The organism is Rhodopseudomonas sp. (assembly GCF_013377015.1).
GTDB lineage: Bacteria > Pseudomonadota > Alphaproteobacteria > Rhizobiales > Xanthobacteraceae > JARJEH01.
The window spans coordinates 564,474-613,341 of sequence record NZ_JACABA010000002.1 but is presented as its reverse complement, the minus strand read 5'-3'; the positions used below and the strand labels follow the sequence as shown (position 1 = coordinate 613,341).

The window sequence follows — 48,868 nt, the reverse complement described above, 5'->3', positions numbered from 1 at the left end:
TCGGCAGCCGGCGCGAATCCTCGTCGTCGCTGTCGTCGTCGCGGCCTTCCTGATAGGCGGCGAGGAAGCCGTCGAACTTGATCACCTGGCCGGTGGCGCGCAGTTCCAGCACCCGGGCGCCGGCTTTCGCGGCGATATCGACGGTGGTGCGCTCGAGTTCGGCGGATTCCATCTGGCTGGCGATGGTGCGGATCCAGATCAGTTCGTAGAGCCGGATCTGGTCGTGATCGAGCCGGGCGCGCAGGCTGTCGGGCCGCCGCGACAGGTCGGTCGGGCGGATCGCTTCATGCGCTTCCTGGGCGTTTTTCGCCTTGGCCACATATTGCCGCGGCGCCTCGGGGACATAGGCCTTGCCATAGTCCTCGCCGATCACCTGGCGCGCCTGAGTGATCGCGGAGCCGTCGATCTGGACGCCGTCGGTTCGCATATAGGTAATGAGACCGGTGGTCTCGCCGCCGATGTCGATGCCTTCATACAGTCGCTGCGCGATCCGCATCGTGTGCGCCGGCGCGAAGCCGAGCTTGCGGCTGGCTTCCTGCTGCAGCGTCGAAGTGGTGAACGGCGCGTAGGGGTTGCGCTTCGCCGGCTTGGCCTCGACCGAGGACACGGTGAAATTGGCGGCTTCGATCGCCTGCTTGAAATCCTCGGCCTCGACGCCGGTGCCGATGTCGAGCCGTTGAATCTTCTTGCCGTCGGCGCCGACCAGCCGGGCCTCGAAACTGTCGCCGCGCGGCGTGGTCAGGGTGGCGACCAGCGACCAGTATTCGCGCGGCACGAATTTTTCGATTTCGAGCTCGCGGTCGCAGACCAGCCGCAGCGCCACCGATTGCACCCGGCCGGCGGAGCGGGCGCCGGGCAATTTGCGCCACAGCACCGGGGAGAGGGTGAAGCCGACCAGATAGTCCAGCGCGCGGCGCGCCATGTAGGCGTCGACCAGCGCGCCGTCGATCTGGCGCGGATTCTTCATCGCCTCGGTGACGGCCTGCTTGGTGATGGCGTTGAACACCACGCGTTCGATCTTGTGATCCTTGATCGCGCGCTTCTCTTTCAACACCTCCAGCACGTGCCAGGAGATCGCTTCGCCCTCACGGTCAGGGTCGGTGGCGAGGATCAGCTTGTCGGCCCCCTTTAGCGCCTTGGCGATATCGTTCAGCCGGCCAGCCGCCTTGGGATCGATTTCCCAGATCATCTGGAAATTAGCGTCCGGATCAACCGATCCATTTTTCGCCGGAAGGTCGCGGACATGGCCGAACGAGGCCAGGACCTCGTACGACGCACCCAAATATTTGTTGATCGTCTTGGCCTTTGCAGGCGACTCGACAATGACGATATTCATGTCATTCCAATGGCTTAGCTGGGAGAAAAGGGCCGGTTCCGCGAGACTCGCGCCTGCCGCATTGCCGGGAACATGGGTGGTGAGGTCCTCGCTGTCAAATACCGATCGGGTGACAGCTGTGGTTCCGACCGAACAAAATTGAAGGCGGGACGCAAGGATGTAACCGAGGATTGCACAATTTAAAGATGTAGTTTTATAATATACTCGTATTTGTACGTAACCTCCAGCTGTCGAAAGGACCGGAATTCATGTCGTCCCGACGGGGGAACGGTCAGCAACAAACCGCCCGTTCGGAGAACGGCGGACCCGGAGAGGCCGCCAGCTACCTCGCCGAAGCGATCGCCGATCTGGCGCATCTGGCGCGAATCCATCGCCTCGACATGCTGTGCTATCTGCTGGAAATGGCGCTGCTGGAAGCCCAGGAGATGGTCCGGCTGCGCGGTGCGCGCAGTTCGCCATCGCAACATGGCAAATAGTGGCGATCCGGTCGGCGCCAGTTCGGCGTCGGCTGGGCCGAGCAGGCGGCCGTCCGCGACGCGAGGCTCGAGCCGTCGCACCGGCCGCCGGAAACGCCGCGCGGCCCATGTCGGTCATTCGTCTGTCGTTAACGCACCGTTAACTGTGATGGTTCACGATTCGAACCAGCAAGGGGCGAGCCGGATGTACGTTCGCCTCTAAAGATGGCTCGAAGTGACACCACTTCGGGCCGTTGCTTTTTGTACTGCAGCACGACGCCGATCGGCGCCGTCGTCACAGCAGCGACACCAGCCCGCCGCCGTGCCGCTCCAGCCGGCCGGCGAGCTCGAGTTCGAGCAGCACGGTGCGCACCACCGCGGGCGCGACGTTGGAGATCCGGATCAGATCGTCGAGCCCGATCGGACTCGGCCCGAGCAGACCGACGATGCGGGCGCGGTCGCCGGAGTCGGGCTCCGCGATCGGCGGCAACTCGTCCGGCTCGCGGCTCGGCAACTCGATCGGCCGTTCCAGGATCGGCGTCACCGCATTGATAATGTCGGCGGCCTCGGTGACCAGTGCCGCGCCCTGTTTGATCAGATCGTTGGTGCCGGCGGCGCGCGGATCGAGCGGCGAGCCCGGCACCGCGAACACCTCGCGGCCCTGTTCGGCGGCGATCCGTGCGGTGATCAACGAGCCGGACCGATGCGCGGCCTCGATCACCGCGACGCCGAGCGCCACGCCCGAGATCAGCCGGTTGCGGCGGGGAAAGTCCCGTGCGCGCGGCACATGGCCAAGCGGCATTTCCGAGATCGCGGCGCCGGCTTCGCGCAGGATTTGCGCCAGCAGTTCCTCGTGCTCGGGCGGATAGATTTTGTCGTGGCCGCCGGCCAGCGCCGCCACGGTGCCGCCAGACAGGCTGGCGCGATGCGCGGCCTGATCGATGCCGCGCGCCAGCCCCGAGACGATGACAAAACCGGCCTCGCCGAGATCGCGCGCCAAGGTGGCGGCGAATTTCAACCCGGCGCCGGAGGCGTTGCGCGAGCCGACGATCGCCAGCATCGGCCGTATCAATGTGTCGTGCGATCCGCGGACGCCGAGCAGCGGCGGCGCGTCGTCGATCAGCGCCAAGCGAGGCGGATAGCCGGCCTCGCCGGGAGCGACCAGCGCGACGCCGATCTTGTTACTTGAGATCAATTCGCGATGCGCCTCGTGCTCGCTGACAATGCGACCGGGGCGGGCGGCGCCACCGCGCCGCGCCAACTCGGGCAGTGCGTCGAGCGCGGCGCGGGCGCTGCCGAAATGATTGACCAGCGAGCGGAAGGTGCGCGGCCCGACATTGTCGGAGCGGATCAGCCGCAGCCAGTCGATCCGCTGCGCGTCGGTGAGATGGGTGGTGGGTTGATTGTTGTCGTTCACGCTGCCCCCGAAGCGCTGGCCTCAATCGGCCGTCTCGGTGGAGAGTGTCGCGCAACTTATGGGGGTGGGCAACCGGTCGTAGGACTAAGGCCGGAGCGGTATATCAGTGGCCTACTTCTTCTCGCCGATCCGGCTTTCTGTCCCGGCCTGCAGCCGCTTAATGTTCTCGCGGTGCATGTAGACCAGCAGCAGCGTCAGCACGGCGAACAGCGCGGCCAGCGCGAGGTGGCCGAACCACCACAGGAAGATCGGGGTGATGAAAGCCGCGACCAAGGCTGACAGCGAGGAGTAGCGCGTGGTCAGCGCCGTCGCGAGCCACAGCACGCAGAACACCACCGCGCCGGGCCAGAACAGCCCGAGCAGCACGCCGATATAGACCGCTACGCCTTTGCCGCCTTTGAACTTCAGCCAGACCGGAAACAGGTGGCCGAGAAAGGCGCCGAGCGCCGCCAGCATCGCGGCTTCGGCGCCGCCGAACCAGGCGGCGATCAGCACCGCGGCGGTGCCCTTCAGCGCGTCGCCGAGCAACGTCGCCGCGGCCAGCCCCTTGCGGCCGGTGCGCAGCACATTGGTGGCGCCGATATTGCCGGAGCCGACAGTGCGCAGGTCCTGGGTGCCGGCGAGTTTGGTTAGGATCAGTCCGAACGGGATCGATCCCAGCAGATAGCCCAACACCAGGGCTGCGATGTAAATCCCGATCATCGGTCCTCACACATGTTCATACACCGTGCGCCCGCCGACGATGGTGCGCGCCACCCGGCCGGAAAACCGCGCCTCGTCAAACGGGGTGTTCTTGCATTTCGATTTCAGTTCGTCGGGATCGACCACCCACGGCACATCGGCGTCGATCACGATGACGTCGGCCGGCGCGCCCGCGCGCAGCGATCCGCCGGGCAGGCCGAGCAGTTCCGCTGGCCGCGTCGACATCGCGCGGATCAGCGTGGTGAAATCGATCTCGCCATTGTGGATCAGCCGCAGCCCGGCCGGCAGCATGGTCTCAAGCCCGATCGCGCCGGCGGCGGCCTCGGCGAACGGCAGCCGTTTTGTTTCCACGTCCTGCGGATTGTGGTCCGACATGATGACGTCGATCAGCCCGGATGCAACAGCGGCGACCAGCGCTTTGCGGTCGTCCTCGCTGCGCAGCGGCGGCGACAGCTTTAGGAATGTGCGGTACGGGCCGATGTCGTTTTCGTTCAGCGTCAGATGATTGATCGACACCGAGGCGGACACGGCAAGCCCGAGGTCGCGGGCGCGTTGCAGGATCTCCAGTGACTCGATGCAGCTGACGGAGGCTGCGTGGTAGCGCCCGCCGGTCAGCATGACGAGCCGGATGTCGCGTTCCAGCACCACGGCTTCGGCGGCGCTGGGGATGCCGACCAGGCCGAGCCTGGTGGCGAACTCGCCCTCATTCATCACACCTTCGCCGACCAGATTGGGGTCCTCGGTGTGATGCACGATCAGGGCGTCGAAATCGCGGGCATAGGTCAGCGCGCGGCGCATCACCTGGGCGTTCATCACGCTGCGGTCGCCGTCGGTGAAGGCGACGGCACCGGCGGCTTTCAGCAACCCGATCTCGGTCATCTCGGCGCCGGCCATGCCCTTGGTCAGCGCCGCCATCGGATGGATGTTGACGATCGCGGTATCGCGCGCCCGCCTGAGAACGAAATCCACCGTCGCCGAATTGTCGATCACCGGCGAGGTGTCGGGCTGGCAGATGATGGTGGTGATGCCGCCGGCGGCGGCGGCCTGGCTCGCCGAAGCAAACGTCTCGCGATGGCTGGCGCCGGGTTCGCCAACGAAGGCGCGCATGTCGATCAGTCCGGGCGCCACGATCATGCCGCTGCAATTGACGATGTCGGTGCCCTCGGGCACCCCGGCGGCGCCGATGCCGCGCCGCGCCTCGCGGATCACGCCGTCGGCGATCAGCACGTCGCCGATGCCGTCGAAGTCGCGCGCCGGATCGATCAGGCGGGCATTGGCGAGCAATATCGGGCGTCGGTCGGTCAGCATGCTGTCACGCGTTCGGCAGGTTGCGGGCCAGCGCTTCGAGCACCGCCATCCGCACCGCCACTCCCATTTCCACCTGTTCGCGGATCAGCGACTGCGCGCCGTCCGCCACGATCGAGTCGATTTCGACGCCGCGATTCATCGGCCCCGGGTGCATCACCAGCGCGTCGGGCTTTGCGTAGGCCAGCTTCTTCTGGTCGAGCCCGAAATACTGGAAGTATTCGCCCGACGACGGCACGAACGAGCCGTTCATCCGCTCGCGCTGCAGCCGCAGCATCATGACGATGTCGGCGCCGTTGAGGCCCTCGCGCATGTCGCGATGGACCTCGACGCCCATCCGTTCGATGCCAGGCGGCAGCAGCGTGGAGGGCGCGACCACCCGGACGCGGGCGCCCATCGCGTTGAGCAAGATGATGTTGGAGCGGGCGACGCGGGAATGCGCGACATCGCCGCAGATCGCAATCACCAGGCCCTCGAGCCGGCCCTTGTTGCGGCGAATGGTCAGCGCGTCGAGCAGCGCTTGCGTGGGATGTTCGTGGGCGCCGTCGCCGGCGTTGATCACCGAGCCGTCGACCTTGCGCGCCAGCAATTCGACCGCGCCGGAGGCGTGATGGCGCACCACCAGAATGTCGGGGTGCATCGCGTTCAGCGTCACTGCGGTGTCCATCAAAGTCTCGCCCTTGCGCATCGAGGACGACGACACCGACATATTCATGACATCGGCGCCGAGCCGCTTGCCGGCGATCTCGAACGAGGACTGGGTGCGGGTCGAGGCTTCGAAGAACAAATTGACCTGGGTGCGGCCGCGCAACGAGGTGCGCTTCTTGTCGACCTGGCGGTTGAGCTCGACATATTCTTCGGAAAGGTCGAGCAGGCCGGTAATATCGGCGGCGGAAAGTCCCTCGATTCCCAGCAGATGCCGGTGACCGAGGACAAAGGTCGATTTCGATACAGGGGTCATTAAAACGAGAGCTATAGGCAGAGTTGGAAATCGGGGCAAGCGCGATCTGACGGCTTGCGGAATAATCCCCCGCTGCGTTGAAATCGGGTCCAACGCCGCCCGCCGGCGCGCGATGTTGGTCCGCTGCGGCGGCTCTGGTAAACCAGTCCGGCAGCGTCATCGAAATCATGGTCAGGATTGCTCATGCCCACGCTCGCCAACGCTCTGCTCGACGCCCTCAAGGATCATGGCGCACGGGAGATTTTCGGCATCCCGGGCGATTTCGTTCTGCCGTTCTTCAAGGTGATCGAGGAAAGCGGCACGCTGCCCTATTTCACCCTGAGCCATGAGCCGGGGGTGGGGTTCGCCGCCGACGCCGCGGCGCGCTATCACGGCGGCCTCGGCGTCGCGGTGGTGACCTATGGGGCCGGCGCCTTCAATCTGGTGAATTCGATCGCGGGCGCATATGCGGAACGTTCGCCCGTGGTGGTGATCGCCGGCGCGCCGGGTGCGCGCGAACGCGCCAGCGGCTATCTGCTGCATCATCAGGTCCGCACCGTCGACACCCAGCTCGCGGTGTTCAAGGAATTCACCTGCGATCAGGCCGTGCTGAACGATCCCGCCACTGCGCCGGCCGAGATCGCCCGGGTGCTGCGCAGTGCGCAAGAACTGTCGCTGCCGGTCTATATCGAATTTCCCCGCGACATGGTCGACGCCAGGGTCGAACCGGTCGTCCGGCTGCCGCGCCGCGCCGCCGATCCGGGCGCGTTGGCCGAATGCGCCGAGGAAATCCTGATGCGGATCGCCAAGGCGTCGTCGCCGGTGCTGGTGGTCGACGTCGAAATCCGTCGCTACGGCATCGAGGAGCAGGTCGCCGCGTTAGCGCGCAAGCTCGGTCTGCCGGTGGTCACGACCTTCATGGGACGCGGATTGCTGGGAGCGTCGGACGATGTCGTGGTCGGAACCTATCTGGGCGCCGCCGGCGATCCGGCGGTGACGCGGCTGGTTGAGGACGCCGATCTCGTTCTGATGTTTGGTGTGATCCTGTGCGACACCAATTTCGCGCTGTCGACCAACGCGCCGGATCCGCGCCGCACCATTCTGGCGGCGGGCCGCGAAGTCCAGGTCGGCCATCACGTCTATCGCGATCTGCCGCTGGCCGATCTGCTGGCCGGCATCGAGGCCAGTGCCACGCAGCATCCGCCGCGACCGCGCAAGGCCGGGCAGGGCATGGCCTATCCGCGCGGCCTGCCGGCCGACGATCGGCCGATCGCGCCGTCGGACATCGCCGCGGCGATCAACGATCTGTTCGACCGCCACGGCAAGATGCCGATGACCGCCGACATCGGTGATTGCCTGTTCACCGCGATGGAGATCGACAACACCGCGCTGGCCGCGCCCGGCTACTACGCCGGGATGGGGTTCGGGGTGCCGGCCGGCTTCGGCGTCGCCGCGACCGGCTTGCGGCCGCTGGTGCTGGTCGGCGACGGTGCGTTCCAGATGACCGGCTGGGAGCTCGGCAATTGCCGGCGCTACGGGCTCGATCCGATCGTGGTGCTGTTCAACAATTGCAGCTGGGAAATGCTGCGGGTGTTCCAGCCGGAATCGAAGTTCAACGATCTCGACGACTGGCACTTCGCCGACATCGCGAAATCGATCGGCGGCTTCGGCCAGCGGGTGACAACGCGGCATGAGCTTGCCACGGCGCTCGACGCCGCCGTGGCGCGGCGCGGACAATTCTCGCTGATCGAGGTGATGCTGCCGCGCGGCGTCACCTCCGACACGCTGGCCCGCTTCGTCACCGGCTTCAAGGCCGCGCGCGAGCGGATGTCGGGATGATTAGTTCGCGGCTCGGCGCGCTGGCCTTGGTCGGATGACGATTTCCTGACATTGCCGGACAGCGGCCGGTCAGCGGGTCTGGCGCAGATTGCCGTCATCGATGCGATTGTCCGCATCAGGCAATTGGAGGCCAAGACGATGTCCATGATCCTGAGCAACAGCGTCTCACCCGCGTTCGCGCATGCACGGAACAGCCCGTTCGCGGGCGGCCTCGGCGGTCCCGAGTCGCGTTCGTCGGCGGCAAGCACTGCGGGCTACGCCTTCGAAACCGCGCTGTGCGTGATCGAGAGCCAATCGCCGCTGCTGCGGCCGACGCCCGACCGGTCGATCAGCGACCCACCCGCCGGGATCGCGGAGCGTCACACACAGGCATTGTCGTCACGCATCCTGCAGCTGACCAGGCTGCTCGACCACATCGACGAAACTCTCGATGCCGACGAAACGCGCGTGCTGTTGGACACCGCCGCGCGGGTGACCAGCGAGCTGATCGCTGTGTTCGGGCCAAGTGCCGACGGGCGCGCCATCGATTCCACGGTGAGCCGTGTCGACCGCAGCATGGCGGCAGACACATTGGCCCGGGCCAGACAATTGGCGCAACGGATCCGCAGCGCCACGCAGGTTTTGCCGCCTGTTCGCGTCGCGGCTTGACGGTCGGCGGCAAGGCGATGTCTGCCGAGGGCCATCCGGGCAGCAGGCAGACCGGTCAGCAAGCTGTCAGCTCGGCTGCGCCAAGACCGGCGGATCGCCGGGCCGCATGGGTCATTCGGGCGAAAGCGGCTCACGCCTGTCAGTCGCAACTGTTGACGCATCGTTGATACAACGATCGGCCTATGATCGCGGATACCGTTGTGCGATGGAGACGAGATGACCGAGAGCTTGATGCGCCGATCCCTGATCGTGATTGCCTTGTGCGGCCTGGCCGCCGGGCTCGGCGCGCGCTTCGGGTTCGGGCGCGACGATCTGGCGAGCCTGATCTGGCTCGCCGGCACCGTGCCGGTGGTGTTGGCGCTGGCGATCTCGATCGTGCGCGATTTCCTCGCCGGCCGGTTCGGCGTCGATGCGGTGGCGCTGTTGTCGATGACGGCGGCGCTGGGATTCGGCGAGAATCTGGCCGCTTCGGTGGTCGCGGTGATGTATGCCGGCGGCAACGTGCTGGAGGATTTCGCGGTGTCGCGCGCGCAACGCGACCTACGCGCGCTGGCCGACCGCGCACCGCGCACCGCGCATTTGCGACGCGGCGACGCGGTGGTGGATGTCGAGATCGAAGCGGTGGCGATCGACGATGTGTTGCTGGTGCGCTCAGGCGAAGTGGTTCCGGTCGACGGCGGCGTGCGATCGGCCGCCGCGACGCTGGATGAATCGGCGCTGACCGGCGAGCCGATCCCGGTGCTGCGCGAGCGCGGCGAACTGGTGCGCAGCGGCACCGTCAATGCCGGCGACAGTTTCGAGATGACCGCCTCGGCCACCGCCGGCGAAAGTACTTACGCCGGCATCGTTCGGCTGGTCGAGGCAGCGCAGGCCGGCAAGTCGCCGTTCATCCGCGTCGCCGATCGCTTCGCGCTGCTGCTGCTGCCGGTCACCGTCGCGATGGCCGGCGCCGCCTGGTGGCTGTCAGGCGACAGCATTCGCGCGCTCGCCGTGCTGGTAGCGGCGACGCCGTGCCCGCTGATCCTCGCCGCGCCGGTGGCCTTCGTCGCCGGCATCGCGCAGGCGGCAAGGCGCGGAATCCTGATCAAGGGCGGCGGATCGCTGGAAGCGCTGGCGCGCGCCCGTACCGTAATGTTCGACAAGACCGGGACGCTGACGGTCGGCGGCGCGCGGCTGGTGGCGATCGAGACCGCGCCGGAGCAGGGCGCCGACGAGGTGCTGCGGCTGGCCGCCTCATTGGAGCAGGCGTCGCAGCATGTGGTGGCGGATTCGATCGTCGCGGCGGCGAGGGGTCGTGGCCTGCAGCTCGAACTGCCGCAGCAGGTGCGGGAAACCCATGGCTCGGGCTTGGAGGGACTGATCGGCGGCGTTAGCGTGCGGATCGGGTCGCAGGATCTGGCCTTCGGCCACGCGCGCCCTGCCGATTGGGCGGTGCGGGCGCTGCGCCGGGCGTCGTGGCGGTCGGCGCTGTGCGTGTTCGTCGCGGTCGACGACCGCGTCGTCGGGGCGCTGCTGCTGGCCGACGAATTGCGCCGCGAAACGCCGCGCGCTGTGCAGGCGTTGCGCGCCGCCGGGATCTTTCGCATCGTGATGGTGACCGGGGATCGGGCGGAATCGGCCGAAACCATCGCCGCCGCGCTCGACCTCGACGAGGTGTTGTCGGAGCGCGCGCCGGCCGAAAAGCTCGAGGCGGTGGCGATCGAGCAGCGGCTGCACCCGACCCTGATGGTCGGCGACGGCATCAACGACGCGCCGGCGCTGGCCGCCGCCGAAGTCGGCATCGCGATGGGCGCGCGCGGCGCCACCGCATCATCGGAGGCCGCCGACGTGGTGATCCTGGTCGACCGGCTCGACCGGGTGTCCGACGCCGTGGTGATCGCGCGGCGCGCCTACCGCATCGCGCTGCAAAGCATCGGCGTCGGCATGGCGCTGTCGGCCGTCGCCATGGTCGCGGCGGCGTTCGGCTATCTGACGCCAGTGGCCGGCGCGCTGACCCAGGAGGCGATCGACGTCGCGGTGATCCTGAACGCGCTGCGCGCGCTCGGACCGGGACGCCGCGCCGGCGCCCGCGGGCTGTCGTCGAGCGCCGCCGGTACGCTGCATGAGCAGCATAGGGCACTGGAGCGGCCGCTCGACCGGCTGCGGGAAATCACCGACGAGCTCGACGACGCCGATCCGACCGCGGCCGTGGTGCTGATCGCCGAGGCCAGCAGCGTGGTCGACGCTAGTATCGTCGAGCACGAGCGCGACGACGAAAGCGCGGTCTATCCCCGGATCACCAAGGTGTTGGGCCACGATCACGGCCTCATCGCGATGAGCCGGGCGCATCGCGAGATCATGCACCTGGCCCGGCTGCTGTCGCGGCTGAGCGCGGGGCTCACCACCGAGACCATCGACCGCTACGCGATCCGCGACGCCCAGCGCGTGGTGGAATCGATCGAGGCGCTGGTCCGGATGCACAATGCCCAGGAGGAGGACATCTATGAGCAGGCGGCGCGCGGCTAGCGCCGCCGCGACGATACGGGTGATATTGCCGCCGATTCTGCGTAACATGCGTCCGAATCCGATGGCAGGCCGGGGAAACCATGACCGAGACATTCGCCACCCACGAGGTGTTCAACCAGTCGCCGCCGTTCGAGGACGTCGATCTGTTCGGGCTCGACCGGCCGCTGGTGGACGCGGTGGCGATGAACCAGGGTAACGGCGCCCATGCCGATCTGTCGGCGTTTGGGCATCACTGGGGATCGGCCCAGATGGCGGCGCGCGGCCGGCTCGCCAACGAGAACACGCCGAAGCTGAAGACCTTCGACGCACGCGGCCAGCGCCGCGACGAGGTCGAGTTTCATCCGGCCTATCACGAGCTGATGAGCGAGAGCGTCCACGCTGGCATTCACAATTCGACCTGGGACGCGCAAGGCGCCCCCGCCGGCGCCGCATCCGAAGTGATCCGCGCGGCGAAGTTCTACATGGCGGCGCAGGTCGAGACCGGGCATCTGTGCCCGATCACCATGACCCGCGCCGCGGTGGCGGCGCTGGCGGCGCAGCCGGATCTGCTCGCCCGCGTGATGCCGGTGCTGGGCTCGCGGCGCTACGATCACGGCTTCATGCCGTGGCCGGAAAAGCGCGGCATGACGATCGGCATGGGCATGACCGAGAAGCAGGGCGGCACCGACGTGCGCTCCAACGCCACAAGCGCGATCCGCGACGGCGACGCCTATCGGATCGTCGGCCACAAATGGTTCATGTCGGCGCCGATGTGCGACGCCTTCCTGGTGCTGGCGCAGGCCGACGACGGGTTGAGCTGTTTCTTCATGCCGCGGTTCCGGCCGGATGGCTCGGTCAACGCGCTGCAGTTCCAGCGGCTGAAGGACAAGCTCGGCAACCGCTCCAACGCCTCCTCCGAAGTCGAGTTCACCGGCGCCTATGCGGAACGGGTCGGCGAGGAGGGCCGCGGCATCCGCACCATCATCCAGATGGTGCAGCTGACGCGGCAGGACTGCGCCATCGCCTCCGCCGGACTAATGCGCTCGGGGCTGGCGCATGCGCTGCATCACGCGCGGCATCGCAGCGTGTTCCAGAAGCATCTCGTCGACCAGCCGCTGATGCAGACCGTGCTGGCCGACATGGCGCTGCAGGTCGAAGCCTCGGTGGCGCTGGTGATGCGGCTGTGCCGCGCCTTCGACGAGGCGCCGAGCGATGCCAACGAGGCCGCCTATATGCGGCTGCTGACGCCTGCGGTGAAATACTGGGTGTGCAAGACCGCGCCGGGATTCCTCTACGAGGCGATGGAGTGTCTCGGCGGCAATGGCTATGTCGAGGACGGCATTCTGGCGCGACACTACCGGGAGGCGCCGGTCAACGCGATCTGGGAAGGCTCCGGCAATGTGATGTGCCTCGATGTGCTGCGCGCGCTGTCGCGCGAGAGCGACGCGGCGATGAGTGTGTTGCAGGAGCTGATGATGGACACCGCCGGCCTGACCGGCGCCGCCGAGGCCGCCGGCCTGATCGCCCGCACCTTGCTGCGCCCGGACAGCGAGCGCTCGGCGCGGCTCGCGGTCGAGCTGTTGGCCAAGCTCGCCGCCGCCGCCGCGCTCAACGCGGTGCATCCCGGCCACGCCGAACTGTTCGCGGCGTCGCGGCTGAAGCCGGAACTGGGCAGCATGTACGGCGCCGCCGATCTCAGCGCCGAGCAGGGGCGCGAACTGCTGGCGCGCGCACTGCCGGAATTCTAGGAACCCACAGTCAAAATCTGTCGGCACTTGATTTGCGTTAGCAGGTTCGCCACGTCGTTCATTCGATCGACTAGTTTCGATCGCCTCGCTTCGCGGGTAGCTTCGAGCTTCAATTCGGTTCGGGAGCTGCGCCATGAAGGATGAGCGTCAACCGTCAAACGCGTCGGCGCCGTCGCGCGCCGTCGTCATCGGCAGCGGCTTCGGCGGGTTGGCGGCGGCGGTGCGGTTGCGCGCCCGCGGCTACGACGTCACTGTGCTGGAGCGGCTCGATCGGGCCGGCGGTCGTGGCCGTTCCTTCGTGCAGGACGGCTTCACCTTCGATTCCGGGCCGACGATCGTCACCGCGCCGTTCCTGTTTGAGGAGCTTTGGCAGCTCTGCGGCCGCAGATTTTCGGACGACATCGACCTGCGCGCGCTCGATCCCTATTATCGCATCGTGTTCGACGACGGCGGCCATTTCGACGCCTTTGCCGACGATGCGGCGATGCAGCGGGAGGTCGCGCGAATCGCGCCGGACGATCTCGAGGGCTACGACCGCTTCATGCAGCACAGCGAGCGGCTGTTCCGGATCGGCTTCGAGAAATTCGGGCACGTTCCGATCGACTCGCTCGGACAGATGGTGAGCATGGTGCCTGATCTGGTTCGCGCCCGCGCGGATCGCAGTGTGCACGCGGTGGTCTCCGACTATGTGAAGCACCCGTATCTGCGCTTCGCGCTGAGCTATCATCCGCTGTTCATCGGCGGCAACCCGTTTCGGGCGTCGTCGATCTATTGCATGATCTCGTATTTCGAGCGGCATTGGGGCGTGCACTACGCGATGGGCGGGATGGGCGCGTTGGTGAACGGCCTGGTCGGCCTGATCGAAGGCCAGGGCAGTACCATTCGCACCAATGCCGAGGTGGCGGAGGTCACCGTCGCCAACGGCCGCGCCACCGGCGTCAGGCTGGCCTCCGGTGAAGTGATCGCCGCTGATATCGTGGTGTCCAACGCCGACACCGCCACGACCTACCAGAAGCTGCTCGCCGGGGCGCCGCGCAAACGCTGGACCGATAGCAAGCTCGATCGTGCCAGCTATTCGATGAGCTGTTTCGTCTGGTATTTCGGGACGAAACGACAATATCCGGATGTGCCGCATCATACGATTCTGGTCGGGGAGCGATATCGCGAGCACATCGCCGACATTTTCGATCGCAAGGTCCTGGCCGAGGATTTCAGCCTGTATCTGTATCGCCCGACCGCGACCGATCCGAGCCTCGCGCCGGACGGCTGCGACAGCTTCTATGCGTTGTCGCCGGTGCCACATCTGGACAGCGGGGTGGATTGGTCGACCCGCGCCGAACCCTATCGGGCGGCGATCGAAAGGCAGCTGTCGCAGACGCTGTTGCCGGGATTGGCGGACGAAATCGCCACGTCTCGCCTGTTCACGCCGCGGGATTTCCAGGATGTGCTGCTGTCGCGCAAGGGCGCCGCGTTCGGAATCGAGCCAGTGCTGACGCAGAGCGCCTGGTTCCGGCCGCACAACAAGAGCGAAGATATCGACGGTCTTTATCTGGTCGGCGCCGGCACCCACCCCGGGGCCGGTGTTCCGACGGTGCTGTCGTCGGCCCGCGTCCTCGATGTCGTGGTCCCGGATCCGATGTCCACGGCGGCGCGGGTGGCGGTGTGATCCGCGCCTAGTCCTGCACCGTCTCGCCGTCGGAAAAATACCAGCGGCCGCGGTGCTTGCGGAATTGCGAGCGCTCGTGGTGGCGCTGCTCGGCGACGCCGTCGCGGCGAAACCGGGCGATGAATTCCACCGTGCCCTTGCTGCCGCGTTCGGAATGGCTCAGCACCTCGAGCCCAGTGAAGGTCGAACGGCTCATCCAGTCTCGATTGGTGTCGTGGTCGAACAGGTCGCGGCGCTCCGGATCGGTGGTCTCGTAGATGTAGTCGAAATTGTTCAGCGCAAAGGCGGTGTAGCGCGAGCGCATCAGGGCTAGCGGCGAGGCCGCCGGCCGGATTCCGGCCAGCAGTGGGCCGCAGCATTGGTCATAGTCGAGGCCGGAACAGCACAGGCATTGCATCGCAGTCGCTCCTCCGGTCACCCCGCCAGCGCGATGAACAGCGGCATGGTGAACACCGCTAGCATCGTCTGGAGCGTCAGAATTTGCGCCAGCAGCGGCGCGTCGCCGCCCATTTGGCGCGCCAGGATATAGCCGTTCGAGGCGCTCGGCACCGCGGCGCAGCAGGCGACCACCGCGAGGTCGGGACCTGACAGGCCGAACGCCGCGCCGAACCCGGTCGCGATCAACGGCATCAGCAGCAGCTTGAGCCCCACGGTCAGTCCCGCCGCGGCGCGGGGCCGAAGCAATCCTTCGAGATGCAATCCGGCGCCGACCAGCAGCAGGCCGAGCGCCAGCGAACAGCGGCCGAGCGCATCGGCGAAATCGTGCAGCGGGCGCGGGATCGGCAACTGCACGAGGTTGATCGCGAGCCCGATGGCACAGGCCCAGATCAGCGGGTTGCGGGCGATGGTGAGCAGGATCGTCGGCCACGACAGTCGCCGCGGCGCGGCGTAATGCGCCAGCACCCAGACCGCCAGCACGTTGAGCAGCGGGATCATCGCCACCATCGCCACCGACGCCAGCGTGATGCCGCGATCGCCCCACAGATTGCCGGCGACAGACAGCGCCACATAGGTCTGCCAGCGGGTGGCGCCCTGAAACACCGAGGAGAACGCCGGCCCGTCGACATCGAGGCCGCGCGCCAGCCACGACCGCAGCGCCAGGCACAGCGCCGACATCGTAATCACCGCCAGCAGCAGCGCGCCGCCGACTCCGGCAATCGGCGCCGAGGCCAGATTGGCGCGCGACAGCGTGTCGATCAGCAGTGCGGGAAACAGCACATAGTAGACCAACTGCTCCAGGCCAGTCCACATCATGTCCTGTTTCAGCAGCACGCGGCGCAGCACGAAGCCGAGGATGATCAGCAGGAACACCGGAACCAGAGCGCCGAACACCGTCAGCATGATTCAGGATATCTCCGGCCGGTTCAGCACCGCGAGCCGGTCGAGCGCGCCCTGCAGGATGAAGATCGCGGCGTGCTCGTCGATGATCTTGGCGCGCTTGGCGCGGCTGACGTCGTTGGCGATCAGCTCGCGCTCCACCGCCGAGGTCGACAGCCGCTCGTCCCACAGCCCGATCGGCAGCTCGGTCAGCCGGGCGAAATTGCGGGCGAAGGCGCGGGTCGACTGCGCCCGCGGCCCCTCGCTGCCGTCCATGTTGATCGGCAGGCCGAGCACGAAGCCGCAGACGCCGCGCTGGCCGGCCAGCGCCAGCAGCCGCGCGGCGTCAGCCTTGAACGCGGTGCGGGCGACGGTTTCGACGCCGGTGGCGAGCCTTCGGTCGGGGTCCGACACCGCGACGCCGATGGTCTTGGTGCCGAGATCGAGGCCGATCAGCGCACCGCGCGCGGGCCATAGCGCGGCGGCTTCAATCAATGGCAGGATGGGGGCGGGCATCGCCCCGCTTAACACGCCAATCGCCGTTCTGAAATCATCCATTCCACCCACACGATGAGACCCGCGATGGATCCCCTCAGCCTGTTCGGATTGTTCGCGGTCAGCGCGATGCTGCTGTGTTACGCGCTGGAGCATCGCAGCCATTGGTTCATCCTGGCGTTCGCCGGCGCCTGCGCGTTGGGGTCGATCTACGGATTCTTGCAGGGCGCCTGGCCGTTCGGGCTGGTCGAGGCGATCTGGGCCGGGGTGGCGCTGCGGCGCTGGATGCTGACGTCGCGCGCGCTGCGGCCGGATCGCGGATAGCCGCGCGACGCCCCGGCGTGCTATGGCGATAACGGCCGGCAGCGCCGCCGGTCGCCCCTCCCATCATCGTAAGAGCAGACCATGTGGCCGGACCGCCGACTCCTCGACCTGATCGATATCGAATTTCCGATTCTGCTGGCGCCGATGGCCGGAGTGATGGATGCGGAGCTGGCGATCGCGGCTGCCGAGGGCGGGGCGCTGGCCTCGCTGCCTTGCGCGATGCTGTCGGCCGACAAGGCGCGCGAGCAGGTCGGGATCTTTCGCCAGCGCGTCACCGCGCCGATCAATCTGAATTTCTTCTGCCACCAGCCGGTCGACGCCGATCCGGCGCGCGAGGCCGGCTGGCGCCGGCGGCTCGGCGCCTATTACCAGGAACTCGGGCTCGATCCGGACGCGCCCAACACCGCCGCCAACCGCGCGCCGTTCGATGAAGCGATGTGCGTGCTGGTCGAGGAGCTGAAGCCCGCGGTGGTGAGCTTCCATTTCGGCCTGCCGGCGCCGGCCTTGATGCAACGCGTGAAGGCGGCCGGATGCATCGTGATGGCATCGGCGACGATCGTGCGCGAGGCGATCTGGCTCGAGGAGCACGGCGTCGATGCGATCATCGCTCAAGGCGCCGAGGCCGGCGGCCATCGCGGCATGTTCCTGACCGACAACATCGCGCAGCAGCCCGGGCTGTTCGCGCTGCTGCCGCAGGTGGTGGACGCGGTGCGGGTGCCGGTGATCGCGGCCGGCGGCATCGCCGACGGGCGCGGCATCGCCGCGGCCTTCGCGCTCGGCGCCGCCGGAGTGCAGATCGGCACCACTTTTCTGCGCTGCCCCGAGTCCAAGGTGATCGCGCCGGCCCGCGTCGCGCTGGCGCAGGCATGCGACGATTCCACCGTGATCACCAATGTGATGACCGGCCGCCCGGCGCGCGGCGTCGCCAACCGGGTGATGCGTGAAGTCGGGCCGTTGTCGGCGGACGCGCCGGCGTTTCCGCATGCCGCCACCGCGCTGGGCCCGCTGAAAGTCGCCGCCGAGAAGCTCGGCAAGGTCGATTTCACCAATCTGTGGGCCGGGCAGGCGGTGCGGCTCGGCCGCGACCTGCCGGCGGCGGAACTGACCCGGGCGCTGGCCGGGTCGGCGCTGGCGCGGATGAGCCGGCTGGCGGGGTGAGGCGTGGCGTTGCCGGACTCGCTCAGTCCCAACTAAAACCCGCGTCCTTCATGTAGATATTGCTGACGCTCTTGCACCAATCGATGCTGAAATCCTCGGCGCCGTAATCCACCCAGCGGACGCGGAATGGCACCACGCAGTTGCCCGCGTTGCTTTTCCAATCCATCCGCACCGACGAGCCGGCCGGAATCTGGCTATCCAGCCAGTTCTCGCTCCAGACGCCATCCTGGAGGGTATAGAAACCGCTGATTGTCCAGCCCGTGGAGCGATTGTGCAGCTTGAATGCATAGTCGCTCGCCATGGCCGTTGTCCCCGACAGCGCCAGACCTGCGAGCAGTATCGCAGCAACGATTCGACCCATTGTTCTCGTCCTCCCCGATTGACGTAATGCTCGGATAATCCGACCGACCGCTGCGGTATAATTGAGTTGGGTTCCATCGGCCAGATGTCGCGACGCCGGCGAGGGAGAATTGCCTGGCCGTCGCGGCGGCACGCGCGGTTGCGGCGGCAAAGCCCGGTCTGCTATACGGCGGGTTCAATCACACGAGGCCAAACATCATGTCGGTCGATGCCACCACTGTCCGCCGGATCGCGCATCTCGCCCGGATCGCGGTGACCGATGCCGAGGTGCCGCATCTGCAGGGCGAGCTCAACGCGATGTTGGCCTTCGTCGAGCAGCTCTCGGAAGTGAATGTCGACGGCGTCGAGCCGATGACCTCGGTGACGCCGATGCAGATGAAGAAGCGGGGCGACGTGGTCGATGACGGCGAGATCGCCGACGCTGTGGTCGCCAATGCGCCGGCGACCGAGGATCATTTCTATCTGGTGCCGAAGGTCGTCGAATAGGACGGACAAACTCATGTGCCTGCTGTGCGACGACGAGAAGGCCTATCAGGCCTACATGAATTACCTCGACGCGATGGAGCGGCAGGGCAAGGCCGCCGATCCCGACAAGGCGATGGACGCCGTGCTGGATCAGCTCCAGGCCGCCGACAAGGCGCGCGCCGAAGCGCCCGAAAACGACAAGACGCTGTCGCCGTTCTTCTGCAGCCCTGTCAACAAATAGTCCCCTGACGATCGCGGAAACCTTTGGTGGTCGCGATGCGGATTGACAGTGTCGCGCCCATTGAATAGGCCGCGTTGGCGCTCATCGTTGCCTGTTCACATGCTCGTCATGCCTGTCTGAACACAACCTCACCGACGCCGGGGATGCGACTCTGTCGATGTGCCCCGGCCCAATTCGATCCAGTGGTGTCCCGCATGCGTGCCCAGAAACCGTCGCCACCTCTGCTCGATCGGCGGCTGTTGCCGAATTTCTGGGATTTCGTCGCGCTGGTGCTGATCGTCGGGGCGCTGGTGCTGGTGGTTTATGGAGGCGAACAGATCAATGTTCCGCTGTCGGCGCTCGACAGTCCGCCTGTCTCGCTCGATCCGGCCAATCTGCCCGAATATGCGCTCCGCACCACGCTCCGGATGCTGACGGCGATCGTCTGCTCGCTGGTGTTTACCTTCCTGTACGCGGCCCTCGCGGCCAAGAGCCGGCGCGCCGAGATGGTGCTGATCCCGCTGCTCGACATCCTGCAGTCGGTGCCGATCCTCGGATTCCTGACCTTCACCGTCGTGTTCTTCATGAACCTGTTCCCCGGCCGCGTGCTCGGGGCCGAGCTCGCCTGCGTGTTCGCGATCTTCACCAGCCAGGCCTGGAACATGACCTTCAGCATGTACCAGTCGATGCGCAACGTGCCGAAGGATCTGGAGGAGGCGTCGCAGAGCTTTCATCTCAGCGGCTGGCAGCGGTTCTGGCGGCTCGACGTGCCGTTCGCGATGCCCGGCCTGATCTGGAATACGATGATGTCGATGTCGGGCGGCTGGTTCTTCGTGGTGGCTTCGGAAGCCATCACCGTCGGCAACGCCACCGTCACGCTGCCCGGAATCGGCTCCTATGTCGCGCTCGGCATCCAGCAACAGAATCTGCAGGCGATCGGCTACGCCATTCTGGCGATGCTGTTTGTGATCATCGTCTACGACCAGTTGCTGTTTCGGCCGATTGTCGCGTGGGCGGATAAATTCCGCTTCGAACAGACCGCCTCCGGCACCGAACCGTCCTCTTGGGTGCTCGATCTGTTTCGTCGCACCAGGGCCCTGCGTGCATTGTCGGTGCCGTTCGCCGCCGCCAGCCGGTCGATCTCGAATCTGCAGATCGCGTTGCCCTTTCGGTTGCGTAAGTCGGCCGCGCGCAAGCCGTCGCGCGCCATCGATGCGCTTTGGCTGGTGCTGATTGTCGCCGGCTGCGGCTACGCGAGCTGGAAGGTCTATCAATATCTGTCGGCGACCCTGGGCGTGACCGACGTGCTGGGAGCCGTCGGGCTCGGCCTGATCACGCTGGCGCGGGTCGCCGTGCTGATCGTACTGGCGAGCTTGATCTGGGTGCCGATCGGGGTCTGGATCGGGCTGCGACCGAAGCTCGCCGAACGCGCTCAGCCCGTTGCGCAGTTTCTCGCCGCTTTCCCGGCCAATCTCGCCTTTCCGGTGTTCGTGGTGGTGATCGTCCGCTTCGGCCTCAACGCGGATATCTGGCTCAGCCCGCTGATGATTCTGGGAACGCAATGGTACATCTTGTTCAACGTCATCGCCGGCGCCAGCGCATTCCCGACCGATCTTCGCGAGGCCGCCAGCAGCTTTCACCTGACGGGCTGGCGGTGGTGGACCAAGGCGATCCTGCCGGGCATTTTTCCGTACTATATCACCGGTGCCATCACGGCCTCCGGTGGTTCGTGGAATGCGTCGATCGTTGCGGAAGTCGCGAGTTGGGGCGATACCCAACTCACCGCCACCGGTCTTGGCGCCTACATCGCCACCGCAACGACTGCCGGCGACTTTCCCCGGGTCGTACTCGGCATCGCCGTCATGTGCATTCTGGTCACGCTGTTCAACCGCCTGCTGTGGCGGCCGCTCTATGCCTTCGGCGAGCGCCGTCTCCGGCTCGGCTGATGAGGAATCAAGCCATGCTCGATCAAGTGAATCAAGCCAGCCTGCTCGAGATCCGCAGCCTCTGCCGCTCGTTTCCGAAAGGCAGCGGCGAGGACCTGGTGGTGCTCGAAAACGTCGATCTCACCCTGCGCGCGGGCGAGATTGTCGGGCTGCTCGGGCGGTCCGGGTCGGGCAAGTCGACATTGCTGCGGATCATCGGCGGACTGATCTCGCCGTCCTCCGGCAACGCGCAATGTCGCGGCGAGCCGATCGACGGTCCGCCGGACGGCGTCTCCATGGTGTTTCAGTCGTTCGCGCTGTTTCCCTGGCTGACGGTTCTGCAGAATGTCGAACTCGGCCTGGAAGCGCTCGGGATCGAGAGTTCGGAGCGCCGCACCCGTGCGCTGGCTGCGATCGACCTGATCGGCCTCGACGGCTACGAGTCGGCCTATCCGAAGGAATTGTCCGGCGGCATGCGCCAGCGCGTCGGATTCGCGCGCGCGCTGGTGGTGCATCCCGATCTGCTGTTGATGGACGAGCCGTTCTCGGCGCTTGACGTGCTGACCGCCGAGACATTGCGAACCGACCTGATCGATCTCTGGATCGAAGGTCGACTGCCCATCAAGTCGGTGCTGATGGTGACCCACAACATCGAGGAGGCCGTATTGATGTGCGACCGCATTCTGGTGTTCTCCTCCAATCCCGGCCGCGTCGCCGCCGAGATCAAGGTCGATTTGGCGCATCCGCGCAACCGCGTCGATCCGACCTTCCGTCAGTTGGTCGACAGTATTTATGCCCGGATGACGCAGCGCGCCGAGCCGAAGACCGCCGCGGTGGAGGGATTGCCCAGCACCGGCGTCGGCATGGTGCTGAACCACGTTTCGTCGAACCTGCTGTCCGGCCTGATCGAGACACTGGCGGGCGCACCCTATCATGGGCGGGCCGACTTGCCGGTGCTGGCCGGCAGCCTGCAACTCGAGGCCGACGATCTGTTCCATCTCGCCGAGACGCTGCAATTGCTGCGGTTCGCGCAAGTGAGCGAGGGCGACATCGTGCTGGCCGACGCGGGCAAGCGGTTCGCCGATCTCGACACCGACGCGCGCAAGAAGCTGTTCGCCGAGCACCTCGTCAATTACGTGCCGGTGATCGGGCTGATCCGCCGGGTGCTCGACGAGCGGCCGTCGCACACCGCGCCGGCGGCGCGGTTTCGCAACGAACTCGAAGACTACATGTCGGAGGACTATGCCGACGAAACGCTGAAGACGATCGTGTCATGGGGCCGCTATGCCGAGCTGTTCGCCTATGACGAGCAATCCGAGTTGTTCAGCCTGGAAAATCCCCATTGATGCGCAGGGTGTTGCCGGGCGACGTGCTTGGCAATCTCAGCCGTTTGGCGCCTTCTTCAGCTTGCGGACGCGGCGCAGATCGGCGTTGATCTGCGACTGCCAGCCGGCGCCGAGTGCGCGGTAGGAGTCGAGCACGTCGGCGTCCAGCCGCAGCGTCACCGAGCATTTCGGTTTGTCGCCGAGCGGCGGCCGGCCGCGGCGGATCACCTTGTCGCCGTCGCTTAATTCGCCGTACCGGAAAAAATCGTCGAGCAGTTCCGGCGCGTCATCGGGATCATTCGTCAGGGGTTTGCCGAATAATTTCGGTCCAGCGGGCTTCTTCCTTGGCATGGCAGTACCTCATTGAAATGATGTGGCGTGCGTCGCCGCGCCAGGTCCAGACCGTCACCACCAGTCGTCCATCGACCTGGCCGGCGGTGATGTAGCGTACCTCGCCGTAGTCGAAGCGATCATCGATTGTCGTCACTTTGCGACCGGCGAATAGCCGGGGCGCGTCGACCGAGAAATCGAGGCCCCGATGCTGCAGGGTCCAGATCCGTTTGGCCGGGTCGAACGTAACCTTCGTCATATTTGTAACTACATAAATAGGCCGCGTCAATGATTTTGTAGGGACGTAATAGGGAAGGCCGCAATTGCTTCATTTTCTGCCCTCGCTATGCTAGCCCGCAGGCCATCACGATGCCCGCGCCTTTTTTTGGGCATTCATTCGACAAATCAATATGGCTGTACCGTCCTAATGACCGATCTCACTTCGCTGACGCTCGCCGAGGCCCGGGACGGCCTCGTGCAGAAGACCTTCACTGCTCTGGAACTGACCGACGCCCATCTGGCGGCGATCGAAGCCGCCCGCGTGCTCAACGCCTTCGTGCTGGAAACGCCAGAGCAGGCGCGCGGCATGGCGCGTGCGGCCGATGCGAAACTCGCCAGCGGCGAGGGCGGTCCGCTCGCAGGTCTGCCGCTTGGCATCAAGGACCTGTTCGCCACCAAAGGCGTGCGCACCACGGCATGTTCGAAGATCCTCGACGATTTCACGCCGCCCTATGAGTCGACGGTGTCCGCGCAGCTGTGGCGCGACGGCGCGGTGATGCTCGGCAAATTGAACAACGACGAATTCGCGATGGGCTCGTCGAACGAGACCTCGTGTTTCGGGCCGGTGGTCAATCCGTGGCGGCGCGACGGCTCGGACGCCAAACTGGTCCCCGGCGGCTCGTCGGGCGGCTCGGCATCGGCCGTGGCTGCGGGACTCTGCCTCGGCGCTACCGCGACCGACACCGGCGGTTCGATCCGGCAGCCGGCGGCGTTCACCGGCACGGTCGGGATCAAGCCGACCTATGGCCGCTGCTCGCGCTGGGGCATCGTCGCCTTCGCGTCGTCGCTCGATCAGGCCGGCCCGATCGCCCGCACGGTGCGCGACAGCGCGATCCTGCTGCGCTCGATGGCCGGCCACGATCCGAAGGACACCACCTCGGTGGATCGTCCGGTGCCGGACTATGAGGCGGCGATCGGCCGCTCGGTGAAGGGCATGAAGATCGGCATTCCGAAGGAGTACCGGCTCGACGGCATGCCGCCGGAAATCGAGAAGCTGTGGACCGACGGCGCCGACTGGCTGAAGGCCGCGGGCGCCGAACTGGTCGAGGTGTCGTTGCCGCACACCAAATACGCGCTGCCGGCCTATTACATCGTGGCGCCGGCGGAGGCCTCGTCGAACCTGGCGCGCTACGACGGCGTGCGCTACGGCGCGCGGGTCAATGGCCGCAACATCACCGAGATGTACGAAAACACCCGCGCCCAGGGGTTCGGCGCCGAAGTGCGTCGCCGCATCATGATCGGCACCTATGTCCTGTCGGCAGGTTACTACGATGCCTATTACCTGCGCGCGCAGAAGGTTCGCACGCTGATCAAGCGTGATTTCGAGGAATGCTTCGCCAAGGGCGTCTCGGCGATTCTGACGCCCGCGACGCCGTCGGCGGCGTTCGGAATCGGCGAGAAGGGCGGTGCCGATCCGGTCGAGATGTATCTCAACGACATCTTCACGGTGACGGTGAACATGGCGGGGCTACCCGGAATCGCGGTGCCCGGCGGCAAGGATGCGCAGGGTCTGCCGCTCGGGCTGCAGCTGATCGGCCGGCCATTCGACGAGGAGACGCTGTTCTCGCTCGGCGAGGTGATCGAGCAGACCGCCGGGCGGTTCTCGCCGGCGAAGTGGTGGGCGTAATTCTTGCTTTTCCGCGTACCTGTTTTCGTTGCGTTCGGGCGCGCGTTTCGCCATCATTTCCGCATGAGCAGGGGCCGCCATGAGCGCTGACGACGGAACGCCGTCCTCCCAACAGGTCGATCAGATTCTGGGATCGTCGAAGCTCGCCGTGGCGCTCGAGAACGACCGCTACAAGCATCTGCTGGATCACGTTCCTGTCGCGGTGGCGGTGTCGCGCGGTTCCGGGCTGGAACAACGGGTGGTCTACGCCAACAAGGCGTTCGAAACCCTGATGTCGCTGGCGGCGGCCGATGTCGAAGGCCAGGGCTGGAGCTTCCTCGACGGATTCCTGAACGAGGACGACCAGACCCAGACGCTGGGCACGGCGATCCGCGACGGCGAGGATTTCGTCGGCGTGTTCCGGCCCGCGGGGCCGGTCGACCGGCTGGTGATCGTGCAGGCGTATGCCTCGGTGATCGAAAGCGACGACGGCATCGAGAATTTCCGGATCGCCGCGCTGGTCGATGTCGGCGGCCGCGAGCGCGCCCAGATCGAGCAATTCGAGAGCCAGATCCGCGATCGCGACATGCTGATGCGCGAGCTGCAGCACCGGGTGAAGAACAATCTGCAGCTGATCACCGCGCTGGTGCGGATGGAGGCGCGCTCGGCCGCCGAGGGCGAGACGGTCGCGCTGGCTCGGCTGGCGAGCCGGATCGATGCCCTGACGGTGCTGTACCGGATCCTGTCGGCGGAGAACGCGCTGGCCGATATCGACCTCGGCCAGTATCTGTCCGACGTCGCCACCGCGGTGATGCAGGCCAATGCGACGCCGGATATCGAGATCGAGCTCGACGTCGGCTATTGCCCGATGTCGATCAATGTCGCGATGCCGGCGGGGCTGCTGGTCAACGAGATGCTGACCAACGCGTTGAAATACGCCTTCGTCGGCCGCAGCGGCGGCCGGCTGAAACTGATCTGCAAGCTGGACGGCGGCCGCGTCACCGTGATCGTGTCGGACGACGGCGTCGGCCTCGGCGAGGGGCAGGAATGGCCGTCGCCGCGCAAGCTCGGCGCCCTGATTCTGCAGACGCTGCAGGAAAACGCCCGCAACGTCGCGTTCAAGGCCGAGACCATCCGCGGCCAGGGCACCTGGTTCACGCTGGCGTTCGACGCGGTACAGCCGCCAGCGGCGAACTAGGGTACAGACTCATCAACAAGCAGCGCTTGAAGCCGACGCGCGCCCAGCGAGCGCGCGTCGTGCATCAGGCGCCTTTGATCAGGCTATGACGCCTTCTTGAAGGCATCGAGCGCCTTCTGGATAGCGCTGTCGAACGCAGAACGGCTTTCTTCAAGCGCGGATTTCATCACCGACCACGAATCCGCTCCAGCCTTCTGCTGCGCTTCCAGCCTCAACCGTGCGGCTTCCGCCTCGGTTTTCAACTGCACCATCGCCGCCTCGACGTCCTTTTTCTTGGCTTCGGCGAAGGCAACGGTCTTGCCGAGCAGGGCCTCGCTCGCTTGCTGCCAGGCCTCGCGCTGGGCGTCGGCGCGGGCCTTGAAAGTTGCGGTCTGCTGCTCGGCCTGCTGGACGACGTCGGACATATACCCCTGCACGGTGGCCTCGAAACTGGCCCAAGCCGGAGCCAGATCGGCCTTTGCGGCGGTCCATGCGGCTTCGCCTTCGTGTTGTTGCTTGCGGACGGCTTCCAGGAACGCATCGCGCTGCACGTTGATCTGCGCGATCGCTTGCTCGGCCTGCCGCTTGGCTTCGTCCTGCAGCGTGGCCGCGCGGGTTTCGATCGATGCCAACGTCGCCTCGATCTCGTCGATCCGTTCTTTTGCCCAGCTCGAGAATTGGTGCGAATAACCTTCGTTCGTCATGTCCATCTCCTTGCCTGCCCCGGGGAATATCTTGGTGCGGTCCGGGATTGCCTCGTTGAGGCATATCAAGCGCCCGAAACGAGACCGGGCTGTGACATAGGCCGGTCCCGCGGGGGTTTCGCCGCGCCATGCGGACCGGCCTGCCTTGCATTACCGTCAGGTTACCTGGAACATCGGGGTTTTCTCGGACCCGCCGGCGGAGTAAAAGCCGCACATGAACGCAACCGTCAAACCATCACAGCTGATCAAGGGCGCCACCGGCGACTGGGAAATCGTGATCGGGCTGGAAGTCCACGCCCAGGTCACCTCGAACTCGAAGCTGTTCTCCGGCGCCTCGACGGAATTCGGCGGCGAGCCGAACTCGCATGTCTCGCTGGTCGACGCGGCGATGCCCGGCATGCTGCCGGTGATCAACGAGGCCTGCATCCGCCAGGCGGTGCGCACCGGGCTCGGCCTCAAGGCGCAGATCAATCTGCGCTCGGTGTTCGACCGCAAGAATTATTTCTATCCGGACCTGCCGCAGGGCTACCAGATCAGCCAGTACAAGTCGCCGATCGTGGGCGAGGGCGAGGTGATCGTCGATCTGGACAGCGGCGACAGCATCACGGTCGGGATCGAACGGCTGCATCTGGAGCAGGACGCCGGCAAGTTGCTGCACGACCAGCACGCCACGATGTCGTTCGTCGACCTCAACCGCTCCGGCGTCGCCCTGATGGAGATCGTCTCCAAGCCGGACATGCGCACCTCCGAACAGGCCAAGGCCTATGTCGCCAAGCTGCGCAGCATCCTGCGCTATCTCGGCACCTGCGACGGCGACATGGAGAAGGGCAGCCTGCGCGCCGACGTCAACGTCTCGGTGCGCAAGCCCGGCGGGCCGCTCGGCACCCGCTGCGAGATCAAGAACGTCAATTCGATCCGCTTCATCGGCCAGGCGATCGAATACGAAGCGCGGCGCCAGATCGGCATTCTGGAAGACGGCGGTCCAATCGACCAGGAAACCCGGCTGTTCGACGCCGTGAAGGGCGAGACCCGCTCGATGCGCTCCAAGGAAGAGGCGCACGACTACCGCTATTTCCCCGATCCCGACCTGCTGCCGCTGGAATTCTCGCAAGCCTATGTCGACGCGCTCAAGGCCGAACTGCCGGAACTGCCGGACGCCAAGAAGGCGCGGTTCATCCGCGACTTCGCGCTGTCGCCCGACGACGCCGGCGTGCTGGTCAGCGAGCGCGAGAGCGCGGACTTCTACGAAGCGGTGCTCGGCAAGCTCGCCAACGCCGCCCGCGACGGCAAGCTTGCCGCCAACTGGGTGATCAACGAGTTGTTTGGCCGGCTCAACAAGGACGGCCATGGCATCGCCGCCTCGCCGGTCTCCGCCGCGCAGCTTGCCGCGATCGTCGACCTAATCGGCGACGCCACGATCTCCGGCAAGATCGCCAAGGACCTGTTCGAGATCGTCTGGCAGGAAGGCGGCGATCCCCGCGCACTGGTCGAGACGCGCGGCATGAAGCAGGTCACCGACCTCGGCGCGATCGAGAAGGTGGTCGACGACATCATCGCGGTCAATCCGGACAAGGCGGCCCAGGTGCGCGACAAGCCGGCAATGATCGGCTGGTTCGTCGGCCAGGTAATGAAGTCGTCCGGCGGCAAGGCCAACCCGCAAGCGGTCAACGACATCCTGAAGAGCAAGCTCGGGCTGTGATGGCGGTGCCTCCCGCGCTGCGGGAGGCGGTTCGCTCTTGGGAACCGCGGCGCATTGGCTTCAACCTCGTCTTGCTACTGGCGGCGTTGCCCGCCGCCTAGCTTGGCGGCCATCCCGGTTACATCGCGCGACACTGGCCGGGCCTGATCTCGCTCGCCGCGCTCGGCAACCTCGGCACCTGCGTGGTTTACCCGATCGATGTTCTGACGCAGCAAACCGCCGCGGCGTCGCGCTGGCGACGTCGCGGCCGATCGGCGCTGTGGCTGCTCGGCACGCTGCTCGGCGCCGCGTTGATCGCCTTCGCGGTGGTCGTTCTGTTCGATCCGGCAGGACCCATTCCGGCGCCCGACTGAGTTCGCGGCGAGGGCAGCGTCGCCGTCTGCGCGTGACCGCAAGGTCGCGACGACACCGCGTCGGCGCTCCGACGTCGTCCTGCGGACGCTGAACCGATCGCGAATCAGCGAATTCGATTCGTCGAAAAAACCCGGCTTGGCGAGCCTTGATGAGACGTCGAGACCGCAAGCACGAAAATTTTTTCATTGCCAAAAATCGCGACTCAGAGTCCGCGAACGAGGTTTTCGGCTCCGCGCGATGAGTCGCGGATGGCCGCGATGCGCGCGCTTCTCTTGCATCGTGAATTACGAAAATACCTGCGGTTCAAGCACTTTCTGCAATCTTGACAATCGTCGACGTAGTGTTTTCACGCACAATCTGCATCGCGCCGTCGATGCGTTGGTGTGTTCGGTTCGAACGTGCGGTACGCGCGGTGACATTGCGTCATCAACACTTCCTTAAGCGGGACACTGTTTTTTCTAATGTGTTGGTGTATTCGGAATGTAGTGCATTTCGATTCCCGAGTGCACGCAGCGATTAAGCCATCTCACTTTATTCAGGAGGGCAACATGGCCAAGAAAGCTAAGAAGGCAAAGAAGGCGACGAAGAGCGCGGTGAAGAAGACCGCGAAGAAGACGAAGAAGGTCGCCAAGAAGAAGAAGTAACTTCGACAACGAGATTGCCGGCAGGTCGATGCCGGCGACGTCACAAGAGCCACCAGCACCGTCCGCTTCACGAAGCGGATTTCAGCGGAGGCTCTGGTCGACGAAAGAGGGTGTCGGCGAGACATCAGGTCAAACGGCCGGATCGTAAGTTCGACAGGGTTCGCTCTGGTTGGAAGCGGTCCGGCAGAAGAAACGGTTTTTCTTCGTACGGTGCGGATCTTGGGTCCGCAGTTTCACCGGCGGTCACCGCGGCGTGAGATTTGATCCTGACGTGTTCGCCGACGCCCTCGTTTTTTTGCCCCGCGCCCAGTCGCCGGGCCGCATCCCCTCCCATCGCTGTCCGACCCAAAGCCCGGTGGCATCAGGCACCGGCGCGTTGGTGCGATGGTTATCGTTTCGCGAAAACCGAGGGTAAACCAAGTCTGGCGACCCGATGTAAATCGCTGCGGCACAGTGGTTTTTGCGATCGGGGGCGAGCCGCCGGGTTGCCTTGTTCAGATTCTCTTCATCGCGATACTTAAACTGCTCTTCAAATTTGATCGACATGATCATCCCAACACGCCGGATCACGGCGGTGGGATGTGTTGAACGATTGGACAGGAGCCGCCTCGGGTTCGAGCCGGCCAAAGATGGAGAGCAAGATGCTTCAGGGCAATTTCGATCTTGAAACCGCGACCCCGGTGGAAGCCGGCGCCAATCCGGACCTGCTGTTCGACCTCGGGATGCTGTTCGCATCCGGACGCTCGGCGCCGGTCGATCTGGTGGCGGCGCACAAATGGTTCAATCTCGCGGCGCTGAAGGGCCGGGTCGATGCGATCCAGCTGCGCCGCGAAATCGCCGAGCTGATGTCGGCGGAAGAGATCGCCAAGGCGCAGCGCGAAGCCCGCGCCTGGATGACGTCGCACTGATCGACGCGATCCGACGCCAGGCGCGGCGTGCTGTCGCACGCGCGCGGTATCGGCGTATGTTGAATTAGTCGTAAGTTGCGCAGACCACGACGCCGCACCGAAGTTATTCTTCCGGCACGCTCCAGCAAGGGAGCTTTCAGGAGGAATGCCATGAAACTGAAATCAATCTTCAGCATCGTCGCCACCGTGGGCGCGCTCGCCGCGTCCGGGGCGCTGGCCGCTGAGTTCGGCACCGCCGACGAAGCCAAGGCCATGCTCAACAAGGCCGCCGCCGCCGTCAAGGCCGACAAGGCCGCAGCACTTGCCCAGTTCAACAAGGGCGAGGGCGGCTTCAAGGATCGCGATCTTTACCCGTTCTGCGGCGGCGCTGACGGCAACTTCACCGCGCACCCGACCTTGGTCGGCAAGAGCCTGAAGGAACTCAAGGACAAGACCGGCAAGGCGCTGGGCGAGGAGATCTATTCCACCGCCAAGGAAGGCGAGGTCAAGGAAGTCAGCTACATGTGGCCGCGCCCCGGCCAGACCGATCCGGTGCAGAAGGTCACCTTCGTGACCAAAATCGGCGACCAGACCTGCGCCGTCGGCTACTACAAGTAATTCCTAACCTTCGATTTGTCGGACCAACGGCGGCGGGATTGCTCGCCGCCGTTTCTGTTTCCGGCGCAGTCGCGGCTCACTCGATCCGGATCTTGGCGGCGCGGATCACGTCGGCCCACAACAGCTTCTCGGCGGCCATCCGGTCCCGCAATTGTTGCGGCGTGGAGGGCGCGGGCGCGATCAGCTGGGCCTTCAGCTTGGCGATCACCGCCGCTTCGCCGAGCGATTGCCGGACGTCCGCATTGATCACATCGACCAGCGCCGAAGGCGTTGCGCCCGGCGCGATCAGCGCATTCCAGGCATCCGACTGCACGTCGATGCCGCTTTCCTTCAGCGTCGGTACCTCGGGCAGGAACGGCGATCGCGCGGCGGTCGAGACCGCGAGGATCTTGACCGCGCCTGACGCCAGATGCGGCGTCACCGCGATCGCCGGCAGGCACGCCGCCTGGACGTCGCCGCGGATCAGCGCAGTCACCGCATTGGGCGAGCCCGCATAGGGGATGTGCACCATGCCGGCGCCGGCGTGCTGCGCGATCGCCTCCATGCACAGCTGCGACAGCGAGCCGGCGCCGATCGACGCATAGGCGAGGCCGGTCTTGTCGCTCTTCAGCCGCGCCACGAACTCCGCGACGCTGCCGACGCCGAGGCTCGCCGGCACCGCCAGCACGCTCGGCAATTGGGTGAGCAGCGTCACCGGCGCGATGTCTCGTTCCGGATCGTAGGGCAGCCTGGCGAACAACAGCGTGTTGATCGCCAGCGGCCCGCCGAGCGAGATGCCGAGCGTGGCGCCGTCTCCCGCCGCCTTGGCAACCGCGTCGGTGCCGATATTGCCGGAGGCGCCGGGCTTGTTCTCGACGACGAAGCTGGAACCCGGATGATGCGCCTGCAGACTGTCGGCAACAATCCGGCCGACCAGGTCCGGCGTCGAGCCCGGCCCGAACGGCACCACGATCCGCACCAGTTTCGGCGGCCAGTATGCGGCTTGCGCCAGCGCGTCCGCGGCGCCCGGTAGCCAAAGCAGTGCCGCCAGCGCCATGGTTTGCAGCAAGATGGCGCGCGACACCGTCGGTCCGGCAGATCCCCTCAGCATTGCGTCCGTCCCATAAAGAATGATACCCGGAACCGTTCCGCGCTCCGGCCGCTGAGCCCATGGCGCGCGCGACGGCGCGGACCATAAGTGGAATCCACCGGCGCGGAAACCGCGACGTGCGACCATAAACAGGGAGTAGCGTGATGGGACTTGTGGTGATGATCCTCGGTCTGGTGCTGTTCATGGGCACCCATATCGTGACCACGCAGCGCGACCTACGCGCCCGGCTGATCGGGATCGGCGGCGAGGCGGTCTACAAGATCGGCTATGCGGTGCTGGCGCTCGGCGGGATCGTGCTGATCGCCTACGGCTTCGGCGAGTATCGCGCCGGCGGCATGATCGACCTCTGGCATCCGCCGAAATGGACCAAGCACGTCACCGCGGCCTTGATGCTGCCGGCGGTGATCCTGCTGGTGGCGGCCTATAGCCGTGGCCGCATCTACACCGTCGTGAAACATCCGATGATCACCGCGGTGAAGCTGTGGGCGGCGGCGCATCTGCTGGCCAATGGCGATCTCGGTTCGATCATCCTGTTCGGCGCGTTTCTGGGCTGGGCGGTGTTCGACCGGATCTCGCTGAAGCACCGCAGCGATCTCGGCGGCCCGCCGATCCCGGTGGGCGGTCCGAAGAACGACCTGATCGCGATCGCGATCGGAGTCGTGGTGTATCTCGCGCTGGCCTTCGTTTTCCACCCAATGGTGATCGGCGTCTCGGTCTTCTGAGTCCAAGGAATAATAACATGTCGGTGCAATCCGCCATCAGGCGCAAAACCGCGCCGGATATCCGCGCGCGCAAGGGCGGCGATCCGATCGTGATGCTGACCTCGTATCACGCCCACACCGCGTCGCTGGTCGATCGCTATTGCGACGTCATCCTGGTCGGCGACTCGCTCGGCAATGTGATGCACGGCTTCGAGACCACGGTGCCGGTGACCCTCGATATGATGATCCTGCAGGGCCGCGCGGTGATGCGCGGCTCCGAGCAGGCGCTGGTGGTGGTCGACATGCCGTTCGGCTCCTATGAGGCGTCGAAGGAGCAGGCGTTCCATTCCGCGGTGCGGATCATGAAGGAAAGCCTGTGCGGCGCGGTGAAGCTGGAGGGCGGCGTCAAGATGGCCGAGACCATCCGCTTCCTGTCCGAGCGCGGCGTGCCGGTGATGGGCCATATCGGGCTGACGCCGCAATCGATCAACACGCTGGGCTCGTTCCGCGCCCAGGGCCGCGAGGAGGGCAGCTGGGAGCCGATCGAGGCCGACGCCCGCGCCGTCAGCGAGGCCGGAGCGTTCTCGGTGGTGATCGAGGCGGTGGCCGAACCGCTCGGTCGCAAGATCACCGAACAGATCGCGATCCCGACCATAGGGATCGGCGCCAGCGCCGCCTGCGACGGCCAGGTGCTGGTGCTGGAAGACATGCTCGGCCTGTCGCCGCGCGCGCCAAAATTCGTCAAGCGCTACGGTAATCTCGGCCCCGGCATCGAGGCCGCGATCAAGGACTATGCCGACGAGGTGCGCTCGCGCGCCTTTCCCGGGCCGGAGCATGTCTACGGCATGAAGCCGAAGGGCTGAGACGCTGCCAGCAACAGACGAGGTTGTCGTAGTTAACGCTTTGATCGGGCTTGCTTTGCCTTGCCGTCGCCATATCGCTAGGGTATCGCCGCCGGCATGCGCGGGGCAGGACGGTGCGGACTCGCTGCGAGGCGCCGCTACTTCGGGACGGGAAAATCCTAAGTGTCTGAATTATTTAATGAAGTCGATGAAGACCTGCGTCGCGACCAGCTCAAGAAGCTGTGGGACCGCTATTCGATTTTCATCATCGCTGGTGCGATTCTGATCGTCGCTTCGGTCGGCGGCTGGCGCGGCTATCAATATCTTGAGGCCAAGAAGGCGGCCGAGGCGGGCGCGGCGTTCTCCGCCGCCGCCGATCTGGCCGAGCAGAACAAGCACGCCGAGGCCGAAGCGGCATTCGCCAAGCTGGCGACCACAGCGCCGTCGGGATATCGCACCCTGGCGCGGCTGCGTCAGGCGGCCGAGATTGCGGTTCGCGATCCGAACGCGGCGGTGAAGCTCTATGACGAGGTCGCGGCCGACCGCAGCGTTCCTGTCCCGGATCGCGATCTGGCGGTGATCCGCGCCGCCAGCCTGCTGATGGAAACCACCAGCTACACCGACATGCTGCAGCGGCTCGAGCCCGCCACCGCACCGACCGGTACCTATCGCCACAGCGCGCGCGAATTGCTGGCGCTGTCGGCGTGGCGTTCCAATGACGTCGCGGCGACGCGGAAGTGGCTCGAATTGATCAATACTGACGCAGAGACGCCGTCCAGCCTGCGCAGCCGCGGCGACGTCCTGCAAGCATTGCTGCCGCCTGCCGCCAAGAGCTGACAGCAATCAACTGGCCGACCGACAAGAGTTGAGTGAGAGACCGTCCATGCGCCGCTGCCATCGTTTGATCTCTGTCGTCGTGCTGCTGGCGCTGTCGGGCGCGTTGGCCGGATGCGGCAGCATGAGCGGCTTCGACCCGACCGACCTGTTCGATTTCCTCGACACCAAGAAGAAGCTGCCGGGCGACCGCAAGCCGGTGTTCCCGGAAGGCGTGCCCGGAGTCGAGCAGGGCGTGCCGAAGAGTCTGTACAAGGGCTCGCAGCAGGAGCTGATCGATCGGCAGAACGCCGAGGCCGCCGCTGCCACGGCGGCGGAGGCCGCGCCGCCGTCGCAACAGCCGAAGTCGAAGCGGGCGTCGCGTTCAAAGCCGAGCACCCGACCGGTCGCGGCAGCGCCCGCGCCGGACGCTGAACCGGCGCCAGAGGAAGAGGGCAGCACCGCGGCGGCGCCGCCAGCCCCAAAGCCGCCCAAACAGTCGCGGCGCAGGACCACGGCCCCGCCGCCTGAACAATCCACGGCGCAGCCGGCCCCCTCCGCTACCCAGCAGCCGGCGTCGGGGGCGTTCCCCGCACCCTTGCCAAGCGGCACCTTCTCGCGCTGATCGGGCTTCGGCCGCGCGCCAACATTGACAGGGCGCCGGTTATGGGCGCACGGATCACCGATGTCCTTCACCATTGCCATTATCGGCCGACCTAACGTCGGCAAATCGACGTTGTTCAACCGCCTTGTCGGGCAGAAACTGGCGTTGGTCGACGACACGCCCGGCGTCACCCGCGACCGCCGCGAGGGCGAGGGCAAGCTCGGCGATCTCGAATTCACCCTGATCGATACCGCGGGGCTCGACGAAGGCGCCAAGGGCTCGCTGACCGCGCGGATGCAAGAGCAGACCGAGGTCGCGATCGCTCTCGCCGACGCGCTGTTCTTCGTGATCGACGCCCGCGCCGGCCTCACACCGAACGATCGCGCCTTCGCCGATTTCGCCCGCCGCGCCGACAAGCCGGTGATCCTCGTTGCGAACAAAAGCGAGGGCCGGCACGGCGAGATCGGTGCGATGGAGTCCTATGCGCTGGGACTCGGTGATCCGATCCAGATATCAGCCGAGCACGGCGAGGGCCTCAGCGATCTCTACGACGCGCTGCGTGCGCTGATGCCGGAGCCGGAAGAGGAGCCGGAGGAATTCGACGACGACGACATCATCGAATCCGACGAGGATCTGGCCAAGCGGCCGATCCGCGTGGCGATCGTCGGCCGGCCCAATGCCGGCAAATCGACGCTGATCAACCATCTGCTCGGCGAGGAGCGGCTGCTGACAAGCCCCGAGGCCGGCACCACCCGGGATTCGATCTCCGTCGAGGTCAACTATCAGGGCCGCGAATTCCGTATCTTCGACACCGCCGGGCTGCGGCGGCGTTCGCGGATCGAGGAGAAGCTGGAAAAGCTCTCGGTCGCCGACGCGCTGCGGGCGATCCGCTTCGCCGAGGTCGTGGTGCTGATGATGGATTCGCAGAACAAGTTCGAAGAACAGGATCTGCGGATCGCCGATCTGATCGAGCGCGAGGGCCGCGCGCTGGTGATCGCGGTCAACAAATGGGACCTGATGGGCCGGCAGGCCAATCTGGTGGCGCAATTGCGCACCGACGTCGATCACCTGCTGCCGCAGGTCAAGGGCGTGCCGATCGTCGCGGTGTCAGGGCTGATGGGCGAGGGCATCGATCGGCTGATGAAGGCGATCGAGGAATCCTACGCGGTGTGGAACAAGCGGGTGCCGACCGCCACGCTGAACCGCTGGTTCGAGCAGGCGATCGAAGCCAATCCGCCGCCCGCGGTGTCGGGCCGCCGGCTGAAGCTGAACTACGTCACCCAGGCCAAGGCGCGGCCGCCGAGCTTCATCGTGTTCTGCTCGCGCGCCGACGCGGTGCCGCAATCCTATCTGCGCTATCTGGTCAACAGCATGCGAACCTATTTCGATCTGCCCGGCACGCCGGTGCGGATCATGCTGCGCGAAAAGGCCAACCCCTTCGCCCACAAGCGCAAGCGGCCGACGCGGTAAGGCGCGCCGCTCCGGCTTCGCGCGGCGTGCGGCCTCGCGCCCCGGAACGACAAGGGGCGGCTTTAGGGCACCATCGCTACCATGTTGCCGACGAATGGATGTGTCATTTTGAATTGCCGGGTCCGGCGGGACCCACTAATTTACGCTGAGAGCGTCGGCGGTTGTCGTCAGGGCGCAGCCAATTTCAGCGATTTCATGAGTCTGGAACAGCCAGTTGCGGCGGAGATGGCGACGCCGCCGGTCGAAGGGCCGCGTCGCGCCGCGGTTGGCTTTGTCTTCGTCACCATTCTGCTCGACATGCTGAGCGTCGGCATGATCCTGCCGATCCTGCCGAAGCTGATCGAAAGCTTCGCCGACAACAACACCGCCGACGCGGCAAAAATCTATGGCGTGTTCGGCACCGCCTGGGCGCTGATGCAGTTCTTCGCCTCGCCGGTGCTGGGCGGATTGAGCGACCGGTTCGGACGCCGCCCGGTGATCCTGCTGTCGAATCTCGGCCTCGGCCTCGACTACATCCTGATGGCGCTGGCGCCGTCGCTGCTGTGGCTGTTCGTCGGGCGGGTGATCTCGGGCATCACCTCGGCGTCGATCTCCACCGCCTTCGCCTATATCGCCGACGTCACGCCTGCGGAGAAGCGCGCCGCGGTGTTCGGCAAGGTCGGCGCCGCGTTCGGGCTCGGTTTCATTTTCGGCCCGGCGATTGGGGGCCTGCTCGGCGGCGTCGATCCGCGGCTGCCGTTCTGGGTCGCCGCCGGACTAAGCCTCGCCAACGCGCTGTACGGCTTCCTGATCCTGCCGGAATCGCTGCCGAAGGAACGCCGCTCGCCGTTCCGCTGGAAATCCGCCAATCCGCTCGGCGCGCTGAAATTGCTGCGCTCGAATGCGACATTGGCGGCGCTGGCGGTGGTCGGCTTCTGCGCCGAGGTGGCGCATGTCGCACTGCCGGCGACCTTCGTGCTGTACAGCACCTATCGCTACGGCTGGGATCAGGTCACGGTCGGCCTGGCGCTGGCCTTTGTCGGACTCTGCACCACGGTGGTGCAGGGCTTCATGGTGGCGCCCGCGGTGAAGCTGCTGGGGGAACGCCGCGCGCTGGTGGTCGGCTATGGCTGCGGCGCGCTCGGCTTTGCGATCTATGCGCTGGCGCCGACCGGGGCGCTGTTCTGGATCGGGATTCCGGTGATGACGATCTGGGGCATCGCCGGGCCGGCGACCTCCGGGCTGATGACGCGGCTGGTTTCGCCGGATCAACAGGGCCAGCTGCAGGGCGCCACCACCAGCGTCAACAGCGTCGCCGAACTGATCGGGCCGTTCCTGTTCACGATGATCTTCGCGTATTTCATCGGGCCGAACACACCGCTGCATCTGCCCGGCGCGCCGTTCCTGCTGGCCGGCGCGCTCCTGCTGCTGTCGACGCTGATTGCCGCCAGCGCGGTAGCGGCGATGAAACGAAATCAGGCGCCGCAAGCGGCGCCTGATCGATAATGGTGGAGCGGACGCCGCTTACTTCTTGACCAGCGGGCACTCGCTTTCCGACAGCGGCCTGGCGGCGTCGTCGGGCGCGATGGTCGAGATCAGCTTGTAGTAGTCCCACGGCCCCTTGGATTCCTCTGGCTTCTTCACCTCGAACAGGTAGGCCGGGATCAGCCGGCGACCGTCGGCGCGCAGCGGACCCTTGCCGAACAGCGGATCGTCGGTCGGCAGTTCCTTCATCTTGGCGACCACCTTGGCGCCGTCATGGGGATTGCCGCCGAGGGCTTCCATCGCCTTCAGATAATGCAGCACCGCGGCGTAGTTGCCGGCCTGGGTCATCGACGGCATCGAGCCCTTGTTGGCCAGCGCGGCGAACCGCTTCGACCAGGCGCGGGTGGCGTCGTTCATGTCCCAGTAGAAGGATTCGGTGAACGACAGGCCCTGCGCGGTCTTCAGGCCGAGCGAATGCACGTCGTTGATGAACAAGAGCAGCGCCGCGATCTTCTGGCCGCCGGCGACGATGCCGAACTCTGCCGCCTGCTTGATCGCGTTGGTGGTGTCGCCGCCGGCATTGGCGAGACCGATCACCTTGGCTTTCGAGGCCTGCGCCTGCAGCAGGAAAGAGGAGAAGTCGGCGGTGTTGATCGGGTGCTTGACGCCACCGAGCGATTTGCCGCCGTTGGCGGTGACCACCGCGGTGGTGTCGCGTTCCAGCGCGTGGCCGAAGGCGTAGTCCGCGGTGAGGAAGAACCAGGTATCGCCACCGGATTTGGTCATCGCCTTGCCGGTGCCGTGGGCGAGCATGTAGGTGTCGTAGGTGTAGGAGATCGTGTTCGGGGTGCAGGCCTTGCCGGTGAGATCGGCGGAGGCGGCGCCCGAATTCAGCAGCACGGCGTTCTTCTCACGCACCAACGTGCTGACCGCGAGGGCCACGCCGGAATTCGGCGTATCGGCGATGGCGTCGACCTTGTCCACGTCGATCCACTGCCGCGCGAGGTTGGTGCCGACGTCGGGCTTGTTCTGGTGGTCGCCGCTGACCACGTCGATCTTCCAGCCCTTCGCCAGCAGGCCGGAATCCTCGATCGCCATCTTGACGGCGACCACCGAATTCGGCCCGCCGATGTCGGCATACAGGCTCGACATGTCGTTGAGCACGCCGATCTTGACGGCCTTGTCCTGGGCCAGCGCAGGTGTTGCGAACGCGGCGCCCGCCAGCGCGAGCGCTATGGCGTGGTGACGCGAGAATACTGCTCTCATTCTTGGCTTCCTCTATCGGTGTCGATTGTGAGCGGGTGTTGGCCCCGCTTGGACGTCAGTCAACCGTGCCGCCGACCGGGAGTCAATCAGCCGGGGGCTCGATGTTCTTGAGCGCGCGGGACGGATAGTCATAAATTTGTCCGGCCGCGGACCAGGATGGCAGGCACATCGGCACGATCAGCTCGGCGACCTGATCCGGCGTGGTCAGGGTCTGCGGGTCCTCGCCGGGCATGACCTTGGCGCGCATCTTGGTACGGGTCGGGCCCGGATTGAACAGGTTGACGCGGATCGGTGTGGTGGTCGCGGTTTCCTTGGCCCACACCCGCACCAGGCAATCCAGTGCCGCCTTCGAGGCCGCATAGGGACCGCGATAGGCCGGCGCCTTGCCGGCCGATCCGGAGGTGATGAACACCGCGCGGCCGGCATCGGAGGCCCGCAGCAGCGGTTCCATGCAGCGGATCAATTGAAAATTCGCGGTGAGGTTGATGGCGATCACGTCGGTCCACGGCTTCAGCTCGATGTGGCCGAGGGGCGACGACGGCCCCGCGATCCCGGCGTTGCCAACCAGAATGTCGAGCTTGCCATGACGCTCGTACAGCGCCGCGCCGAGCCGGGCGATGGCGTCGAAATCGGTGAGGTCGAGCGGCACCAGCGTGGCGCTGTCGCGGCCGAGCTTGCGGATCTCGTCGTCGAGTTCCTCCAGCCCGCCTTGGGTGCGGGCGACGGCGATCACATGGGCGCCGGCCTTGGCCAGCGCCAGCGCGGTGGCATAGCCGATGCCGCGCGAGGCGCCGGTGACGAGAGCGATGCGGGAGGCGAGGGGGAGGGGCATGGCGAGCTTCTATCCGTCATGGCCGGGCTTGTCCCGGCCATCCACGGCGTCTTTTAAAGACGTGGATGCCCGGCACAAGGCCGGGCATGACGAACTTTAGTGATGCGCGTTGGGAAGTTGCTCAGCTCGCCTCGGCCAGCAGCGAGAGCTGCCGCGGCTGCGCTTCGGTCTGGTTCAAATCGGTGAGCGGGGTCGGGTACTCGCCGGTGAAGCAGTGGTCGGTGAATTTCGGATGCGCGTTGTCGCGGCCGGGCTCGCCCATCGCGCGGTAGATGCCGTCGATCGACAGGAATGCCAGCGAGTCGGCGCCGATCAGGTCGCGCATTTCTTCCAGGGTGCGGGTCGCCGCCAGCAGGCCGGCGCGATCCGGGGTGTCGATGCCGTAATAATCGGGGTGGGTGATCGGCGGCGAGGCGATGCGGAAATGCACTTCCTTGGCGCCGGCGTCGCGCATCATCTTGACGATCTTGCGCGAGGTGGTGCCGCGCACCAGCGAGTCGTCGATCAGGACGATACGCTTGCCTTCGATCGCGGCGCGGTTGGCGGAGTGCTTCATCCGCACCCCGAGTTCGCGCACGCTTTGGGTCGGCTGGATGAAGGTGCGGCCGACATAGTGATTGCGGATGATGCCGAGCTCGAACGGCACGCCAGATACGCGGCTGTAGCCGATCGCGGCGGGGACGCCGGAATCCGGCACCGGCACCACCACGTCGGCTTCGACATTGCTTTCGCGCGCCAGTTCGGCGCCCATCGCCTTGCGCACATCGTAGACCGAGCGGCCGCCGACGATCGAATCGGGGCGCGAGAAATAAATGTATTCGAAGATGCAGGGCCGCGGCGGCATCGGCGGAAACGGCTTGTGGCTGGCGACGCCGTGGCGGTCGAACACCACCACTTCGCCGGGCTCGACGTCGCGAATGTATTTTGCGCCGATGATGTCCAGCGCACAGGTCTCCGAGGCCAGAATCGGACAGCCGTCGAGATCTCCCAGCACCAGCGGGCGAATCCCGAGCGGATCGCGAGCGCCGATCAGCTTCTTGTTGGTCAGCGAAACCAGCGAATAGGCGCCCTCGATCGCGCGCAGCGCGTCGATGAAACGATCGATGAAGCGGCCGCGCTTCGACTGCGCGACCAGATGCAGGATCACTTCGGTGTCGGTGGTGGATTGCATCATCGCGCCGTTGCGCACCAGCTCGCGGCGCAGCGTCAGCCCGTTGGTGAGGTTGCCGTTGTGGCCGACCGCGAAGCCGCCGGCATTGAGCTCGGCGAACAGCGGCTGCACGTTGCGCAGGATGGTTTCGCCGGTGGTGGAATAGCGGACATGGCCGACCGCTGCGGTTCCCGGCAGCCGTGCGATCACATCGGCGCTGGAGAAGGTGTCGCCGACTAGTCCGAGCCTGCGCTCGGAATGAAAGCGGCCGCCCTCGAACGAGACGATGCCGGCGGCCTCCTGGCCGCGATGCTGAAGGGCGTGGAGGCCGAGGGCGGTGATCGCGGCGGCGTCGGGATGGCCGAAGATGCCGAACACGCCGCATTCCTCCCGCAGCGTGTCGCCGTTCAGATCGGAATCCTGCAGGTCGAGATCGAGCTGGTCAGACCGTGCGGCGTCGTCGGAAGGGCTCTGTATCGCGTCCATCGCGCCTCTCTTTTCGCGGCCGATTAACGGGCGGCCGGCTTTTCGATCAGCTTCTTCAAGTTGTCGCGTTGATTCTTGCTGTAGCCGTCGGCGGCTCCGGGCGTCACGGCATCGTCGGCCTGATCGTCGTCCGGCTTGGTCTTCTTGAACCTCTTCAAGATGGTATTCTCGGGGTCATCCGGCAAGAGCGCCATCAGCCATTGCCCGGTTCCTTCCAGCACGGTGCGCGACTTCGCGGCCGTCACCCATTCCGGGCGCTGCTTGTCGGGCACCAGCCAGATGAAGAACTGATAGGCCACCACCACGATCAGCAGACCGCGCGCCAGCCCGAACAGGAACCCGAGGGTGCGGTCGAGCGCGCCGATCCGCGAATCCAGGATCATGTCGGAAATCCGCACCGTGACGATCGAGACCACGATCAGGGTGCCGATGAACACGCCGGCGATCACCACCACGGAGGCGACGGTGTCGTTGCTGAAATAGGTCTTGGCGGTCGGCAGCAGTTTCTGGAACGCGTAGAGCGTGACCAGCGCGGCGGCGCCCCAGGCGGCAATCGACAGCACCTCGCGCATGAAGCCGCGGACCATCGCCAGCAGGCCCGAAATCAACATCACGGCGAGCACAACGAAATCGAGAATCGTAATCGGCATCGGCTGCTCAGGTCCGCTCGGTCATCAATGGCGCGAATCGGCGTGTTGGGTGCCCGCACAAGTGACGGTGATATGGCACGTCCCGCAAGGCCCGAAAACCGCTAACGGACCCATCCTCACAGCATTGCTCGGGTCGGTTAAGGATTGGTCTTGCAGGCCACATGCCAGCTGCGGGGGTTGTATAGCGGCGGCGTCCGCCAACGTCACCCCGGATCAGCCGTGGTCGCGACGGAATCGCGCCGGTGTGGCATTTTTCTCTGCCGATGTGTCTTTGCCGGTGTCGCGGCTCGGCCGCGCGGTACCGCGCGCGGCGATGTCGGCGACCAAGCTGGACAGGCCGGCGACGGTGCCGAGCACCAATCCGGCATCGCCGCTGGCATCGCCACGGGCCGATTCGGGCAAGACCGCGCGGCCGAAACCGAGTTTGGCGGCTTCTTTGAGCCGCGCCGCGGTCTGCGCCACCGGCCGCACCGCGCCCGACAGTGAGATCTCGCCAAAATACACCGCGTCGGTGGGCAGCGGCGCATTGGCCAGCGACGACACCAAAGCGGCGGCGGCGGCGAGATCGGCCGCCGGCTCGTTGATGCGCAAGCCGCCGGCGACGTTGAAATAGACGTCGTAGCCGGAGAGCTTGACCCCGCAATGCGCCTCCAGCACCGCCAGCACCATCGACAGCCGCGAAGAATCCCAGCCGACCACGGCTCGGCGCGGGGTGCCGAGCGTGGTCGGCACAACCAATGCCTGCAATTCGACCAGCACCGGGCGGGTGCCCTCCAGCCCGGCGAACACCGCGGTGCCTGGCGAGCCCAGATCGCGCTCCGACAGGAACAGCTCCGACGGATTGAGGACCTCGCGCAGGCCGAGGCCGGTCATCTCGAACACGCCGATCTCATCGGTCGGCCCGAACCGGTTCTTCGCTGCGCGGAGGATGCGGAATTGCTGCGAGCCTTCGCCCTCGAAACTCAGCACCGCGTCGACCATGTGCTCGACCACGCGGGGGCCGGCGATCTGGCCGTCCTTGGTGACGTGGCCGACCAGGATGATGGTGGCGCCGGATTTCTTGGCAAAGCGGATCAGCGCCTGCGCCGAGGCGCGGACCTGGGTCACGGTGCCGGGCGCGGACTCCACCGTGTCGGTCCACATCGTCTGGATCGAATCGATCACGATCAGCCGTGGCACCGCGCCTTCCGAAAGGGTTGCGATGATGTCTTCGACCGAAGTCTCAGCGGCGAGCTGGACCGGCGCGTCGGCCAGCCCGAGCCGCTCGGCGCGCAGCCGGACCTGCGCTACCGCTTCTTCGCCCGAGATATAGACCGCGCGATGCCCGGCCCGGGCCATCAGGCTGGTGGCCTGGGTCAGCAGCGTCGATTTGCCGATGCCGGGATCGCCGCCGACCAGCAGCACCGAGCCGCGGACAAAGCCGCCGCCGGTGACGCGGTCGAGCTCGGACATCCCGGAGGCGGTACGCGGGGCGTCGACGCTGGCCCCGGTCAGGCTCTCCAGCTTGAACAGCCGGCCGCGCCGCTTGGAGCGAATCGAGGCCGGAATCGAGGTGCCGCCGGCATCCTCCTCGACCAGCGTGTTCCACTCGCCGCAGGATTCGCACTTGCCCTGCCAGCGATTGAACGCCGCGCCGCAATTCTGGCAGACGAAGGAGAGGGTGGCTTTGGCCATGGTGCGGGAATCGCCGTCGAGAGGATTGCGCGCATTCCATAGCACGCTTGAGCCGGCGGCGAGCAGGTTCTGAATCGCCCGTTCGGAGAGGAAGATGGCATTCTTCATTGGTCAGATTGCAATGCCCGGCGTGGCGTCTAGGATGTGAGCTACTTGTCTGATGCCGACGGATCGTGTTGCCGGGATTGCTGGCCTCAAATGGCAGGCGGGATCGATGTCACTGCTGGACAAATTTCTCCCGCGCTATCAATTTTCGGAGCGCCATCACATCAAGGTGCGCTGCGGGCCGGGCGAGCTGCTCGACGTCATTCAAGAGTTCAGACCACCCAAGGACGGCTTCAGCGAGCTGGCAATGGCCGTGCGTCAGCTGCCGGCCAGATTGCTGCATTGGCTGGCTCCCGCGCGCGTGCCGCGACCGTCACCTTTCACCCTGGATAGCTTCACGCCGCTAGCACGCGACGGCGACAGGGAAATCGTCGCTGGGCTGATCGGCCGGTTTTGGCGTGCTGACTTCGGATTGTGCGTCGTCGACGGCGCTGCCGGGTTTCTGGCCTGCAACCCCGCGAAGACCTCGAAGCTCGCGATCGGATTCTCGACCGAACAAATCGGAGCGGTCACCGTTCTGACGACAGAGACGCGGGTCTATTGTCCCGACCGCTACTCGCTCACCATGTTCTTTCCCTATTGGCTCGCGATCAGGCCGGTGAGCGGCATGCTTCGCCGCCGTGCGCTCGGAACCGTCCGCAGACTGGCGGAATCACGCGCCCACGATCAGGCCATCAGCTAGAAGCAGGCGCTTCGCCCAAAATCTCCGACAGCGCCGCTAGCAGCCGTTTGATCTGCGCGTCGGTGCCGATCGTGATCCGCAGATAGTCGGCGATGCGCGGCGCGGCGAAATGTCGGACGATCACGGCGCGCTGGCGCAGCGCCGCGGCCAGCGCCGCGCCGTCCTGCGCCGGATGCCGCGCGAACACGAAGTTGGCGGCGGACGGCAGCACGGCGAAGCCGAGCCGGGCCAGTCCGCGATTCAGCCGCTCGCGGCCTTCGATCACCTGCGTGCGGCTGTGTTGGAAATAGGCCTCGTCCGCCAGCGCGGCGATGGCGCCGGCCTGCGCCGGCCGGCCCAGCGGATAGGAGTTGAAACTGTCCTTCACCCGCGTCAGCGCCTCGATCAGTCCGGCGTCGCCGATCGCATAGCCGACCCGCAGCCCGGCGAGGGCGCGCGACTTCGACATGGTTTGAACCACCAGCAGGTTCGGGTGCGCGGCGACCAGCGGAATCGCACTGTCGGCTCCGAAATCCACATAGGCCTCGTCGATCACCACCGGCACGTCGGGATGGTCCTGCAGCAGGGTCTCGATTTCGGCCCGCGACAGCGCGATTCCGGTCGGCGCATTCGGATTGGGGATGATGATGGCGCCGGCCGGCCGGCGATAATCGGCGACGCGGATCCGCAAGGCCTGATCGAGCGGCACGCTCTCGCGGGCTATGCCGAACAGCCGGCAATAGACCGGGTAGAAACTGTAGGTGATATCTGGAAACAGCAGAGGCGCGTCGTGTTTCAGCAGCGCGGCGAAGGTGTGGGCCAGCACCTCGTCGGAGCCGTTGCCGACGAACACCTGCTCGGGGCGGACGTGGTGGTAGGTGGCCAGCGCCGTCCGCAGCGCGGTGGCTTGCGGGTCGGGATAGAGCCGCAGCGCGTCGGTGGCTTCAGCACGGATCGCCTCCAGCACGCGGGGCGAGGGGCCGAGCGGACTCTCATTGGTGTTGAGTTTGACCAGATCGGCGATGCGCGGCTGTTCGCCCGGGACATAGGGCTGCAGATCGTGAGTGAGGCGGCTCCAGAAACGGCTCATATTCGCAATCTCTCAGACGCCGCGGCGCGGCGGGCGCGGGGATGGACGCGCGAAACCCGAGCGCGGAGGCGGGAAGCCGGGGGCTGGCTAGGGCTGTCTTTAACAGCAGCGACGGCTGGCAGAAACCCGAAGATCGACACGGGGCCGACAGGCAAGCGTCAGTGAACCGGTGCCGCATAGGCGTTCCACAGCATGCTCAGTCCTGCCGCCAGCATGATGGCGTCCATCACCACCCGGAACAGGTCGGGCTCGAGCTTCAGCACCAAGCGCTTGGCGATGAAGGCGCCGGCCATCAGCGACGAACCGGCGATCAGGCCTTTCAGCGCGACCTCCCAGGTCAGCGCGCCGAATTGCTGGAACGTCACTGACTTGCTGACATAGAGCCCGAGCGAGCTCGCCGCCTCGGTGCCGAGGAAGGCGCCGCGCGACAGCCCGTAGAACAGGAACAGCGGCACGCTGAGCGGGCCGGTCGAGACCACGATGCCGGTGAGATAGCCGATCACCGCGCCGCCCGCCGCCAGATGCCACAGCGACAGCGTGAACTGGTGCCGCGCCAGCCAATGCCGCACCGGCACCATCGCGATCAGGAAGGCGCCGATCGCGAGATCGACGGCGCGCGATGGCAGCACCAGCAGGGTGCGGGCGCCGAGCGCCGCGGCCGGAATGCCGGTGACCGAGTAGGCGGCGCAGGCGCGCCAGTCGACCTCCCGCACCCACGCCAGAATGCGCGAGGCGTTCGCCATCACCGCGGCGACCGCCATGATCGGCACCGCTTGCTTCGGGCCGAACTGATAGACCAGCACCGGCACCAGCATGATCGAGGAGCCGGTGCCGACGATGCCGGACAGGGTGCCGGCGACCAGCCCGACCGCGAGCACGAAGAGATAGTTCAAAGCCGGTGGCCCCTGGCGGCGCGGTTCGCGCCGGCGCTAGCGTCGAGCAGATACCGGCAAAGCTCAAGCGCGATCGACCGGGCGGCAAATGTTAATTCCAGGTGGATCGGCCGCGTCAGTTTGGCGGCGAGGTGCGGCTGCGATGTTAAGGCGCCAGGCTCATTCTCTCGACAAAGAAGAATGAGGGAACGCGATGATGACTCCGCGCACTGACCAAGCCAGCGCCACGCCGGCCATCCGCGACGACGGTTCGAATCCCTGGGCGGCCGCCGCGATGCTGGCGATGGAATCCTATCAGGTGATTTGCCTTCGGCTGACGAAACTCGCGAGCGCGGATCTTGCCGCTTGCGATGAAGCGCAGCTGATGGTGAACGAAAAGATCGACGCCACACTCGAGGCGCTCGCCAGCCTGCAGGCTGGCGCTAGCGCCGCGACCATCGTCGATCGCTATCGCCAGCACGTCGCCGCCAACGCCAGGCGGCTACAGACGGCGTAACGGCGTCGCGCTGAAATTTGTTCGCCGCGAGCCGGTTCGAGGGTAGAAGAGGCCGTCCCAGATGGCGGCCATCCAATGCCACGACGCCAGCGCGCCCAAGACCAGGAACGACGCAGGGCGCGGCGGCTGGCCGGGCATTTCGCGTTTGGCGCGGCGCTGGGCGCGGTGTTCGCGACGGTGCTGCTGCTCAGCAACAGCTTCGGCCTGTCCGACCTGATCGCCACCAGCGAGGCGCCGCGCACGCTGCAAACGCTGTTCGTGATCGGCGTCGCATTCCATTTTGCACTGGGCGCGGCGCTGACGGCGTTCCTGATGTTGGCGTCCGACGATTAGGCCGAGGTTTGGGTCGCCGAGGCCTCGTCGGCCGGCGGCGGCGTTACCGTGATGGCGTCGCCGCCTTTGTAAATCCGCGCATAGCGCGAGCCGAGGCTGGTCAGCACCTCATAGCCGATGGTGCCGAAATGATGCCCCAGCTCGTCGACGGTGATGCCTTCGCCGATCAGCGTGGCCATGTGGCCGCGGCGCGCGGCGTTGGCCGGCAGGTCGGTGATGTCGACCGCCAGGAGGTCCATCGAAATCCGTCCGACCACCGGGCAGCGCTTGTCGGCGATCACCACCTCGGCGCCGCGGGTGCCGTCGCTGCTGCCGCCGGCGCGGAAATAGCCATCGGCATAGCCGGCCGCGACCACTGCGATTTTGGTCGGCCGCCGCGCGCTCCAGGTCGCGCCATAGCCGACGCTGTCGCCCTTTTCGACGTTGCGGATCTGCACGATCCTGGCCTTCAGGTCGACCACCGGCTGCAGCGGATTGTCGGCCTCCGGCGTCGGGTTGACGCCGTACAGCGCGGCGCCCGGCCGCACCATGTCGAACTGGAATTGCGCGCCGAGATAGATCCCCGATGAGGCGGCGAGCGAGGCCGGCACCCCGGAGAATAGGCTGGCGATCTCGCGGAAGGTCGCGACCTGCTTGGCGTTCAGCGGATGATTGAGGGTTTCGCCGCAGGCCAGATGGCTGAGCACCAGGGTGATACCATGGTCGCCGGCGGTGATCCGCGGCACGATGCCCTGCGCCTCGGCGATGGTGAGGCCGAGCCGGTTCATACCGGTGTCGATGTGGATCGCGGCGCCGCCTTCCCAGCGGGTGCGGCGGCAGAACACGTCCCATTCGGCCAGTTCATAGAGGTCGCCGATCACCGGCTGGCAGTTGATCTGCGCGAATGCGTCGCCGGTGTTCTGGAAGAAGCCGTCGAGCACATAGATCGTCGCGGACGAGCTGATCGCGCGCACCGCGCGGGCTTCGTCGAGGGTGGCGACGAAGAAGGTCTTGCAGCCGGCGTTGCTGAGCGCGCGGGTCACCGGGCCGATCCCGCAGCCATAGGCGTCGGCCTTGACCACGCCGGCGCATTCTGCCGGCACCGCGGTCTTTTCCAGCTTGCGCCAGTTGGCGACGATGGCGTCGAGATCGACGGTGAGCACTCCGGGCGCCGCCGCGGTGGCGGCGGCGAGCTCCGCGGCCTTGTTGGCCTCGGGCGACAACAGATTCTCAGCGGGCGCCGATTTCGGGTCGTAGACGATGTTCATGCCGCACTTTACGTGGTGCTCGCAGGGCGTTCAACCTCGCCGCGGGGTCAGTCGCGCAGCGCGGGGAGATGGTTGTCATGCGCCAGATCGCTGAACCGCGTGAACTGGCCTTCGAATTGCAGTTCGACCGTACCGGTGGGGCCGTGACGCTGCTTGCCGATGATGACTTCTGCCTTGCCGTGCACCAGCGACATGTCGAGCTGCCATTTTTCGTATTCCGGCGTGCCGATCCGCGGCTCCTTGTTCTGCAGATAGTATTCCTCGCGATAGACGAACATCACCACGTCGGCGTCCTGCTCGATCGAGCCGGATTCGCGCAGATCCGACAGCTGCGGCCGCTTGTCGTCGCGGCTTTCGACCTGCCGCGACAATTGTGACAGGCCCATCACCGGAACGTTGAGCTCCTTGGCCAACGCCTTCAGGCTGGTGGTGATCTCGGTGACTTCCTGGACCCGGTTGTCGGAACGTTTGCCGGAGCCCTGCAGCAGCTGGATATAGTCGACGATGATCAGGTCGAGCCCCTTCTGCCGCTTCAGCCGCCGCGCCCGCGCGGTCAGCTGCGAGATCGACAGGC

Annotated in this window: 50 protein-coding genes (1 of these 50 running past the window's edge); 27 read left to right on the top strand and 23 right to left on the bottom strand. The window is 66.0% G+C overall.

Annotation, left to right across the window (positions count from 1 at the left end):
- A partial coding sequence (gene topA / locus HXX15_RS11310; RefSeq protein ID WP_296516108.1) for a type I DNA topoisomerase occupies positions 1–1,336 on the bottom strand: 1,336 nt, incomplete at its 3' end.
- A 248-nt stretch (positions 1,337–1,584) separates the two neighbouring features.
- Between topA and HXX15_RS11305 the strand changes: the two genes are divergently transcribed.
- The gene (locus HXX15_RS11305) at positions 1,585–1,812 is read left to right on the top strand and encodes a hypothetical protein (RefSeq protein ID WP_296516106.1); all 228 of its coding nucleotides are present in this window, start codon (positions 1,585–1,587) and stop codon (positions 1,810–1,812) included.
- Positions 1,813–2,086: 274 nt separating this feature from the next.
- On the opposite strand, the gene dprA is transcribed toward HXX15_RS11305, so the two are convergent.
- From dprA to HXX15_RS11285, 4 genes are all read right to left on the bottom strand, one after another.
- The gene (gene dprA, locus HXX15_RS11300) at positions 2,087–3,208 is read right to left on the bottom strand and encodes a DNA-processing protein DprA (protein ID WP_296516103.1); all 1,122 of its coding nucleotides are present in this window, start codon (positions 3,206–3,208) and stop codon (positions 2,087–2,089) included.
- 111 nt (positions 3,209–3,319) lie between these two features.
- On the bottom strand, positions 3,320–3,910 hold the full coding sequence (gene plsY, locus HXX15_RS11295; protein WP_296516100.1) for a glycerol-3-phosphate 1-O-acyltransferase PlsY: 591 nt from the start codon (positions 3,908–3,910) through the stop codon (positions 3,320–3,322).
- 6 nt (positions 3,911–3,916) lie between these two features.
- Positions 3,917–5,218, bottom strand: coding sequence for a dihydroorotase (locus HXX15_RS11290; RefSeq protein WP_296516097.1), 1,302 nt, complete (start codon positions 5,216–5,218; stop codon positions 3,917–3,919).
- Positions 5,219–5,222: 4 nt separating this feature from the next.
- Positions 5,223–6,176, bottom strand: coding sequence for an aspartate carbamoyltransferase catalytic subunit (locus tag HXX15_RS11285; protein ID WP_296516095.1), 954 nt, complete (start codon positions 6,174–6,176; stop codon positions 5,223–5,225).
- A gap of 183 nt (positions 6,177–6,359) precedes the next feature.
- Between HXX15_RS11285 and ipdC the strand changes: the two genes are divergently transcribed.
- The 5 genes from ipdC (at position 6,360) to HXX15_RS11260 (ending at position 14,540) form a co-directional block, all read left to right on the top strand.
- Positions 6,360–7,994: an indolepyruvate/phenylpyruvate decarboxylase gene (gene ipdC / locus HXX15_RS11280; protein WP_296516092.1), complete on the top strand. Its 1,635-nt coding sequence runs from the start codon at positions 6,360–6,362 to the stop codon at positions 7,992–7,994.
- A gap of 51 nt (positions 7,995–8,045) precedes the next feature.
- A complete protein-coding gene (locus HXX15_RS11275) occupies positions 8,046–8,642 on the top strand; it encodes a hypothetical protein (protein WP_296516089.1) in 597 nt (198 codons plus the stop codon).
- Between the two features lie 216 nt (positions 8,643–8,858).
- The gene (locus HXX15_RS11270) at positions 8,859–11,147 is read left to right on the top strand and encodes a heavy metal translocating P-type ATPase (protein WP_296516087.1); all 2,289 of its coding nucleotides are present in this window, start codon (positions 8,859–8,861) and stop codon (positions 11,145–11,147) included.
- A gap of 80 nt (positions 11,148–11,227) precedes the next feature.
- Positions 11,228–12,874 carry an isovaleryl-CoA dehydrogenase gene (locus HXX15_RS11265; RefSeq protein WP_296516084.1) on the top strand — a complete coding sequence of 549 codons (1,647 nt, stop codon included), beginning with the start codon at positions 11,228–11,230 and terminating at the stop codon, positions 12,872–12,874.
- Positions 12,875–13,007: 133 nt separating this feature from the next.
- Positions 13,008–14,540 carry a phytoene desaturase gene (locus HXX15_RS11260; RefSeq protein WP_296516082.1) on the top strand — a complete coding sequence of 511 codons (1,533 nt, stop codon included), beginning with the start codon at positions 13,008–13,010 and terminating at the stop codon, positions 14,538–14,540.
- A gap of 7 nt (positions 14,541–14,547) precedes the next feature.
- Here HXX15_RS11260 and HXX15_RS11255 read toward each other — a convergent pair whose 3' ends face one another.
- From HXX15_RS11255 to ruvX, 3 genes are read right to left on the bottom strand one after another with little or no spacing between them, the layout of a single operon-like run.
- Complete coding sequence (locus tag HXX15_RS11255) at positions 14,548–14,937, bottom strand: YchJ family metal-binding protein (RefSeq protein ID WP_296516081.1); 390 nt, start codon at positions 14,935–14,937, stop codon at positions 14,548–14,550.
- Positions 14,938–14,954: 17 nt separating this feature from the next.
- Complete coding sequence (locus HXX15_RS11250) at positions 14,955–15,881, bottom strand: AEC family transporter (RefSeq protein ID WP_296516079.1); 927 nt, start codon at positions 15,879–15,881, stop codon at positions 14,955–14,957.
- Positions 15,882–15,884: 3 nt separating this feature from the next.
- Complete coding sequence (ruvX, locus tag HXX15_RS11245; protein ID WP_296516077.1) at positions 15,885–16,373, bottom strand: Holliday junction resolvase RuvX; 489 nt, start codon at positions 16,371–16,373, stop codon at positions 15,885–15,887.
- Positions 16,374–16,439: 66 nt separating this feature from the next.
- On the opposite strand from ruvX, the gene HXX15_RS11240 reads away from it, so the two are divergent.
- Together HXX15_RS11240 and HXX15_RS11235 are read left to right on the top strand one after the other, a co-directional pair.
- Positions 16,440–16,676, top strand: a complete 237-nt coding sequence (locus HXX15_RS11240) for a hypothetical protein (RefSeq protein WP_296516075.1) — start codon at positions 16,440–16,442, stop codon at positions 16,674–16,676.
- 81 nt (positions 16,677–16,757) lie between these two features.
- Positions 16,758–17,834 (top strand): nitronate monooxygenase family protein, encoded by a 1,077-nt coding sequence (locus HXX15_RS11235; protein ID WP_296516072.1) that lies wholly within the window; start codon positions 16,758–16,760, stop codon positions 17,832–17,834.
- Between the two features lie 22 nt (positions 17,835–17,856).
- On the opposite strand, the gene HXX15_RS11230 is transcribed toward HXX15_RS11235, so the two are convergent.
- Entirely contained in the window at positions 17,857–18,195 is a 339-nt protein-coding gene (locus tag HXX15_RS11230) for a hypothetical protein (RefSeq protein WP_296516070.1), read from the bottom strand.
- 197 nt (positions 18,196–18,392) lie between these two features.
- Between HXX15_RS11230 and gatC the strand changes: the two genes are divergently transcribed.
- The 4 genes from gatC (at position 18,393) to HXX15_RS11210 (ending at position 22,150) form a co-directional block, all read left to right on the top strand.
- Positions 18,393–18,680, top strand: coding sequence for an Asp-tRNA(Asn)/Glu-tRNA(Gln) amidotransferase subunit GatC (gene gatC / locus HXX15_RS11225; RefSeq protein WP_296516068.1), 288 nt, complete (start codon positions 18,393–18,395; stop codon positions 18,678–18,680).
- 13 nt (positions 18,681–18,693) lie between these two features.
- Positions 18,694–18,900, top strand: coding sequence for a hypothetical protein (locus HXX15_RS11220; protein ID WP_296516066.1), 207 nt, complete (start codon positions 18,694–18,696; stop codon positions 18,898–18,900).
- A 194-nt stretch (positions 18,901–19,094) separates the two neighbouring features.
- A complete protein-coding gene (locus HXX15_RS11215; protein WP_296516065.1) occupies positions 19,095–20,825 on the top strand; it encodes an ABC transporter permease subunit in 1,731 nt (576 codons plus the stop codon).
- A 14-nt stretch (positions 20,826–20,839) separates the two neighbouring features.
- Positions 20,840–22,150 carry a nitrate/sulfonate/bicarbonate ABC transporter ATP-binding protein gene (locus HXX15_RS11210; RefSeq protein WP_296516063.1) on the top strand — a complete coding sequence of 437 codons (1,311 nt, stop codon included), beginning with the start codon at positions 20,840–20,842 and terminating at the stop codon, positions 22,148–22,150.
- 36 nt (positions 22,151–22,186) lie between these two features.
- Here the strand turns inward: HXX15_RS11210 and HXX15_RS11205 are convergent, their stop codons facing one another.
- On the bottom strand, positions 22,187–22,480 hold the full coding sequence (locus HXX15_RS11205) for a BrnA antitoxin family protein (protein WP_296516061.1): 294 nt from the start codon (positions 22,478–22,480) through the stop codon (positions 22,187–22,189).
- Entirely contained in the window at positions 22,425–22,718 is a 294-nt protein-coding gene (locus HXX15_RS11200) for a BrnT family toxin (protein ID WP_296516059.1), read from the bottom strand. The genes HXX15_RS11205 and HXX15_RS11200 overlap by 56 nt, the downstream gene beginning before the upstream one ends.
- 168 nt (positions 22,719–22,886) lie before the next feature.
- On the opposite strand from HXX15_RS11200, the gene gatA reads away from it, so the two are divergent.
- Entirely contained in the window at positions 22,887–24,365 is a 1,479-nt protein-coding gene (gene gatA, locus HXX15_RS11195; RefSeq protein WP_296516057.1) for an Asp-tRNA(Asn)/Glu-tRNA(Gln) amidotransferase subunit GatA, read from the top strand.
- Positions 24,366–24,444: 79 nt separating this feature from the next.
- Entirely contained in the window at positions 24,445–25,542 is a 1,098-nt protein-coding gene (locus HXX15_RS11190) for a histidine kinase dimerization/phosphoacceptor domain -containing protein (protein WP_296516055.1), read from the top strand.
- An 83-nt stretch (positions 25,543–25,625) separates the two neighbouring features.
- Here HXX15_RS11190 and HXX15_RS11185 read toward each other — a convergent pair whose 3' ends face one another.
- On the bottom strand, positions 25,626–26,225 hold the full coding sequence (locus HXX15_RS11185; RefSeq protein ID WP_296516053.1) for a hypothetical protein: 600 nt from the start codon (positions 26,223–26,225) through the stop codon (positions 25,626–25,628).
- Positions 26,226–26,439: 214 nt separating this feature from the next.
- Here HXX15_RS11185 and gatB point away from each other — a divergent pair, with 214 nt between their 5' ends.
- Both gatB and HXX15_RS11175 read left to right on the top strand, forming a co-directional pair.
- A complete protein-coding gene (gatB, locus tag HXX15_RS11180; RefSeq protein WP_296516050.1) occupies positions 26,440–27,924 on the top strand; it encodes an Asp-tRNA(Asn)/Glu-tRNA(Gln) amidotransferase subunit GatB in 1,485 nt (494 codons plus the stop codon).
- Between the two features lie 182 nt (positions 27,925–28,106).
- Positions 28,107–28,277, top strand: a complete 171-nt coding sequence (locus HXX15_RS11175; protein WP_296516047.1) for a hypothetical protein — start codon at positions 28,107–28,109, stop codon at positions 28,275–28,277.
- 888 nt (positions 28,278–29,165) lie between these two features.
- On the opposite strand, the gene HXX15_RS11170 is transcribed toward HXX15_RS11175, so the two are convergent.
- Entirely contained in the window at positions 29,166–29,474 is a 309-nt protein-coding gene (locus tag HXX15_RS11170) for a hypothetical protein (protein ID WP_296516045.1), read from the bottom strand.
- An 89-nt stretch (positions 29,475–29,563) separates the two neighbouring features.
- Here HXX15_RS11170 and HXX15_RS11165 point away from each other — a divergent pair, with 89 nt between their 5' ends.
- Together HXX15_RS11165 and HXX15_RS11160 are read left to right on the top strand one after the other, a co-directional pair.
- Positions 29,564–29,830 carry a hypothetical protein gene (locus tag HXX15_RS11165; protein ID WP_296516043.1) on the top strand — a complete coding sequence of 89 codons (267 nt, stop codon included), beginning with the start codon at positions 29,564–29,566 and terminating at the stop codon, positions 29,828–29,830.
- 150 nt (positions 29,831–29,980) lie between these two features.
- Positions 29,981–30,427 carry a cache domain-containing protein gene (locus tag HXX15_RS11160; RefSeq protein ID WP_296516041.1) on the top strand — a complete coding sequence of 149 codons (447 nt, stop codon included), beginning with the start codon at positions 29,981–29,983 and terminating at the stop codon, positions 30,425–30,427.
- 76 nt (positions 30,428–30,503) lie between these two features.
- Here the strand turns inward: HXX15_RS11160 and HXX15_RS11155 are convergent, their stop codons facing one another.
- The gene (locus HXX15_RS11155) at positions 30,504–31,472 is read right to left on the bottom strand and encodes a tripartite tricarboxylate transporter substrate binding protein (RefSeq protein ID WP_296516910.1); all 969 of its coding nucleotides are present in this window, start codon (positions 31,470–31,472) and stop codon (positions 30,504–30,506) included.
- A 188-nt stretch (positions 31,473–31,660) separates the two neighbouring features.
- Between HXX15_RS11155 and HXX15_RS11150 the strand changes: the two genes are divergently transcribed.
- From HXX15_RS11150 to HXX15_RS11125, 6 genes are all read left to right on the top strand, one after another.
- A complete protein-coding gene (locus HXX15_RS11150; protein WP_296516040.1) occupies positions 31,661–32,239 on the top strand; it encodes an NnrU family protein in 579 nt (192 codons plus the stop codon).
- A gap of 17 nt (positions 32,240–32,256) precedes the next feature.
- A complete protein-coding gene (gene panB / locus HXX15_RS11145; RefSeq protein WP_296516038.1) occupies positions 32,257–33,081 on the top strand; it encodes a 3-methyl-2-oxobutanoate hydroxymethyltransferase in 825 nt (274 codons plus the stop codon).
- Between the two features lie 162 nt (positions 33,082–33,243).
- The gene (locus HXX15_RS11140; RefSeq protein ID WP_296516036.1) at positions 33,244–33,897 is read left to right on the top strand and encodes a tetratricopeptide repeat protein; all 654 of its coding nucleotides are present in this window, start codon (positions 33,244–33,246) and stop codon (positions 33,895–33,897) included.
- A 46-nt stretch (positions 33,898–33,943) separates the two neighbouring features.
- Positions 33,944–34,498 carry a hypothetical protein gene (locus HXX15_RS11135; RefSeq protein WP_296516034.1) on the top strand — a complete coding sequence of 185 codons (555 nt, stop codon included), beginning with the start codon at positions 33,944–33,946 and terminating at the stop codon, positions 34,496–34,498.
- A 60-nt stretch (positions 34,499–34,558) separates the two neighbouring features.
- A complete protein-coding gene (der, locus tag HXX15_RS11130; protein ID WP_296516031.1) occupies positions 34,559–35,947 on the top strand; it encodes a ribosome biogenesis GTPase Der in 1,389 nt (462 codons plus the stop codon).
- Positions 35,948–36,142: 195 nt separating this feature from the next.
- Entirely contained in the window at positions 36,143–37,432 is a 1,290-nt protein-coding gene (locus HXX15_RS11125) for a TCR/Tet family MFS transporter (protein ID WP_296516028.1), read from the top strand.
- A gap of 18 nt (positions 37,433–37,450) precedes the next feature.
- Here the strand turns inward: HXX15_RS11125 and HXX15_RS11120 are convergent, their stop codons facing one another.
- From HXX15_RS11120 to radA, 5 genes are all read right to left on the bottom strand, one after another.
- Positions 37,451–38,677 carry an ABC transporter substrate-binding protein gene (locus HXX15_RS11120; protein ID WP_296516026.1) on the bottom strand — a complete coding sequence of 409 codons (1,227 nt, stop codon included), beginning with the start codon at positions 38,675–38,677 and terminating at the stop codon, positions 37,451–37,453.
- Positions 38,678–38,759: 82 nt separating this feature from the next.
- Complete coding sequence (locus HXX15_RS11115) at positions 38,760–39,509, bottom strand: SDR family oxidoreductase (RefSeq protein WP_296516023.1); 750 nt, start codon at positions 39,507–39,509, stop codon at positions 38,760–38,762.
- Between the two features lie 121 nt (positions 39,510–39,630).
- Complete coding sequence (purF, locus tag HXX15_RS11110; RefSeq protein ID WP_296516021.1) at positions 39,631–41,145, bottom strand: amidophosphoribosyltransferase; 1,515 nt, start codon at positions 41,143–41,145, stop codon at positions 39,631–39,633.
- Between the two features lie 23 nt (positions 41,146–41,168).
- Positions 41,169–41,795 carry a CvpA family protein gene (locus HXX15_RS11105; protein ID WP_296516018.1) on the bottom strand — a complete coding sequence of 209 codons (627 nt, stop codon included), beginning with the start codon at positions 41,793–41,795 and terminating at the stop codon, positions 41,169–41,171.
- Positions 41,796–42,008: 213 nt separating this feature from the next.
- Positions 42,009–43,469: a DNA repair protein RadA gene (gene radA / locus HXX15_RS11100; protein WP_296516909.1), complete on the bottom strand. Its 1,461-nt coding sequence runs from the start codon at positions 43,467–43,469 to the stop codon at positions 42,009–42,011.
- A 214-nt stretch (positions 43,470–43,683) separates the two neighbouring features.
- Here radA and HXX15_RS11095 point away from each other — a divergent pair, with 214 nt between their 5' ends.
- Entirely contained in the window at positions 43,684–44,256 is a 573-nt protein-coding gene (locus HXX15_RS11095; RefSeq protein ID WP_296516016.1) for a hypothetical protein, read from the top strand.
- Here the strand turns inward: HXX15_RS11095 and hisC are convergent.
- Together hisC and HXX15_RS11085 are read right to left on the bottom strand one after the other, a co-directional pair.
- Positions 44,249–45,325 (bottom strand): histidinol-phosphate transaminase, encoded by a 1,077-nt coding sequence (gene hisC / locus HXX15_RS11090; RefSeq protein WP_296516015.1) that lies wholly within the window; start codon positions 45,323–45,325, stop codon positions 44,249–44,251. The genes HXX15_RS11095 and hisC overlap by 8 nt on opposite strands.
- A gap of 158 nt (positions 45,326–45,483) precedes the next feature.
- Entirely contained in the window at positions 45,484–46,218 is a 735-nt protein-coding gene (locus HXX15_RS11085) for a sulfite exporter TauE/SafE family protein (RefSeq protein ID WP_296516013.1), read from the bottom strand.
- A gap of 196 nt (positions 46,219–46,414) precedes the next feature.
- On the opposite strand from HXX15_RS11085, the gene HXX15_RS11080 reads away from it, so the two are divergent.
- Complete coding sequence (locus HXX15_RS11080) at positions 46,415–46,714, top strand: hypothetical protein (RefSeq protein ID WP_296516011.1); 300 nt, start codon at positions 46,415–46,417, stop codon at positions 46,712–46,714.
- A 75-nt stretch (positions 46,715–46,789) separates the two neighbouring features.
- A complete protein-coding gene (locus HXX15_RS11075; RefSeq protein WP_296516009.1) occupies positions 46,790–47,047 on the top strand; it encodes a hypothetical protein in 258 nt (85 codons plus the stop codon).
- Here HXX15_RS11075 and alr read toward each other — a convergent pair.
- Both alr and HXX15_RS11065 read right to left on the bottom strand, forming a co-directional pair.
- Positions 47,044–48,294: an alanine racemase gene (gene alr / locus HXX15_RS11070; RefSeq protein ID WP_296516008.1), complete on the bottom strand. Its 1,251-nt coding sequence runs from the start codon at positions 48,292–48,294 to the stop codon at positions 47,044–47,046. The two genes, HXX15_RS11075 and alr, sit on opposite strands and share 4 nt — an antisense overlap.
- 47 nt (positions 48,295–48,341) lie before the next feature.
- A protein-coding gene (locus HXX15_RS11065; protein WP_296516006.1) for a replicative DNA helicase crosses the window boundary here: on the bottom strand, positions 48,342–48,868 show its end. 973 nt of this gene lie beyond the right edge of the window; the window shows 527 of its 1,500 coding nt (coding positions 974–1,500); the start codon falls outside the window, past its right edge; its stop codon occupies positions 48,342–48,344.

Excerpts from the sequence above, each read along its gene's own strand:
- HXX15_RS11235 (WP_296516072.1), top strand. The coding sequence starts at position 16,758 with ATGTGGCCGGACCGCCGACTCCTCGACCTGATCGATATCGAATTTCCG.
- HXX15_RS11260 (WP_296516082.1), top strand. The coding sequence starts at position 13,008 with ATGAAGGATGAGCGTCAACCGTCAAACGCGTCGGCGCCGTCGCGCGCC.
- HXX15_RS11285 (WP_296516095.1), bottom strand. The coding sequence starts at position 6,176 with ATGACCCCTGTATCGAAATCGACCTTTGTCCTCGGTCACCGGCATCTG.
- HXX15_RS11120 (WP_296516026.1), bottom strand. The coding sequence starts at position 38,677 with ATGAGAGCAGTATTCTCGCGTCACCACGCCATAGCGCTCGCGCTGGCG.
- gatA (WP_296516057.1), top strand. The coding sequence starts at position 22,887 with ATGACCGATCTCACTTCGCTGACGCTCGCCGAGGCCCGGGACGGCCTC.
- HXX15_RS11170 (WP_296516045.1), bottom strand. The coding sequence starts at position 29,474 with ATGATCATGTCGATCAAATTTGAAGAGCAGTTTAAGTATCGCGATGAA.
- radA (WP_296516909.1), bottom strand. The coding sequence starts at position 43,469 with ATGGCCAAAGCCACCCTCTCCTTCGTCTGCCAGAATTGCGGCGCGGCG.
- HXX15_RS11160 (WP_296516041.1), top strand. The coding sequence starts at position 29,981 with ATGAAACTGAAATCAATCTTCAGCATCGTCGCCACCGTGGGCGCGCTC.
- gatB (WP_296516050.1), top strand. The coding sequence starts at position 26,440 with ATGAACGCAACCGTCAAACCATCACAGCTGATCAAGGGCGCCACCGGC.
- HXX15_RS11210 (WP_296516063.1), top strand. The coding sequence starts at position 20,840 with ATGCTCGATCAAGTGAATCAAGCCAGCCTGCTCGAGATCCGCAGCCTC.
- HXX15_RS11270 (WP_296516087.1), top strand. The coding sequence starts at position 8,859 with ATGACCGAGAGCTTGATGCGCCGATCCCTGATCGTGATTGCCTTGTGC.
- HXX15_RS11200 (WP_296516059.1), bottom strand. The coding sequence starts at position 22,718 with ATGACGAAGGTTACGTTCGACCCGGCCAAACGGATCTGGACCCTGCAG.
- gatC (WP_296516068.1), top strand. The coding sequence starts at position 18,393 with ATGTCGGTCGATGCCACCACTGTCCGCCGGATCGCGCATCTCGCCCGG.
- HXX15_RS11205 (WP_296516061.1), bottom strand. The coding sequence starts at position 22,480 with ATGCCAAGGAAGAAGCCCGCTGGACCGAAATTATTCGGCAAACCCCTG.
- HXX15_RS11230 (WP_296516070.1), bottom strand. The coding sequence starts at position 18,195 with ATGGGTCGAATCGTTGCTGCGATACTGCTCGCAGGTCTGGCGCTGTCG.
- HXX15_RS11095 (WP_296516016.1), top strand. The coding sequence starts at position 43,684 with ATGTCACTGCTGGACAAATTTCTCCCGCGCTATCAATTTTCGGAGCGC.
- HXX15_RS11220 (WP_296516066.1), top strand. The coding sequence starts at position 18,694 with ATGTGCCTGCTGTGCGACGACGAGAAGGCCTATCAGGCCTACATGAAT.
- HXX15_RS11105 (WP_296516018.1), bottom strand. The coding sequence starts at position 41,795 with ATGCCGATTACGATTCTCGATTTCGTTGTGCTCGCCGTGATGTTGATT.
- HXX15_RS11185 (WP_296516053.1), bottom strand. The coding sequence starts at position 26,225 with ATGACGAACGAAGGTTATTCGCACCAATTCTCGAGCTGGGCAAAAGAA.
- HXX15_RS11255 (WP_296516081.1), bottom strand. The coding sequence starts at position 14,937 with ATGCAATGCCTGTGCTGTTCCGGCCTCGACTATGACCAATGCTGCGGC.
- hisC (WP_296516015.1), bottom strand. The coding sequence starts at position 45,325 with ATGAGCCGTTTCTGGAGCCGCCTCACTCACGATCTGCAGCCCTATGTC.
- HXX15_RS11125 (WP_296516028.1), top strand. The coding sequence starts at position 36,143 with ATGAGTCTGGAACAGCCAGTTGCGGCGGAGATGGCGACGCCGCCGGTC.
- HXX15_RS11250 (WP_296516079.1), bottom strand. The coding sequence starts at position 15,881 with ATGCTGACGGTGTTCGGCGCTCTGGTTCCGGTGTTCCTGCTGATCATC.
- plsY (WP_296516100.1), bottom strand. The coding sequence starts at position 3,910 with ATGATCGGGATTTACATCGCAGCCCTGGTGTTGGGCTATCTGCTGGGA.
- HXX15_RS11150 (WP_296516040.1), top strand. The coding sequence starts at position 31,661 with ATGGGACTTGTGGTGATGATCCTCGGTCTGGTGCTGTTCATGGGCACC.
- HXX15_RS11115 (WP_296516023.1), bottom strand. The coding sequence starts at position 39,509 with ATGCCCCTCCCCCTCGCCTCCCGCATCGCTCTCGTCACCGGCGCCTCG.
- der (WP_296516031.1), top strand. The coding sequence starts at position 34,559 with ATGTCCTTCACCATTGCCATTATCGGCCGACCTAACGTCGGCAAATCG.
- HXX15_RS11290 (WP_296516097.1), bottom strand. The coding sequence starts at position 5,218 with ATGCTGACCGACCGACGCCCGATATTGCTCGCCAATGCCCGCCTGATC.
- HXX15_RS11240 (WP_296516075.1), top strand. The coding sequence starts at position 16,440 with ATGGATCCCCTCAGCCTGTTCGGATTGTTCGCGGTCAGCGCGATGCTG.
- HXX15_RS11075 (WP_296516009.1), top strand. The coding sequence starts at position 46,790 with ATGCCACGACGCCAGCGCGCCCAAGACCAGGAACGACGCAGGGCGCGG.
- HXX15_RS11190 (WP_296516055.1), top strand. The coding sequence starts at position 24,445 with ATGAGCGCTGACGACGGAACGCCGTCCTCCCAACAGGTCGATCAGATT.
- HXX15_RS11135 (WP_296516034.1), top strand. The coding sequence starts at position 33,944 with ATGCGCCGCTGCCATCGTTTGATCTCTGTCGTCGTGCTGCTGGCGCTG.
- purF (WP_296516021.1), bottom strand. The coding sequence starts at position 41,145 with ATGGACGCGATACAGAGCCCTTCCGACGACGCCGCACGGTCTGACCAG.
- HXX15_RS11215 (WP_296516065.1), top strand. The coding sequence starts at position 19,095 with ATGCGTGCCCAGAAACCGTCGCCACCTCTGCTCGATCGGCGGCTGTTG.
- HXX15_RS11080 (WP_296516011.1), top strand. The coding sequence starts at position 46,415 with ATGACTCCGCGCACTGACCAAGCCAGCGCCACGCCGGCCATCCGCGAC.
- HXX15_RS11305 (WP_296516106.1), top strand. The coding sequence starts at position 1,585 with ATGTCGTCCCGACGGGGGAACGGTCAGCAACAAACCGCCCGTTCGGAG.
- HXX15_RS11265 (WP_296516084.1), top strand. The coding sequence starts at position 11,228 with ATGACCGAGACATTCGCCACCCACGAGGTGTTCAACCAGTCGCCGCCG.
- ruvX (WP_296516077.1), bottom strand. The coding sequence starts at position 16,373 with ATGCCCGCCCCCATCCTGCCATTGATTGAAGCCGCCGCGCTATGGCCC.
- HXX15_RS11165 (WP_296516043.1), top strand. The coding sequence starts at position 29,564 with ATGCTTCAGGGCAATTTCGATCTTGAAACCGCGACCCCGGTGGAAGCC.
- panB (WP_296516038.1), top strand. The coding sequence starts at position 32,257 with ATGTCGGTGCAATCCGCCATCAGGCGCAAAACCGCGCCGGATATCCGC.
- ipdC (WP_296516092.1), top strand. The coding sequence starts at position 6,360 with ATGCCCACGCTCGCCAACGCTCTGCTCGACGCCCTCAAGGATCATGGC.
- alr (WP_296516008.1), bottom strand. The coding sequence starts at position 48,294 with ATGAACATCGTCTACGACCCGAAATCGGCGCCCGCTGAGAATCTGTTG.